The sequence below is a fragment of the Pseudomonas sp. TSRC2-2 genome, assembly GCF_049897785.1.
In the GTDB taxonomy this organism is placed as follows: Bacteria; Pseudomonadota; Gammaproteobacteria; order Pseudomonadales; family Pseudomonadaceae; genus Aquipseudomonas.
The window spans coordinates 342,316-399,383 of sequence record NZ_JAFCWZ010000006.1 but is presented as its reverse complement, the minus strand read 5'-3'; the positions used below and the strand labels follow the sequence as shown (position 1 = coordinate 399,383).

Genomic DNA, 57,068 nt, shown 5'->3' with positions numbered 1-57,068 from the left:
GCAGACCCGTTTGGCAATCCAGCTCCGAAGAAGGCAGAACCGAGTGCCCCTACGACAGTAGCGGCACCATTGGTCAGCCCTCCGCCGAACACTCCAAATGCGAAGCTAACACCGCAGGCATCACCGCGAACAAAAGGGGCTGTGCCCACGCTGGAGAGGGTGGTTCCAGGTCCGGCTTCAGGCCCTCAAATCAAGATAGTCGGGGCGCCGTCCCAAGCAGCGACAACAGAGCAAGGTATTGTCGTAAGCGGACAGCACCAGGCAGTTGTTGAGGGGATCAAAATTGGTGGTAGGGATGCACCCTCTCCTAAGGCGGCAGCTGCTGAAAAACAGAGTAAGGGAGGAAGCACTCTCGCAACTGGTACGAAAGACTGCCGGCAAGCCAAAGCTGGCGGGCCTGAATTTTCAGTACCACCGACTGCTGATGTTGCCCGACTAATCCCGGGGCCATCTTTAGATAGTTTTCCGTCGCCCAAAGATCAAGCGACCTTCTCGTCACCAGTTCCCGTGGCTGGGGGGATTGTAGTTGCTAACGGCGGCCAGTTTGATGATTTGACGCGACGTAATGCTGAGTACGCCTATAACTATGCGGACATCGACGATGATGTGCTCGAGCTCGCAGGAATGACGATCCCTGATCGATCTTTGCGGGCTGCAGATGCCGATCAGGTCAAAAGCCCCAAACCTGCTGTGCAACTTGGTAATGTCGAAAGTAACGAAAATAGGCCAACAGAACAGGATCGCCCACAAGTAAGTCCGCAACCGGCGGCGGACACACCCCCAAAAAAATCAGGTGGTCATGGGGGCGCGGTCAAGATGGTCATTCCCCCTGAGCTTGCGGGGATGGACGAGTTTGGATTCGATAATCTGCCAACCGAAATATCTCTTGAATTTCTTGGTGATCTGCCTACTGGTTCCCCGATTTCAGTAAACCTTCCAAAAGGTATGGAACGCGTACTCCATACTCCGAGTTTCGATATGGCGGAGCCGGCGCCAGAGACTGATGAGCTGGAATTGCATTCGATTGGATCGGATACACCATTGCGTCATCTCGAAGACCGGGGCGCGCTGGCCGACTTTGACCTCCCGGTAATGAGTGCGAGTGTGATGCTGCCGAATGTGGACCTAGAGCTCGATCTCGAACCGGACGCCGACTTTCTCCAGCCGATGCAGACAATGCCTGATTGGATCGAGGAGGCTTTTCAGGATTTCCACCCCGAGGCTCAGGTGAGCATTAATCCCCCTGCATCAGCTCCAACACCTGCAGCAGCCAGGCCGGGTTCATCGAAGACCAGGACTGAAAGAACGGTTCCTCAGGGGATAGCACCGGGCATCAGCGTTTCAAAAAGTGCTGGAGAGCCATACCCTGAAATTAAGGTAGGGCAACCAAGAAAGCCACGAGAGCCATTGCCAAGCACTCCAGTCGAATGCCTCCCTCTGCCGGAAGAATCTTCTGCGATTACAGAGAGTTTCAACGGGTATGTGTGTTCGCCGAAGCAGGCAGCCGAATATGAGGAGTTTCTTGCGCTGACTCCGGAACTATCGAAGTCTTTGAGGTGGTATGCATCCAATATCGACAAGACTGTCTCCATGGTGAGTTACAAGCCAAATTTCGAGTTCGCCGGCGAGGGGTTTGTTATCGACGACCTGCCGAAGCTTCAAAAGGCGATGTGGCTTTGGGATGATTTCACCGGAACCATGACACGCAAAGCGCCAAAGAGCGTCATGCTGAACTGTTACCTGGGAGCCATATTTGAATACCTCACAAACGGGAAGTACCGCCACTCGTTAGCAGCTGCTAAGGATCAAGTTGAAGCGGAAAACTTTCGGCGTATCGCTACCGCGGCACTGGCGCTCTGCAAGGAATCGGAGTTGAACGGAAAACGAGTTGTGAGCATTCAGCCTAGGAAACTGAGTGATATTTCCAACGCCCTTCAAGTGGACGAACCGACCCTGAAGAGGGCGCTAATTGCGACTCATCAATACCTCTTAGTCAGGAACAATCACGTCATAGAAATTGTGGACTAATAGCGATGAGTGAGTGGGCGTATGAGATGCCATGGAGGCCCAACTTTGAGGCCTTTGAGGCGAGTGGTTGGGTGCTTGGCATGGCGGCTACAAGTGCTGTGCACTTACTCACCGACTTGCCCCCGCAACCATTTTATTTGTCATTGATTGTGATGGGGGGCTTCGCGCTGCGTCGAATCCCCGCTGCCGTGCATCTATATCGGGTGAGGCAGGGCTTGAAGGCAAAGCCAGCAGTGCTGATGGGGCAGGATGAACTGATTGAGCAGATGCTCAAGAACAGGGGAAATTTGTTCCTGGGTACAGGATTCAAATGGACCCAGAGCGAAGGGCAGCAGGTATTCGAGCTGCTAAAGCGCGATATCACAAAGCTGATGCCGAAGATTCCTGATGGATTCATGGGGTCTCCGTGGATTCATGGCATCTCAATGCAGCCCGATCGACCAATCGAGATGAAGGAAGACCTAACATCGCTTCATACCCTGATTGTGGGAACCACAGGCTCAGGCAAGACTCGGGAGTTTGACATTTTGATCTCCCAGGCCGTCCTCCGCGGAGAGGCTGTAATCATTATCGATCCGAAGGGCGATAAAGAGCTTGCTGAAAATGCCAAGCGTGCGTGTGAGCTTTCTGGGCGCCCTGAACGGTTCAAATATTTCCATCCTGCCTTCCCTGAAAAAAGCGTCCGAATTTCGCCAACCAAAAATTTTGGTCGAGCAACCGAAGTGGCGTCGCGCATTGCGGCTCTGATGAAATCCGAGGGCGGCGATCCATTCCAGGCCTTTGCTCAGATGGCTTTGAACAACGTTACTCAGGCGTTGCTCTTGTGTGGCATGTTGCCGACCCTCGTTGAGTTGCGGCGTACCCTCGAGGGAGGCTTGGCGCCTTTGGTTATTCGTTCGATCAAAGCATATGGAGAAAAAGTTCATCCGCACTTTGAAGCGCTAGCGCGTGCGGCCTTGAGCAAAGCCCAAACAGATGAAATGAAAGCGAAGGCGCTTCTGGGACTCTACAGGACAGAAATCGTGCCGCTGGCGCCAAGCTCGGATTTGGAAGGTCTGCTATCGATGTTCGAGCATGACAAAGCTCACTTCGGCAAAATGATTGCGTCACTGCTACCTGTTCTGAACATGCTGACAGCTGGGCACATGGGACCAATCCTATCACCGAATATGGATGACCCAGATGATGAGCGTGAAATCACAGACTCCGGCAAAGTTATCCAGGGGGCCGAAGTTCTCTACATGGGGCTGGATTCACTCTCCGACAGCATGGTTGGATCGTCTATAGGCTCAATCTTCATGGCCGATCTGGCGGCTGTTGCGGGCCAGCGATATAACTTCGAGGATCCGGAGGAGCTTAAGCGCCGGCCGGTAAACATCTTTGTTGATGAAGCTGCCGAAACTGTAAATGACCAACTTGTTCAACTGCTAAACAAAGGTCGTGGTGCTGGTATGCGCTTGTATGTGGCTACACAAACTATTGCCGACTTCGAGGCGCGGATGGGGTCTCCTGCGAAAGCTCGACAAGTATTGGGTAACACTAACCATGTTATCGCTCTGCGTATCACTGATCAGGAAACGCAGAAGTATATTGCGGAGATGATTCCTCCGACTTACTACAAATACGTCATGCGCACCCAAGGGAACTCTACAAAAGATGATCCACATATGCATTCCCTTAACGTGGGTGAACGACTTATGGACGAAGAGGGAGAGCTCTTCCCTGCGCAATTGTTAGGGCAGTTGCCGAATCTGGAGTTTTTGGCGATTCTGGCTGGTGGTAGGGTTGAAAAAGGCAAAATTCCAGTTCTGACTCGTCCTAAAAATTACGATAAAGCAGTTGAGCGTGCAAAACTGCTTGTTAAAGAGGCTGCATAATCGTGCGATCCCGTTTTGAAGCTGTTACGCGTATGTTGCCAAAAGACGACAAGGCCAGAATGGTTCTGAACATTCTTGAAGCAGATTGGCCGACCGCAGTAGAGATTGTTCCTGCTGCTCTTGAGTTGGTTGGGCTAGAGTCCACCACTCCTCAGTGCGTAGAGTTATTGAAAAATTGCTTAACGTCATATCAGTCCTATTTGGGGAAGAGCGATCGCGCGAGACTGGTCTCCTTTCTTGAGCCATTTCTCACAGGGGTTACAGGACTATTGCTCCAAGATCCCACGCCAGAAGATTCGGTTCTAGAGATCCAGGGCTTAATAGATACCGTGATAAAAAAACACGGAAGTGCGGCGGCACGAAATAAAATCGAAGAAATCCTAATGCCAGAAGGTTCTTCTATCGGTCGCGTCTGGCGGGATATCAAGGAAGGCTGAGATGGCAGACGTCGAAGAAAAGATGCCCCAGGGGCTATGGGCGACTTTGGTGTTTATTTGTATTGAGATACTTCTGATCGTTTGCATTGTTCCTAATGAGTTTATCGACAAAGCAATTCTCAAGGAGCAAGATTGGGGTGAGGTGCTGATGGGAAAAAAACAGCATGATGGCCTCATCGATAATACGAATCGACTTTATAGCAAAATTAATCTTGAAACAGGACTCAATCAAACGGTGCAAAGTTTCTTTATCCCAACGCCGGAGGAGCGTGAAAAGTCCAAGGCATGGGAAGGCCTTGGCAGGGTGTGGTTTTCATTCATAGGAAATCGCGGTGAAGCTTTGACCAAGGTCATGTATCACGTTTACTACCGCTTTTTACTATTGATGATGTGGCTTCCGTATATGGCTGTAATACTAGTGCCGTCAGTACTGGGCGGCTATATGAGTTGGAACATCAAAAGATACACTTTTCGCCATTCCTCACCGTTTCTTAATACGTACAGCTCAAAAATAATTGCCTTCATCATTGCGAGCCTGTGCGTTAGCTTCATCGCGCCGGTTCCAATCCCGCCGATGATCATTCCGGTGGTGATCATCACTCTGCTACCCATCGCCTGCAGCTTGCTGATCGGAAACCTGCCAAAGCGCCTTTGAAGCGCCCCCGTGAGGAATGCTCCATTTTGGAGCTTCCTCTTTTGACCCATTCAGCGGGTCAGATTCACTCCAAAACCCTCGACCTAGACCTCACCATGTGCTCAATGGTTGAGGTGTCTCATGAAAAAAGAATTTGTTGTCCCTCTCGCGATTTCGTGTCTGTCCCTGCTGGTAAGCGTGGGCTCGTACTTTCTGATTGACCATAAGGTTAGTCAGGCAATGAACCTGACAAATCAGGTCAATGAGCAGTTTTCCAAGGTTAAGCCTTGGGCATTCAAGCGGGATGCCCTCGATTCATTGATTGACGAGAACAGGATCACGGCGGCGATTCGTGGAAAAGATTCTTCTGCGTCCAATAAGCCTCGTGTGCGCGAGCCACAACCGGCTCAGATCGATCGACGATACGGAGATCCAAAGGCTCAATTCACGCTAATTGAGTACTCAGATTTTGAGTGCACTTTCTGCAAGCAGTACTTTGCAGTGCCTAAAGCGCTTGCCGACGGATCCAGGGGGAATATCTCCGTTATTTTTAAACACGTTCCTATCCATGGCGATGCGTCACGGCGAGAAGCATATGCAGCTGAGTGCGCGGCGGCACAGGGAGGGAATGACGCATTCTACCGAATGGCTGGGGCTATTTTTAGCTCAACACCTGGTAATGGGACCGGTACTGAAAAGCCGCTCAGTGTTATCGCCCAAAGTATTGGGCTTGATGGTGTGGAGCTATCAAAGTGCATGGATAACGAAGACTTCTACGCCAAAATCAAATCGGACTTTCAGGAGGCGATTGATCTTGGTATTAACCAAACACCAACTACGATCGTTCGCCATAACGTGACAGGTCAGCAGGTCAGGCTGGACGGCGCCGTTACACCTGAAGCCATCATGAAAAGTTTATCTAAGATTGTTCAAAGTCCCGGAGCAACGAACTAATGCAGCCTGTTCGCATTCCTCAATATGTTGATGATCCACCCCATCTGCTCTTTTGGCAGGCTGACGAAGTTGCGCCAATTGGAATCGGTCTCGTGTTTGGTATGTTCACTGGCTACGCGGCCATCTGTACTATCGGCGGTTTTTTGCTAACTCGATGGTACAGAAAATACCGTGATGATCATCCTGATGGATTTATGGTGCATATGATTTATTGGTTTACCGGGTTGACTGGTGCAAAGTCCAGAACGATTCCGAATCCATTTATCCGTGAATTCCATTGAGGCAAATATGTTATTCAAAAACTTCAGCCAGTCGTACCGAGGAACGGTTTCCGAGAACAAATTTCTTCGAGGTATGGTGATCGCGCTGATCGCAATTGACTTGTTTGCGATTATCGGCTGGCTTAATAAAAGTACTGTAATCGATATGCAGCCTCCGACCCTGACCGAGCGTGCTTGGGTCGACGAATCATCTGCATCTGATGAGTTCGTCGATGGCTGGGCGCTCTATATCGCTGACCGACTTGGCAACGTGACGCCATCGTCGTCAAAAGTAATACGCAAGTCGATTGAGCCCTTGCTTGATACTGATATTTATCAGGATGTAGTGAATAAAATCGAGGCGCAGGTACTTCAAATCCGCCAAGACAGGGTGACCCTGAAATTCAACGCAAAAGATGTTCTTCGTGATCGGTCGAATCCAAGAAAGTTTTATGTTACCGGCCGATCCTATATGACGGGACCTAACGGGAAGCCTGAGCCAAAAAATGTTACCTATGAACTTGACTTGCGAATTAAAAACTACAAGCCAGTACTGACCTTTGTCGACACATATGAAGGCCCACCAAGAACTGAAGATGTTATTCGCCGCCAAGAGAAAACCACTCAAGCACGTAAGCGTATGGACCAAATAAACAATGAAAAGTAAACAAGTGAAACTAGCGTTGATTCTCACTGCGTTTGCGGCTGTTCAGGCGGTTTATGCGCGAGAGTTAAACATTCCGAAGATGGCCACCGCCTCGACCGAGGCCCAGGTAGTCGATGGGGTCCCGAAATCGGTTAACCCTTCCGATTACGGGCTTGAAGTGGGCGAGGCGGATGCGCACGCGGCACTGGACCAAGAGGCTGCAAAAAAGGCTTCCGAGCCAGCCGCGAAGCCAGCTTCGCCACCGGTCGTCAAGAGTGCGCCGACACCGGCAGTGAAGAACGACACCGACATGATGAAGGTGTCTGGTGGCGGCCGGCAGGGTGACCTTCAGGCTGTGCCCGCGTCTGTGGCCAAAACCACCGCTGGTGGTGAGGAATCGGTTGCGATGGTGTCGTCCTTGGAGGATGTCGTGGTCCAGCCAGGGGTGAACACCATCGTTCCTGTAGCAATTGGTCACCTTAACCGAATCGTTACGCCGTTCGAAAATCCGATTGTCCAGACCGTCTCTACGAGCTCTGTCGAAGTCAAGGGCAATGTCATTTATGTATCGACACAAGATCAAGCGCCGATCGCCATGTACATCACGCCGAAGGACGACGAGTCGGTAGCGATCAGTCTGACGCTGGCGCCGCGGAAGGTGCCGCCTATTCAGGCCAATTTGATCCTTGGTCAGGCCCCAGGGTCTGGCGGTCGCGCTACGCCTGGTGGTATGGGCACCTTCCGCTACTCGGGCCAGGCAAAAAAGTGGGAGGAAGGGCAGCCATACATGGAATCGATCAAAGGGATCATGCGATCACTGGCCCTGGGCGGCATTCCCAAAGGGTTTTCCATGGGTAAATTGAGTCGCACCGACACGTTGCCTGCCTGCTATCAGGAGGGCATCGCATTCGATTTTTCGCGATCCCAAATTGTTCTTGGTCATAACTTCAAAGCCCTCGTAGGAGTCGCCCGAAACACCTCGGCGGTCCCGGTTATGTTTGACGAAACCTCCTGTACACATCCGTCATTGGCCGCGGCTGCCGCGTGGCCCCGAAATATGCTTGAGCCGGGTCAGGCGACGGAAATTTACATCGTGACTCGCGTCGGTGAAGCGCCTGCAGAAGAGTCTTCTAGGCCGAGTCTGCTGAACTAAGGGGGGGTTATGATCAAATCATTGTGGTCGGGTCTGAGCCCGAGCAAAAAGAAAGTTGTGGCAATCATTGGTGCCGTCGGGGTTGTTCTTTTGGCGGTATTCGCCATGAGTTCGATTGGGGGGAATGACCAGCGCAAACAGGGCGGCAAGCAAACGATTGGCCGTGTGCTGTATGACGGTGATCCCCGTTCTGTGGGCATCGATTCCATCAACTCAAAACAGCGCGATCAAGAGAAAACCCTCACTGAAGTTCAGCGCAACCTCAAAACCCTTCTGGAACAGAGCAACAATCAAAAAGCAATTACGGACGGCCTTAAAACCGTCCAGCAAAGCGTTGATGATCTTAAGGGGCAGGTAACTCTCGCTAAGGAGCAGGCCGACAAGGTAGCAGCTGAAAATCTTAAGCTCGCAGAGGAAGTTCGCACCAATCAGGCAAAGGCACCGCCTCCCGAGAAAGAAGTCGAGCTCAAGGAAAAGGAGGAGCGTATCAAGCGTGAAAAGGCTTCCCAAGACCGTTTCAACGCCGTAGGCAATGATCCAAATAAAAACCAATCGGCCTTCTTCGCAAACGCACCGGCTCCGGCTCAGGACCCAGTCAAGCCGGGTCAGGCACCGAAGAAGGAAGAAAAGGTGGCGATCAGGTCTATTGGGAGTGAGCAGCCGAAAGAGACGGACGACAAGGATGAAAAAGAGCAGGAGGTTTTCTTGCCCGCCGGCTCCATTTTGTCCGGTGCTTTGATTACTGGCCTGGATGCGCCGACCGGCTCTAAAGCACGCCAGGATCCTTTCCCTGTTCTTCTGCGAATCAAGAGAGAAGCTGTATTGCCAAACCGATTCCGTGCAGATGTTCGTGAGTGTTTCTTGATCGCCAGTGCCTTCGGCGACATGTCCTCAGAGCGGGCGTATATGCGTGCGGAAACTATCTCCTGTGTTCGTGATGACGGTGGGGTTATTGAGACCGGTATGGATGCTTACGCGTCAGGTGAGGACGGTAAGGCAGGTGTGCGCGGACGGTTGATATCTAAACAGGGAGCAATCCTAGCCCGCTCTCTTGCAGCTGGTTTCATGCAGGGCGTTAGTGAAGCGTTCAGCGTTCGCCAAGTACCGAGCATTAACATTACGGGTTCTGGTAGCAGTAGCGGCAATAAGGGCGTTGTTGATCCAGTGTATGAGCAAGCCTTTAACTCGCAGGCCCTCCAGGGGGCTGCTATTGGCGGTACTGGCAAGGCACTGGAACGCATTGCCGACTTCTACTTGGAAATGGCTGAAAACCTTTATCCCGTTATCGAGGTAGATGCCGCGCGTGAAGTCGACTTCATCGTCAAGAAGGGTGTCCAGCTGAAGCTCATGTCGAAGGCACCACGTCGCTGACCAAAAACAGGGGCGGATTCGCTCCTGCACCCAACAACATATTTGGATACTTCAATCATGAATTCGATTTCAGCGGTGAGTGCTTTCCGATTTTTGGCTCTGGCAGCTGTTGCCGCGGCCATGACCGGTTGCTCGTTTTTGCAAGTTGGAGAGTCTGAGTACTCCTGTAAGGGCATGCCCGACGGCGTGACCTGTATGTCCGCTCGCGATGTGTATCAGCTGACGGAAAATGAGAACTTTCGTCAAGTTGTGGAGCAGAACCAGACTGCTAGGGATCAGGCGATGAAAGAGGGCAAATCGATTGAGGAGGTACTCCCGGCGGTCCAGCCCCACATCGCAGCTGGCGAGCGCTATGTCGTTCCGAAGCCAGCCCGCAACCCGATTCCTATTCGTTCGCAGGCCACCGTCATGCGCGTTTGGGTGGCTCCGTGGGAGTCCGATTCGGGCGACCTGAACGTACCTGGATTCATCTACACGGAAATTGAACCGCGCCGTTGGGAAATTGGTACACCGGCGCCAAAACCGACACCTTCCATTCGGCCACTGGAGTCGAGGAAGAACACTTCTACACCTGCAACTTAAACAATCCCCAACCAGCATGACCTAGGAGATACACCCATGCAAATGAGCATGACCCCAAGCCAAGTCCGGCGTACCAAGGACGTAATGAAGTTCGGTGTGGCACTGATGCTCACCGTCGCAGCAAGCAACGCACTCGCCGGCACCGGTGGTGACAGTTTCGACTCGATCTGGGTAACCCTGACGGACTGGATGCAGGGAACCTTGGGCCGGGTCGTCGCTGGCTCGATGGTGTTGGTCGGGATCGTCTCCGGCATCGTACGCCAGTCGATCATGTCCTTTGCGACAGGGGTTGGCGGCGGTGTTGGCTTGTACAACACACCGACCATCATCGAGTCGATCATGACTGCCACCCTCCCGGTTGCGCACTCCCTCAACTAAGCAAACCAGTACTAACAAAGCCGGCCGATGCCGGCTTTTGGGTTTTCAAACCAGGATCGGGAAGATAATTGTGAACTGGATTAAATCGACAGGCCTTCTTGCGGTGACGTTGATGTCGGCGGTCTCCTCGACTCAGCTTCTGGCAGCGAGCCAATGCGTTGAGAGTGGAGAGGCGCTGTCTTTAAATCCAGTTGTAGCGGTGGTGGGCGAGACACTCAGTGTGTCTTATACCTTAAACCGTGTCGGGTGTTCGTCTACAGGTTCTTACAGTCTTCCGATCAGTGTTGGCTCACCGAAAGGCGCGAACATTGGTAAGTGCGAAGGGGTAAGAACAAAGGAGTCGTTCAGCTGTACGGGTGTGGCCGCATTGCCACAAGGATTCACCGGTCCTCTGGTTATCAGTGTCGGGAAAGGCCTCGCGGAAACGATAGTTGAAGCGAAGAAATCACAACCGCATGCCAATGACATGGAGGTGCTCAACGACGAAGACGAAACGCTGGTCATCCCTCTCACTCTCACTGGTGCGGGAGTTCAGGCTGAGTCTTTCGAACTTCTGGATATGCCTTCGAAGGACGTTGGACAGTTCCTGTTGAACGGGGCCGCGGTCACGTTCAAGCCATTCCCGCAATGGTCGGGTGTTACGTCCTTTACCTATCGAGGAAAGGACACCACCGGTAACTTCTCCAATGCAGCGACGGTTCGCGTAGTTACCAGCCAGATGAATGATGCACCCACCTTAATTCCGCACCCGGCAATCGGCTTCGAAGACAAGCCCCTTGTTTACGTGCCTGTCGTTCAAGATCCAGACCCGGTCGATATCTACCGGGTGGTGGTTGAGGCCCAGGGATCACACGTTACTGCTGTGGTTGAGCCGGACCTTCATTCTGTGAGAATTATTCCAGAGAAGGACTGGAATGGTTCCGATACGATCAAGATTAGCGCGGTAGACAGTGCAAACGCTAAGAGTGAGGTGATGTCCATTAGCGTCATCATCCAGCCTGAAAATGACGCACCAGTTCTCACTCCGATATCCATCGTGGCCAACGAAGACAGCGAGGGCAGGGCAAAAATCGTTTTTACGGATCCTGACGGAAAGGCTCCATACCGATTTCTCATTGATAAGCAGCCGCCTCCGAGTGCTGGCGGTTGTGGTATTGACGTCGATGAAGTGGTCTTCACACCTGCCAAGAACTGGAACGGCACGACCGAATGTTCTGTCGTGGTCGTCGATGCTGACAGTGGCGCCTCGCTTCCAGGGACGGTGTCAGTCACTGTAGTGGCCGCACCCGACAAGCCAGTGGTGGAAACCAGAACTCTGACCTTAAATCAGGGCGACTCATCGACCTTCAACCTTGTGGTGACTGACCCCGACGCCGGCGACAGTTTCTTGCTCAGTAGCTCGTCAATCCAAGACGCTGTTTTTGGATCGTTTAGTTTTTCTGGGACTACCATGTCGGTTGTTCTTAACCCAGAGTTTGTTGGGACAAGATCCATTTCGTATACGGCAAAAGACTCCTTCGGCCTGGTGTCTGCACCTGGTGAACTGACTATCAAGGTTCTGCCAGTTGCAAAGAAGCCTGTCATCGCTCCCGCTCAGGCCTATACCGCCACAGGTACTCCTGTGGTGTTAGATCTCATGGCCACTGATCCAAACCATGACACGCCACTTGCCTTTGCCATTTCACAGACAGTCCCGGCCGCGGCTGGGACGTTGAGCATAAATGGTAATCGATTGGCATATACGCCGGCGCCGGGATTTATCGGTACTGCGACAGCTTACGTTGTTGCTACTGACCCTGGTGGCCTGGTGTCGGCGCCTCAAGCAATCTCTTTTATTGTCCAAGCTGACCAAGCCTTTGCGTTCGACCCTGATAGCCCTGACAGCCATACGATCATCATTGTTCAGCAGCCTGATCCGGCGGCTGGCGTCCTGACAGTCAATGGCTTGTCGCTAACGTTTACGCCTGTCCAGGGTTATCTTGGGACGGCTACGTTCACCTATAAGGTGCGGGATTTGGCAGGTCTTGAGTCGGGTATCAAGCAAGGCACAATTGACGTAGTTAAAACCAATTACGCCCCTACGTCTGCGAGCGTGCTCATCAGCGTTAACGAGGGTGAGACATCGAGCCCAGCACTGCCGACAGTAGTTGATGAGAACCTGTACGACACTGGGTTGCATACTTTTACCATCCCTATCCAGAGCATGGCCGGTGTCGCGGAGGTGGTGAACAATCGCATCATCTACCATGCTCCGTATGGCGCAAGCGGTGTCAAAACCTTCAAGTTCATCGCTCGAGATGTTGCGGGCGCTGAGGTCGTTGGGCTGGCGACTGTTAATGTGTCGCCCAAGAACTTCCCACCGAGCTCAGTCGATTTAACTCTTGATACGCAAGAGTCCACGCCGGTAAGTGGCGTTCCCGTAGTGGTCGATCCAAACCCAACTGACACGTTCACCTACACTGTAGATTCGAGTCCTATTGCTGGAACCGCTGCAGTAGTAAGTGGCAAGGTTGTTTATACGCCGACGCCGAATTGGGTAGGCTCTGATCGATTTGCTATATCGGCGTATGACGCCGCCGGCGCCAAGGTGAGTGGGTTGGCTTACGTTACGGTACGTCGGACTAACGTCGCGCCCGAAGCTCTAAGCGGCAGCATGACGGTTCGAGAGAACACCACGAGTTCACCCTACTACCCTGTCATCGTTGATAAAAACCTGTATGACATGGGTAAGCATCAGTTGGCAGTAAAGGTTCAGCCTGAAAATGGCACGGTTTCAATTGAAAATAACCGCCTGATGTACACGCCGAAAAAAGACTTCATCGGTGATGACAACGTTACGGTCGAGGCAACCGATCTGGGTGGGCTCTCCGTAGCAGGGGTGGTTGCTCTTAAAGTCACCAGGAACAATCTTCAGCCAGAGACCGCAGCCCTCAGTATCGAGACATACGAGAACACGCCATCAACTGAAGTCACTCCAACCGTAGTCGACCCGAATGCTTGGGATCAGTTTAGTTACGAAGTGATTACTCAGCCTGAGCACGGCTCTGTTGTGGTCGGTGCGAAGGGGTACGTGTACACGCCGCAAGCGAAATACACTGGCAATGATAAGTTTGCCTTCCGGGTCGTGGACGTGGGCGGAAAATATGTCGAGAGCGTGGCGAAAGTGACCGTTCTGCGGAAAAACACCCCGCCAACAGGTGTGACACCGGACACTGTGTATTACTTCGAGGGCATCGGGGGCAAGCAACGTCTGGCTGCGATCGACGATAACCTCTGGGGATCGCATACCATTGAAGTTCAGTCACAACCAGGGCACGGTTTCGCCTGGTTCAACAACGACATGTTGAATTTCAAGACCGATGGGCGATCGGAAACCACCATGACCATCAAAGTGACGGACCAAGACGGCCTGTCGGTGATCGTGCCGGTGCGGTTGGTTCCCAAGAGTATCGATAGCGTAATCGATCAATTACCGGTTCAAGAGCTCACCAGCAACAAAGTGGCCACGCCAGCCATCACCAAGGAGTTTCTGCGCGTGGATGGTCGACCAGGCTTCTTGCTGACCGATAAGGACGCTATAGCAGCGCTTGGCAGCGACATTGTCGCGGTCGTTGAGAAGTCCTCAACTGTTGGCTTGCGAATTGGTAGGAGGCCTTTGGCGCCTAGCCAAGGCACACGGTTGTCAGTGGAGTATTTCACTGCGGACGCGATTGGATCTGCATTAGCAGGTATCCAATCGAGTGCCAGTGGCCATGGCCGGGTACTGCTTGTAAGAGCAGACCTGACGGGTACTGCGTACGCCATACCCTTTGAGGTGTGGAAGCTTGAAGGCGCGGTGAAGACAACCGCCGATACAGCGCCTCTGGGCCTACAGGCGTTACGCGCGCAGTTCGAACCGTCTAACACCGTGTGCTTGAACACCGTTCGCCAGGCTTCTGCGGTGAACGGTAACCCGTATGACAATCCTGTCTGCCTTTTGGAGTTCACGCAGAAACTGCCTGAGTTCAAGGATTTATCCAGTGACTCGACCCTGGCAATGATTGGGACCGCTACCGATATTGGTACATACCCGATCGAGGTGACTTCCTACATCGTCGGCGCCGATGGCGAGAAAAGTCTGCTGGCGACCTATACCAAGTCTGCCGAATTTGTTTCTCCAGTTGGCGCTGTGAAGGTCGGCCCCAAGTACCCATTCTCGACTGCATATTACAAAGTTGAGGATTTGGATGTTGAGTATGTCCAGCAGGCCGGGCCTCCCTGCGACCTGACCATTATCGAGCGGCGGGCAATTTCAGCAGCTGCTTCGTTCTCGACAAGACCCCTGTGTCTGCTGGAGTGGACGGAAATCCCTGTGGGAATGGTGGTTCGTCCAAACTGGGAGCGGCCATACCTGCAGGGAACGGCAACTATGCTCGGCCTCAATACCTCGAGCTGGAGGCTGTCAGTGTTCACTCCATCCGGTAAAAAAATCGACCTTGGTCCTGACACTTTTACCTTTACCGCGATCGAACCGAGCCAGGCTACGGTTACCTATGAGTCCAGTACGAAAGTCAGTGATTCACTTCTGACTTCACCGCTAGAGGGCGCATACATCGGTGATGCCGTGATTCAGTCGGTCAGTGCAAGGCTGCTGCTTAAGCACAACCTCAACTTGGGCGTAGAACAAACCGAGGATGCAGCTCCGGCCTATGGCGCGACGAGCAAAATCTATCGTCGGATCTATACGGCGCCTTTTGATGCGTTGTGGCAAATGAGGAAACTTCACGTAGACGCCGCCTATAAGGTCCTGCCGGATATCGCGACTCACTCTGAAGCCGATGTCTTGGCCGTTCCTGACGAGAGTGTCGTACCAATCATCGACAACGAGAACGGAAAGATTCTTTCAACGGAAAACCTTGAAGTAGGGGTAACCATTGGGGATGCGTTTGATACTAAAAAAATCTACTCGGCGGACAGGATGGGTGAATGGGAAATTCGCCTGATCCTTAAGCCGTCGTGGAACACGGTGACTGAGCTGGCGCCATGGCAAAAGACTAATGGTGCTGGCCATGCTGCGTTTGCGATACCTGTTGAAGAATTGGCCGGTAAAAACCTGCGCATTTACGCCGAGGCAAGAGTTATTTCTCCTGTGCCAGAGTACAAGGTCACTCGCACATCGCCTCGACCACTAAGCCTCGCAATCCTGAATGGTGCTGCACTCGACGGTTCGATCAGGTCTCTTCGTATGACGGGCGAAGCCCCCCTGCGCGTGACGCTGTTTGCTGACGTGACCAATCGAGCGTGGACCAAGGACCTTGGTGCGGTTCGCTGGGAGCTGTCGACTGAGGGCGGCCCGTGGGTCGAATTGCCAAACAAGAGTCGGACGCCGCAAAGGATCGCCATGACCTTGCTGAAGGGCAATTACAAGGTCCGCGCAGAGCTCACGAATAAGAACTCTGGGGCTAAGTCCATGACCGATTCGATTGAAATCATTGTGTACAACGTCCCGAAAGGCGTGTTGAAGGGGCCAGGGAATACCTTCGTGGATGCATCTGCCCGGTTCAGAGTTCTGCAGTTGAATGCCCAACCAATTGACCTTTCAAATATCGAGGTTGAATGGAGCTTGGATCGAGGTAAGACGTGGGCGCCTGGTACGGATACGAACATCCAAACACGTAGTACAGAGCTGCGGGTAAGCGTCTATGCGCGCATGCGTTACAAGGACGCACCACCTGACGATGTTCACGTATGGAAGGTCCTACGCTCGGGTGTCGCTTTCCGGAAAATCAGGCCACCACGAGTGCAACTGATTGGTCCGCGCCGGCCTGAGGTAGGGAAGGAGGCTACCTGGATAGCAAATATGCTGATGCCATACCCAAACATGGACCTGACCATGGGCGGGGAATTCATCATGCCTGACGGTACAACGATCGTGCCTGGCCAGGAGGCCAAATATACGCCTGTGGATGCCGACATTACTGATGCCAAGACCTACCTCAGCTACAGGGCTTGGATTGACGGCTATCGCGATCGTGGGGGAGAGGGCATCACGCAGCAGCGCATTACTTTCTGGATCTATGATTGGCCTGAATGGGCTATCCAGCCAACCTTCAGCGCAGAATACGCCCCGGCGGAGCTCTCACTGCGCGTACGGAACATTGGCGAGTTCAAAGCGGTTGAGGGGGTGTACTACGACTGGGAATTGCCGGCGATGCCTGGGTACGAAGTTGTGAAAGACGACACGATGGTTCTCCGGATGCTCAATATCCTCCAGCCCGCCGTGTACCCCTTCAAGGTCCATGTCTACGATGCACGAGGCAACTACAGCTTGGTTGAGCGTCAGATGACGTTCAAGGAGCCGCCCCCTTGGACCATCAATCTGCTGTGGAATGGTGACAACAATGCTTCCCGGGCGCCTTTGGGCATCATGATTCGACCTCAGATTACTGGTGGCCACCCTAAGGATCGGATCACCAGCCTGAAATACAAGTTGAACGGCGAAGAAATTGATACGGGAGGTTCTCGCTATGCCAGGGCCACCTTGCCGGCTGAGGGGCAGTATCAGGTCGATCTCGAAATTGAGACCCAGATGAACAAGGGCTCTGATGGGAAGGTTGAGATCGATGTGAAGAAGAATCAGCCACCCACTTGTGAATTGCAGGTGAAGGAGGGCGGATCCGCGTGGTCAGCACTTGCCAAATGCACGGATCCAGATGGGCGAATCGCGAGACATAATTGGTACGTGAACGACAAGCTGCAGGGACTGGGAGGGTCGGCAATTACGATCTCGAAGCGGACCTACCCAGACGCACCGAAAATCGTCTTGTTCGCTACTGACGATTCAGGAGAAGACTCTGCACCAGTTACATGGTGATTCGAAAAGGAGGGGCGCCATGTGGCGCCCTTCATTTTTGACCCTGCTAAAGGGTCAGATTCGAACCTAACTAAGAGGCAAGTTCTCTAGCCTGATGACATCGAAATCGAGGTGTCGTCATGCTCAGAAGAATCTTTTTCCCCCTCCTGCTGGCCACGTCTGCGTGCGCCTCGGCTGCTGAACCGGCTGGAGGCCAGCACAATCAAACCGCACCGATGCCAATCAACGGAATGATCGCGGCGGTAAAGAACGGGAAGATGGCCTTCGTTAGCGATAACGGGCGGTTCGTGTTCCGCGGATCCATGTATGACACATGGGCGCAGAAGGAAATAACAACCCTCGAAGAGGCCGAGCAAGCCTCTAAGTACATTGACCTTCAGAAAATCAAATTCAATATCGAAGATCTGGTTCCCTTTACTGTCGGATCCGGCTCCAAAACTGTCGTTGTCTTTACAGACCCACTTTGCCCCTCTTGTGCAAACCTTATTTCCGATCTGAAAAAAGTAGATGGTTACAGTTTCAAGATTATTGAAGTTCCGGCACTGGGCGACGAAAGCGCAAAGATTGTTCGAAGCCTGCTCTGCGCAAAAGACAGGGACGCCGCATTCGATATTGCTACAGGCAAGGAAAAGCCAAAAGTAATCGATCAGCGAGGTAACGACTGTGACACCTCGCCAATCGGTAAGCGGATTATTTCGGCTCAGATGTTCGGTGTGAAAGGCGTTCCGTTCATGATCCGAAATGATGGACTGATCAAACATGGTTACGAGAAGGGAACCCTCTCAAACTGGCTGATGGGAGCGAATTAAGTGACCGCATATGCCAAGGCGAATTACCCATTAGCCGACCTTCTGAGTGTGATCGCCTATGACGACGACAAAAAATATTTCGTCATGGATGATAACTCGGTTGGGTTTTCGTTCTTGTGCCGGCCATTGCCTGGCAGTGACGGGAAAGAAGGTGATCAGCTCAAGTCTGTGATGAAGCAGGCCTGGCCTGCGGGCACGACAATCAACTTCAATTTGTTTCCGTCACAAAATATCAACTCCCAAGTAAATAGCATGCTCAGGATGCGTCTTGGGTGTGAGGACAACATCGCACACCAGGCGATCAAAAGCCGGGCAAGTTACTTGGTAAATGGCACGTTAAAACCTATCGATGATTACTCCGGGATCAAGGTCCGTGAAATTCACGTTCTGATCACCGTAGTCATGCCGATAGATGACGTGCTGCCGTCCGAAAAGGAAATCCAGACCCTCTCGGAGTTGCGCGCACAGTTTGACTCCACCTTCAAAAGCATCGGTTTTGCACCGCAAGCACTGACCAATCACCTCTACCTGGAGATCATGTCCTCGATCCTGAACCAAGGCCAACAAGCATCTTGGCGGGATCGCATGCATGCCGAAGCGGAAGATGACAAACCGTTAAAATGCCAGATCCTCGACTACGACCGAACCGTCGAGGTTTTCAGTGATCACCTGAAAATCGGTGACACGCTCGTAAAAACGCTGAGCGTCAAAAAGTTTCCTCGACAGACACTACAGGGGGCTGCTGCGTGGTACCTCGGCGATTTGCTGACTGGTACTAACGGCATCCGCGAAAACTGCTTGATCAGCTTTACGGTGTTTTTTCCTGAACAGCAAGCAGCGAAAGACAAGCTCAGTACAAAACGTCAATGGGCAAACAACCAGGCGTACGGACCGCTACTGAAGTTTGTGCCAAAGCTTGGGGCAAAGAAACAAGGCATGGATGACCTCTTCAAAGAGATTGAAGAGGGTGAGGCGGTGGTCAAATGCAACATGACGGTTGTCATTTTTTCCGGTGACCGGGACCGTCTAGTGCGCGCAACGTCAGAAGCTCGAAACTACCTGGGTATTCGACAATTCACACTGCTGGAGGACAAATACTTCGTTCTTCCGTTGTTCCTGAATGCGCTTCCCTTTGGGGCCGACCGCAAAGCCATCGATGAAAGTTATCGTTATAAGACAATGGCCATCACGCATGCCTTGCCGTTACTTCCAATCTACGGGGATTGGAAGGGAACAGGTTCACCGATCATGCAGTTTGTTTCGCGAAATGGGCAATTGATGTCCTATTGCCTCTTTGACTCTGAAACGAACTATAACGCCACGGTCGCAGCCCAATCCGGAAGCGGAAAGTCATTTCTCACTAACTATCTGATTACCGCTTATCAATCAGCCGGCGCCCAAGTTTGGGTTATTGACGTGGGTAGGTCCTATGAAAAGCTTTCCAAGGCTTTTGGCGGAGACTTTATCGAGTTTACGCCCGAATCGAATATCTGCCTGAACCCGTTCGAGTTGGTCCAGGTGTACCAGGATGAAGAGGACGTTCTGATTGGTCTCCTTTGTGCTATGGCGGCCCCGACACAACCGTTGATCGATTTGCAAATCGCCGGCCTTCGTCAGCATTGTGCAAAAGTCTGGGAGGCCAAAGGGCGAGAAATGATTGTCGACGACGTCGAGAAATCACTTCTAGCGGACACGGACACCCGGATTCAGGATATCGGCAAGCAGCTGTTCCCGTTTACCTCGAAGGGTATGTACGGGAAGTACTTTAACGGCCGAAACAACGTCGATTTCAAGAACCCGTTTACGGTTCTTGAATTGGAAGAATTGAAGGGGCGCAAGCATCTTCAGCAAGTGGTCCTCCTGCAGCTGATCTATCAGATCCAGCAGGCCATGTTCCTGGGCGATCGTGACAGAAAGAAGATCGTGGTTATCGACGAGGCATGGTCGTTGCTCACAGAGGGCGACGTGGCCAAGTTTATTGAGCACGGCTATCGACGTTTCCGTAAGTACAACGGCGCAGCCATCACCATCACGCAGTCCGTAAATGACTTGTATGCAAGCCCTACGGGCCGCGCCATTGCCGAAAACTCGGCGAATAGTTTCCTGCTTGGTCAAAAGCCTGACGCGATCAACATGATCAAGCGGGAAGGGCGTTTGGCGCTCAGTGAGGGTGGCTTCAGCATCCTCAAATCGGTTCATACCATTCGGGGCCAGTACTCAGAGATTTTTTTTCAAACCGAGCAGGGCACTGGTGTTGGGCGTCTAACCGTAGATAACTTTTCGAAGTTGCTGTACTCGACAACACCAAAAGATGTCAGCGACATCAATATTTACATCGGCCAAGGGCTGAACACAGCTGAGGCGATTAATGCCGTTATGCGAGATCGCGGGGTGGTAGCATGAAAGATATTCTTTTAAACGCATGTGTTTCGTTGGTTTTGGCTGTTGCAGTGGTTTTTGGTCATGACTTTATAAAAGTACAGGATTCCGGCACGCCAATTGCGGTGGTTAATTATGATCTAGTTGCAGGCCGCGCGACTATTGATTCGCCTGAGAAGGCGGAAGCTGGTTATGAACAACTTCGCGCTTCGGCAACTAAGCTGGCGGCAGCGGGATTTGTAGTGATTGATTCGCGCGCGTTGACTGCATATCCGCCGGATCTTGAGGTGCCTTCGCCGGTACAGGAAGAAGAAACAACCTCGAGGGCGAAGGATGAATAAGCATGCGCGCTTTATAATACGTGCATTGCCACTAACTGCATTAATGGTTGCGGCAAGCCTGTATGTCACTACGCGCTATGGAATAGGTATTGATCCGCAAAAAAATACTTGTCTAGATTGGCGTGTATTTATCATTGATAAGCACAATACTTCTGTCGAGCGCGACGGTATCTATGCGTTCAAATCAACACAGATGGAGCCATACTTTCGCAACGGTACTGTAATCATCAAGTACGTTCGTGGAGTTACGGGCGATCGCGTCACGGTAGATACAAACCAGATCTCTATTAATGGAACTGTTCGCGGGCAGGGGCTTTTGTTGGCCGATAAATTGGGCATGCCACCAACCCGATATGTTCGAGACGAAATTGTTCCGCTCGCCAAATTCTGGTTTATGGGAACTTCCTCAGACAGCTTTGATTCCAGATACTGGGGTTATGTCGGCCAGGGTGACGTTGTTGGAAAGGCGTACCCAATATGGTAGGTCGGACTGCTGTTTTGGTTTTGTTGTTGCTGGCCCCCGTGACCCCCAGCTTGGCTGATTTGAATTTTGCTGCTCAAGAAAAGGCTGCTATTGAACAGTTTTCAGAAGAACTTAATCAAATTAAGCACCAGACTGACGGTCAAGTTGATTTCACGTTAAAAAATGAAGACTTTGCGTTTGCCAAGGCGCCTGCCCCGCAAGCACCTGAGGCAAGCGCTCAGCCAGTTATTGATGATAGAAAAGTCATATATCAGATATTTGTTTCTTGGTCTCTAGGGGAGCAGGAAATCAAGGATCTCCTCGTTCTTTATAATGGCAACAAGACTGTAGAGCTCATTTTTCGTGGCATTCCAGAAGGCATGCCATTCCCACAGGCCTTGGCTAAACTTCAGGATTTGGCGCTGGAAACAAAGTCGGACACCCCAGTATTAATCAACCCCGTCGTATTTGCTGATGCGGCTGTGACGACTGTTCCGCAAATTCGAAAAGTTGTGGAAGGTGCACCTCAATACATTATTGCAGGTACCACTTCTATTGAAGCGGCTGATAAAGAATACGGCACAAGGAATATCCTTGCCCTGGGTTCTGTGGGTCCAACGCTCGATATAGACGAACGTGACTTGATTGAAGTGCTAAAGGAGCGCCTGGCGAAAGTAGATTTTGCCGAATTAAAGGAGAAGGCCACCAAACGGTTTTGGGACAAGCAAACCTTTGTCGACCTCCCCACAGCGACAAGCCATCGGGTGCGAAAGCTTGACCCTAGTGTCACGGTTCCTGAGGACATGACTGCTGCAGATGGTTCACTGATTCATAAGGCGGGTGACCGGATAAATCCACTGTCAATTCGTCCATTTACTCAACGACTTGTGATCATTGATCCAGTTGACCCAAAGCAGGTCGATCTTGCTAAAGCCGAAATCGCGAAACACAGCGACGACCAGAACGTCGTGGTCATTCTTTCAAGGATCGACCGTTCCTCTGGCTGGGATGGATTTACCAACGTCCAAGACCAAGTAGGCAGAGCTGTTTACCTTCTCAAAGATGATGTCAGGACACGCTTCTCAATTGACTTTGTTCCATCGGTAGTCACAGCAGATTCATCCAACTTTTATATCGAAGAATTCCCAGCAGGGGGGCTCAAATGAAAGCTATTGCGCTTCAGGCAATCCATCAGCCCAACGGGGGCATTTTGGGCCACGAGGTCCTTGTGCGCCAGTCCGTTGGTGGCTCCTGGGTGGGACCTGGGGTGTTTATGGCAGATTCCAACCCTCAGGCATGGGTAAGCATGGACCGCACTGTTGCACAGATGCTTATTGATCATGCGGCCGATCTAAAAGGCAGAGGTGTGTCCTTCGTGAATGTGAGCGCACACACGCTCTCCGATACTGCCGAGCTTTACGAAGTATGTCGGTCTCTTTCCAAACTGACTCAAATGGGGGTTGAGGTTTGTGTAGAAGTTTCCGAGGCTTTCGAGGCTAGTGACAGCTCTTTCAATCAGGCGATGAGCGTAATAAAAGACCAAGGCCTGTTATTGGCAATTGACGACTTCGGGATAGAGTGGTCGAACTTTAGTCGCTTGTGCTCCTACCCATGGGATTACTGTAAAGTCGATTTAACCGCAGTGTGGGATAGTGATAATCTCGATTGGCTTATTGAAGTGAGGGATTACTGCTCTGCAAATGGCATTGGCCTGATACTGGAAAAGCTCGAGTGTTTAAAAGTTTTAGGTGGATTACTCAAACCCTTGAACTCTGCGTCGGTTCAAGGCTTTGCATTGTCCAAACCGTTTATTCTTCAAATAAATTCTTTCGCTGACTGTTCGGCTACACAACAAAAGGCTCAGCAATCACTGTGATGAAAATCAAAGTAATTTTAGCCCTTCTCCTTTCGGCTTTTCTGTACTCTGGCTCGGCTGTCTCCGATCAGACAGTTACAGATTCACTTTCATGCCCCAATGCGCAGTTGTTCAGTGGGAAGCTCTTTACCGACGTCTGTTGGGCGTGTTTGTTCCCCATACGAATTGCGGGAGTAAGCATTACTCCAGGTGACGCCCCGTCTGGGGCGTCTGATAAAAGCCTATGTATGTGCGAGGACAAGCTGGGATTGTTCATGCCCGGCATCGTCAACTCCATGTGGGAGCCTGCTCGACTAATTGAGGTGGTTAGAAAGCCAGGTTGCTCTCTTGCACTTGGCGGTGTGACTTTGCCAATAGGTGATAAGCGACTGTGGGGGACTTTGTCCGACGCAACAGCCGGCAACAGCATCACAAAAGAACGTACGTCTTTTTACAACGTGCATTACTACGCGTTTCCTTTGCTCTCGATTCTTGAAATGTATATGCCCAAACGCTGTTCTCCGGATGGCTATGCGGACTTTGACATTATTCAGTTATCCGAAATTGACCCAACCTGGACCAATGACGAACTTGCCTTTTTTGTGAACCCGGAAGCGGCAGCAGTTGCGAACCCCTTAGCGCAAGCCGCCTGTACTGCCGATGCGGCATTGGGTGTCGTAGGGCAAGAACCATTGACATCGCTGTGGTGGTGCGCAGGTACCTGGGGTGAAATTTACCCTATGGCAGGTACGGCTCTACCTAACGACTTTGGCAGAACAACTTCACTCTTGGCTGCCCGGACGATTGCTACACAGCATCGGCGAGGACTTGCGCACTTAACAATTGGTGACGCAACGATCTGTAGGGGATCCATCTTTCCGACTATCCCAAAATCCCAATACAAAATGAGTATGTTTTATCCCAGAGCTGAATCAAAACGCGCGCACTACATCGGGTCACACCCACTTACTTGGCAAGGAGGGGAAGGCCGAGTAATTCCGCAGGTTGGTGAGGATGCGCTTTATATGCTCTTTCGTTGGAATGACTGCTGCAATACATTGTGAGGACAGATATGACGACTGCCAGTAGAGTCACAGCAGCAGCCACCCTGTTGTTTTATACCTATTCCTGTTTTTTACCAGCTTGGGCGGATAATATTGCTGCATCGGCATCTGCTGGTAATGCTGCTGCTCAAGAAGCCATGTCAGCGTGGAGCCCTCCTTCGGTTTCAGGAACCGCTATCAGTTACGGATCCGGTAGTGATAAGCAAAGTATTAATATTTCAGAATTGTTCCCGGGGGCTGGCAAGAATGACGGTGCCTCTGACCTGTCTAATTTATACGGGGATGACAAGGCTACTTTGAGTGCTGGTTCGAAGGCGAATACAACACTCAATAGCGAAAACTCCATGAGCGGTGATGCTTACCGTCTTCTTAAAAATACAGCTGGAACAACCCGGCCAGACCTGAGCAATGATCCACTTTGGACCAATAGCGATAAAGTTATCGATAATCAGGATGTATTTAATAAAGAGTTTTCTGACTGTAAGCAGATTACCGACACTAAAAAAACGACTACCACAAAGCATGTCTCAGACCTGAAAACATGTGAGCGTGTTACCGACAAGTCTGGTACGTTTGCGCTGAAACACGATTATTTTACCGGTGTTATTAAATACACATCTGGCCCTACCAATTTTCAGACCTGCGGAGAAGGGTGTGTTGATATCTGGTTGGGTCAGGTTGGAGATAACTATTGGAATGGTAGCTGTACTGTATATGAAAACAAAATGGAATTTGAAGTAGTTAATCCTGATGCAATCACCGATGCTAAATTGGTATATGCGAAATGGGACGACTACATGCAGGTTTGGGTCGGGAAGACAAAAGTCTGGTCCGGGCCAAATGAGAATTTCCCGCCTGAAACTCCAGGAGCTTGCGAGCTCAATACTTCTTGGCAAACAGCGCCCAATGTGGATATGACCTCTGTTTTAAAAACAAAGGGTGTGCTTCCATTTAAAATTCGAGCCTCCGTCACTGGTAAAGGTGAAGCATATGCGAAGTTACGAGTGCTCTATGATCCAAAAAAAGTGATCAGTGATGAAAAATGGTACCCGCAAGAAGCATTAGACGCGATTACATCCGTTAATGACGGTGCTTGTGAGGGTAACTACGTTTGCACCAAGATGCCTCCTATGACCGAGGACGGTTGTTCTGTAATCAACGGAATCAAAGTTTGCGAGAGCAACTTTGCTGCCTCCCCTGTGCAGGGTATTTCGCCCCTGTGTCAGGAGGTTTCTGTCGAGACTCAGTGTGATTTCTATAAGGGGCCAATGGACTGCTATACCGATGCGCAAGGGCAGCAACAGTGCCCCGTGAACTCTGATAAGACATGCTCTGTAACGCATAACCTTAAGGTAATTGAGATTCCTTTTGCGGCCAAAGTCGCCGTCGAAGACAAAGCTGGAGCGAATGAAACCAACCGCGTGAAGGTTGATTTTCTCGCTGGCACCTTTACCAATACATCGGGTTCATCGCGGTCCGATAGCTCTCTTGATAAGGTGAATTACGACTATATTTGCAAGGCGGGGGCTAATGGTAAGCCGATGCCGCAGAAAATAGCGGTGTCGTCCATTGGGGTTTGGACTGGTCATAAGTACGCTCCTAATACACTTACCGCTGATTCGGTAAATATTGTTCAGATGCCCAGTTGCCAAAACGGTTTGCAAATGATCGCTGATATAAAAGATACGGGCAGTGGGAACCCGGGCTGGTTCTATGCGCATGATTTCCGTCTCAAAGTGGTCCGTATCAACGCGGAGACCTACGGTCCTCAGTTTTGCATCGACGCTGCCAACAAAATTCAGAAAGGACAGTGTTCCGAGGGTGGCACCGTGTCTGTCAGTAAGGGCGTGACCTCAGGTTGTCTGCCACTAAACGGGACTCAGGTTTGTCCTGGAGATGAGATATATAACGCGATGCTGCCTGCGCCGGTTGCTGGCGTCGATAAGCTGGCGTTGGCGATGAAAGTTGAAGGTGGATGTGTAAACGGGGGCCTAAATCTCAACTCTTGTCAGAAGTTTGAGAAGGACAAGTCATGCGGGTTCATCTCTCAGAAGTGTGTAGCCGGTGCCACCGGTGCTTCTGGCCAGTGTTACGTGAAAGAGGAGGTATGGGATTGCGGTTATGAAGTCGAAGTGCCATCCACTGAGACGAGCAGCTCCTACCAATGTGACGGGCCTGTTCGATGCCTCGGGACTGAATGCTTTAACCCTGTTGATGAAAAGTCTACGGATTTTGCCTACGCCGCGGTGGCTCTACAGATCGCCCAGTTTGCCGAGCATGATCTTGATTGCGGGAAAGACCCGACGGATACGACATCGGATAAATCCTGCAAGGTTTGGAAAGGCGAGGCCATGGAATGCAAGAAGGCTGTAGGGGGGTGGGTCGATTGTTGCGAGGCTCCAGACGGTGTCTCGCTCATGGATTACGTCACGCTTGTCTACACGTCCATCCAGTTGAGTGAGAAGGTCGGTATTATCGATGCGGCACCTACCCTGGAAAGTGCGTGGGCTTTCAGCAAAACATTGATCTCCAGTGGCTGGGATGCGGCCTGGAGTGCCGCAGGCGCTACTAACGCAGCGGTTACGGAAGTAGCTCAGCTTGGTGTGATCAGTGCTTTTAAGCAGCAAATGATGAACTACGTTGCAAACTGGACTGCCCAAACATTCGGACCTGCCGCAGCGAATATGATTTTCGCGAGTGGATTCGCTGCCAATGGCGCGAGTGATGTGGCGTACGCTTCAACTGATGCTGCGACAGGAGCGGTCACGCCGGCAGCGAATGCGACTTGGGCATCGGGGCTAGCCTCCGTGGTATCGGTGGTGATGATCGCGTACATGGTCTACCAGATCGCCAACATTCTGGTGAATATCATCTGGGAGTGCGAGGAAAAGGAGTTCGAGCTCGGAGCTAAGAAGGAAACCAAGGTTTGCCATTTTGTTGGCAGTTATTGCGCGTCCAAGTCACCTCTTGGCTGTATTGAGAAGCGTGAAGCCTATTGCTGCTTCAACTCGCCCTTGGGGCGGATCATTCAAGAGCAAGCTCGGCCGCAACTCGGTATGAAATGGGGGGAGGCAGAGAATCCCACTTGCGAAGGTTTGGCTGTTGAGGATCTCAGCCGCCTGGACTGGAGCAAGATAGATATTTCCGAGTGGATAGGTTTGCTTCAAGTAACCAACAACTACCCCACAATCGATAAGTCGACGTTGGATAAGCTGACTGGCAAAGGTACCGCGCTCAGCATCGGCGGTGACCGGGAGAACACTCTGATACGCAATCAGTCCCGGTTGGAGGATAAGGACTTCTCGGGAACCCGCAAGGAAGCTGAGGATAAGGTGCGGAAAAATCTGAATTAATACGCAATAGAAAAGGGCGCCAGATGGCGCCCTTTGTACATGGCGTCGGCCTTAAGCGGCTTTTTCTTCTTCCTCGATGGCTTCTTTCGTTCGTTGGTCGACATCGGTTTCTTCAGCCGCTTCGCCCAAGGATTGCGCGATCGATTCTGCATAGGGCTCTTTCTTGGCTTTGTTCCGCGCTTCGCTGGCCATGTTCTGCAGCTTGCGGATCACCTTCATGACCTGGCGCATGCGCTCGTTGGCCACAAGGCTGTTCTTGTCCGACGGCAGCAGGCAAAGCAGCCATGCGGTCTGAGCCTGAATCAGCATTTGGTCGAAGGCTTGAATGATTTGCGCAAACCGCATGATCGCCGGCGTGGACACGGTGAAGGTATAGGACTGGGCGTTGTCATAGCGGGCGGTAATGCCCTCTTGGCCGGCCGCGTTGATCATGTGAGAGTAACGATCGCGTTCTTTGTTGATCTCGGTTTCCAGGTTGATCAACATCGTTTCCACGGCGGTGATCACTGCGTTGTAGTCGAACGCTTTGTTCGACTGAGCCATTGCGCGCGCCACCACGTCAACGGTAAAGAGGGCGCGTGCCGCACCTTCAAAGCAGCGTCGATGTACGCGCTGAGCTTGCTCGGTATGGAGAGTGTAAGTGGACTCAAGGGTTGCGCTGGAGTACCTGCCTTGCGGCTTGAAGTCGTGTCCGTTGGCCATTGCATGGCTCCTATGGGTTGGGGAGCCTCAACGATATTCTCATGATGCTTTTTAGTTGGTTGAATCTGACCCGATGTTAGGGTCAGAAGTTACCAGGGCCGCTTTACACCTTACAGAAGGGCAGTTATGCTCAAGCCTAATCTTCACCCAAGCATGTTGCTTGAGTGTAGTCCCACCAGGTCTTACCTGTTGGGGTTGTGTGAAGCTGGGCACCAAACCTAGCACTCAATCGATCACGATTCGCGGTCGTGATTTTACCCAGAGGGGCTTTCTGTCCCTTTGGGGTGGAGGCTCCTCATTTTTTGCTGGAGGCCTCCATGAAATCTGCAATCCTGTCTACTGTCCTTTCCGCTCTCGCGCGGTTATTGATGGTCCTGTCTGCTGACACCGCACATGCTTACAACTCCTATGCCGGCCATCTAATGGTTGATACGGAGGTGAGCAAATGAACAACCTTCCTATCGTGTTGCTCATTCTCGCTGTGGTTGTTGGGTACCTCTACTTCTCTCGTTCCAAGAAGGTTGTTCCTCGCCAGGATCCAAAGCTTGGTAACGAGAAGGTTGATGATCTGCATGTGTCGCCTAATCAGGCCGCTCATGCGAAAGCAGCAAAAGCTTCGCTCGGTCTTAGCGCCAATGATTGCCTCGCTCTGCGTGGCGCCACTCGCACTAACCGGCTTCCGAAATCGATCGATTATTCGACCTACGACGAGCCGACCTTCCAGCGTCGCAAAATCCAGCTCAGCTTCTGAGCTGATGGACTACTCACTCTTTGAGTGAGTAGTGCTGCAAGGGCCACCCTTCCAGGTGGTCCACCAAAGTTCTCGCTTTGAGTGCTTTGGTGGACCACCTGGCGAGGAGCCCTCCATGCAATACCCAGTTCAAGCGTTCTATCTTATGGAACTACAAGAGTTGCTCCTTGGCGGTGAATCGGTACGTGTACCGGACAACATCGCGAGTACGGTGACTCCTGAGGTTATGGACATTCGCTACGTCAAGCGATGGGCCGTGTATAACCACATTCTTCCCGAGACCGCGGAAATCGGGATCACGATGTAAATCCCTTCGATAGCGGGGGGGAGTTCGCTCCCCCTTGAAGCTTCTTTTCTGTGGCCTTGCATCAAGCCCATTGAAAAGATTCTTCTCCACCTTCTACCTGGATTCCTGTTGGTCATTGTTGACCTTCGGATGCAGAAGCTGGACTGCTTATCCCAGCATTAAAATCAATCCCCTAAGGGCCACTCATACCCGCAGGGGCGTGCGCCCCGATTCTATGTGGAGTAACAACATGGCGCGTGGCGTAAACAAAGTAATCCTCGTTGGCACCTGTGGCCAAGATCCTGAGGTCCGCTATTTGCCTAACGGAAATGCGGTCACCAATCTAAGCCTCGCTACCAGCGAGCAGTGGACAGATAAGCAGTCGGGCCAGAAGGTAGAACGTACCGAATGGCACCGTGTCTCGATGTTCGGCAAGATTGCTGAAATTGCCGGCGAGTACCTTCGTAAGGGTTCGCAGGTATACATCGAGGGAAAGTTACAGACACGCGAGTGGGAGAAGGACGGTATCAAGCGGTATTCGACTGAGATCGTCGTTGACACTCAGGGCACCATGCAGTTGCTCGGTGGTCGCCCTCAAAACCAAGATGGCTCGCAGGGTGTCGGTGGCGGTAATACTGCCTCACGCCATCAGGCAGCGAGGCCTTAGTCTTTAGCGCAACAAGGGTCGAAGCCTGGAGCATTATCGGACTTTGACGTTTTCGCTTGAGGTTTTGCCTCTAGTGAAACACTGCAGATTCAACTCAAGCAATTCATCCCGCGCGGGGCGCAAATCCCGTTCGGGGTTTGCCTCCGCCTCTCAACCTGGAGGTAACACATGGCTGGCAAACAAATTTCTCAACAGCGACCACCCGTGAAGCCTGAACAGATCAATGATCTGGTTAGAAGCACGGAGCAGGACTTCTCGAACATTGTGAGTGCGATGAATAGTCGTATGAACTTTGCCCAGGAAGCACTCTACGCCTACCAAGCAATGCTCGGTAATTCTTACTTGGCATCGGTCGCAATGAACAACAAGGCAAGCTTTGCGTTGGCGATGCAGCAAATTGCATCGTCGGGGCTTACGCTGAATCCGGCGATGGGGCTGGCATATTTGGTGCCCCGTGAGGGCAAGGTGATCGCCGACATCTCCTACCGGGGATTGATGAAGATCGCTACCGATAGCCGGGCAGTCGATCTTGTTGTGGCCTGCTCGGTCTATAGTCGTGACACCTTCAGCTTCAACGGTGCCAATGACGAGCCAATCCACATCTACGATCCATTTCTGGCGAAGCATGATCGGGGCGAGTTCCGTGGCGTTTACGTCAAAGCGTATTTGTCCATCGGTAAGCTTCTTGTTCACCCGGTCAGTGCTGAAGACGTTTATGCCGCCCGGCAGTTGTCTTCTGCTTGGACGAACTCGGACCCCACGAAGAAAAAGGGTCCTTGGGATACTCACTTCGACTCAATGGCTATCAAGACGGGAATCAAGATTGCCCGGAAGTATTGGCCAATGACCAGTCCCGCCCTCGATAACGTTATCTCTTACCTCAACGAGGAAGGTGGTGAGGGTTTCGTGGGTGGTGCAGTCACGCTCGAAACTGCGTCGAGGGAGATGCATGGTCCATCGTCTGCAACTCAGACCAATGTCGTTAACCTGCATGAGGGGTTTGTTTACGACACTGATCCTAATCCAAGTGGTCATCCTCAGGCAGAAGCCTCACCAGTTGGTGATTCGCGTCATTCCCAAATGGATCAGCCTCGAAATCAAGGGCCGATTCGTACTGAGGGTGAAGTTGGCGTCGGATCAGGGCCACGCGATGTTAACGAGACGCTTATCCGTCGTATCGATCAAGTGCATGACCGCTCGATGCGTACAGGTGCCTGGCAGAGCGCATTCGACTGGGCAGCCGCCCAACTGAAGGGCGATTTGCTGGTGCGAGCAAATGAGAAGTTCCGTAAGGGACAATCTGAGTACCTCGCAAAACAGAAGGTACCTGCGTGATGTCAGTACTCAACCCTAAAGGGGGCCTTGCCCCTTTTGGGGCTGGGTTCCTCCACTTATGGAGGCACGATGAACGTTATTAATTTGCGCCAAAGGAGCCCGCAGTGGCACACCTGGCGAAACGAAGGGATCTCTGCAACATCTACCGCTGTGATCTTGGGACATCATCCAGAGAAAACACGGTGGCGGTTGTGGGCTGAAATGACCGGGAGGGTTGCCTCCATCGACATTTCGATGATCCCCCAAGTTCGCTTGGCAATCATGCTGGAGCCTCATGCGATCGCTTGGTACCAGGATCGGTTTGACACGGTCTTGCTTCCGCTCTGCGGTCAGTCAATAACCCACCCTGTGCTCAGAGCGAGTTTTGACGGCGTGGATCCGGAGAATCGCCCAGTCGAAGTGAAGGTTCTTTCAGACACGAACTTCGATGAGGTGAAAAATCTGGGAGAGCTCTCCTCGCACTACAAACTCTACTGGTGGCAAGTTCAGCACCAGATGGCTGTGTCGGGGGCAGAGAAGGGCTTTCTTCTGTTCTACCACACGCGGCATGTCCCAATTGTCTTCGAGATTCCTCGAAGCGATCTGGCTGTGAAGTTGATAATCAAAGCGGCGCTTGAATTCTGGGCGCTGGTTGTCACCGATACAGAGCCGGAAAAGGATCCTCTTCGCGACTTTTTCATCCCTGAGGGTGAGAAGCTGGCGGAGTGGGTTAAGCATGCGGCCGAGGCCAGGAGCATTGACCGTCGTGTCAGTGAACTCGAGGCCGAGCTGAAGCTGTTGAAGTCGCAGAAGGAAGGGGTTCAGAAAGGATTGGTTTCCCTTATGGGGGACCATATGCTGGCTGAAGCCGAGGGTGTTCGGATATGCCGTTACCAACAGGCCGGCAATGTGCGGTGGAAGGAGTTGTTTGCCAGCCTGCACCCGGATTATCCAGAGGATAAATTGCAGTCGTATCGCGCGCCGGTGACGGAACGATCCCGATTGACGATTGATCCTGATACCCCGCTTTCAGACGCGGCGCTGGCGCATCTTTTCGAGGCCGAGACTGTTGACCTGGAAGGTGGTGTTCAGGCATTTTGCTATTAGGAATTGGGGGCCATTTGGCCCTCATTTTCTCCCTCAAGAAACCTGTGGTAAGCACGTCCTTACCAGAGTTTTCTGAATTTGTTCCTTCGCCATGTGGCCTGGGAGCGATAACGCAGCTGTTCGTTCTAACAGCAAATCACAAACCCCCTGGGGCATCCATTCCCCAGCAGGGGAGTGGTGCCTCTCTTTTCTGGAGTTGCACCATGAATTTTCAAAACATCATCCCAATGAGCTCGTTCGGCGTAGTCGGCAATGAAGCGCAAGTTATGGCTCCTGGCTTCCCAGCTGATCATGAACTGATGGAGCTCGTTCCATCGATCAACCCTCACTACTTCTTCCGCACCATCCTGCGGTTGCCAGTAATGAACTTTCTCTACTCCCATGGTGGCGATTTTCTGTCCCTTGTGGGTCCGACTGGCGCCGGTAAAACATCTATCCTCGAGCAAATTGCGGCGCGTCTTCGTTGGCCCTTCCGCAAAGTAAACGCTCACTCAAGGATGGAAATGCCTGAGCTGGTTGGTTCGACCTCACTCGAATGTGAACAAGCAACGGGTGATCAACGAACCTCTTTCCGCTACGGTCCGTTGGCCCTAGCAATGAAGGAGGGGGCAATTTTTGTTTTGGACGAGGCGGATGTACTCGATCCAGCGGTGTTTGCAGGTCTTAATGCGGTGCTGGAAGGTGGCCCGTTAGTTCTTGCAGAAAACGGTGGTGAGATCATTTACCCGCATCCAAACTTCCGTATGGTCATCACGAGCAACACTCGTGGTCAGGGCGATGACACTGGTCTCCACGGCGGCACCATGGCGCAGAACCTTGCGACCTGGGACCGTTGCCGGATGATCGAAGTACCATACATGAGCAAAGCGGAGGAGCTTCAGATCCTCTCTTCGACAATGCCAAAAGTGGATGTCGCCATTCTCGAGAAGATGATCGATATCGCCAACGATGTGCGTAAGCAATTCGTTGGCAACCCTGAAATGGAGTTGAAGCCAGGCCAGCCTGGGCTGACGATCACGTTTTCGACGCGCTCGCTGCTGCGTTGGGCTCGGATCGCTTCAACCTACAATGCTAACGCATCTGCAAAAGCAGTCTTCCCATCACCAATGGGCCAGGCTCTTCGCGAAGCGCTTACCAACCGTGCCGACAAAGCGATGCGTGTGGTTGTTCACACCTTTGCCAAGGACGGATTCGGTGCCGCTTGGGGTGCTGATCCTGTTCTGCAGGCGGCATAAATCATGGGCATTTTCTTCTCGTGTGCAGTCGATTCAGCACAACGGGAGCCTATCCGACTGGCACTACAGGATCTTGATCCTGTAGCTGCCAGCCTGGGGCTGTCATCGTCGCTGAAATCCCTCGGTGATTTGCTTGAAGGCTCTCTCGCTTCTGGCGAGCTGAAACCTGATGAAGACCTGGAAAAGATACTTCTGCTGTCGGCAGTCGCTGTCAATCTTGGGCCGATAAACAATGGTGGTCAGCTACTCAGCTTGGCCACCGCCGGCGGTGAATCCATTGCGTTGACGAGTGCTAAAGAATGCGATGCGTTTCTGATGCGGTTGTTGAACGTTGATCAGTACAATCATGGTGTTCTGATCTTGATTGCCCTGGGTGTACTGCCGAAACCCTTGGACCTTTCTTCCTTCGCTAATGCTTTTGAAGGCGAGTCTGTGTTCTGTCTATAGCCCTTGCGGGGCTCGTCCCGCAAGGGGCGAGCTCCGATCGTAATTCGGAGTTAGAACCATGAATTTGTCACCTGCGATCTGTAAGGCCGTCGAGTTGTGCACCGGCCACTTGCGCAAGGAGGATGTACAGCTTCTTGAAACAATCGCGGCTGAACATCGAGGGCGCTTCAGTGAGTCTGCTGAATTCGTCCCAGTCGTCTTCGATACCCGTCATGGGTTTTTGATTGCGATCGGTGAGCTCACGGTCAACGCTATTGTTGCTCGAGGTGCATCGTCCGAGTTCAAGTCTTTGCTTGAATGGTGCCTTGCACCTTCTCAGGGAATCCTCTATCTGGCTTTCGACGCTGATGCTGAGCAGATAGATGATTTACCAATGTTTGATTGGTAAGAAAGCGGGGGCCTCTGGCTCCCGCCTTCGAGCCTGCTTTGCTATAGTCCGGCTATAGCAAAACAGGTTCTCAGCGTTGCTCATGCGAGCAACCTGCGTTAGTGACAGCTACTCACTCAAATCCGCAGCATTCTTAATTAAACCCATTGGGGGCGACCTTCCCCATTTGGGGCAGACCGCCTCCACTTCCCGGAGGTGCGTCATGCAAAATTCTAATCTCGTTCAAGAAACTCAAATTCTCAGCAAGCTTTTGCTGGTGGATTTGAACGTCAGTATCTGGTCCGGCCGCAAGAAATTGCGCGCTGAGGACCTGGGTGTAGATCTCAATCTGCCCCCATCGGAACTGGCATCATTGGGTAGCAAGCGAATTACCGATCCTGATGAGATCAAGGAATTCGATCGGCTGAAGCGGCGCGCAATTCGCCTGCTTGAAACCAACGGTGTTCGCTTCATGGGGGGCTACGGTCTTCCAAATGATGTTGCGCCGGCGGTTGCAGCTGAGCTGCAGGATATCCAGCGGTTGTTCACCCAGCAGATTCAGATTTTCATTGGTAAGTACGATCAAATCTGTATTGACTGGATGAACAAATGGAACGGTAAACCTCAGTGGCGTAAAGCTATTGAGAATGCCATCACTCCTAAGGCTGTCGTACAACAACGACTGGGCTTTCGCTTCACTCTTTGCCGCGTGGTGCCCGATGCTTCGGATCCCACGCTCTCCAAGGGCTTGGAGCAAGAAGTTCAGGGGTTGTCGGGTCAGCTGTTTCGGGAAATTGCCGATGCAGCTGAGGATCTTCTGGATAACAGCTTTGTTGGAAAGGGCTCCGTCAGCCGTAAGGCTGTCAGTGCCATGCTCAAGATGCACAAGAAACTCAGCTCGCTGGCTTTCTTGAATCCGAAGGTACAGGACGTAGCCGATTACATGATGGCCGTTATCGGTAAGCTGCCAAAAAGTGGTCCCTACGAGGGTTCGCAATTTCAGGATCTGTTAGGCCTGATCATGAACCTTTCTGACGAGACCAAAATTCTCAAGATGGCTGAGGTTTTCTCGAAAACCTCCACCGATGTCCAGTCGACCCTTCAAGTGCAGGCTCCGCTCGTTATTGATACCTCTATTGCCGCCCCGGTCGTAGTCGGATCGACGGAACCACACCTAGTTGATGATGTGGAGACAGCGTTTGACTTGGCGGGTGAAAGCCTACTGGCAAGCGATGTTGCGGTTGATGGTGGCCACACCGCACCTAGCGTCACGATCGATGAGTTGATGACTGGTACCACCCTTGAGGGTGATATGAGCATTGGCGAGTTGTCGGCACTGGCTGAGCAAATCCAAGCCAGCGCTTTTCAATCGGTACCCGTTGTTGAAACAAGCGCTTTACCTGCGGCCCACATTGTGGCGCCTGTGGTCGAGTTGCAAAGTGGCGCTATCGAGTTCTGCATGTAAATCCAACCCCTCGGGGGCACACCTGCCCCCTATGGGGGCGGTGTGTCTCCACTACCTGGAGGCAACACCATGAATAATTCTCTTCAAACAGCACTCCCGATTATCGCTCGCTACTACTGCGATGATCTGGGAGTGACCGTTGTCTGGGGCGGAAGCCAAGCTTGTACCAGGAACAACGTCATCTACCTCCCAATGATTGAGGCGTCGCCTACCATGCTGAATGTGGCCCTGGGCTACACGGCGCATGAGTCTGCACACATCAAATACACGGATTCGACGGTGTACGACAAAGCAGGACTCGAACCACCGTTTATTGGGAAATTTTTAAACCTTCTCGAGGATATTCGAATCGAGAAACGCATGATGACTGACCATTACTCCACTATTCACCCCTTAGCTGTGACGGCTCAAGAGGTGCTTGGGGGCGAAAGTGATCTGTCAGGCATGACTGAGGCGGTACTGCTTCACGACGGTTGCTTGCTCGTTGGGCGCGCAAAATTGCTCAACCAACCGCTCCAGCGTGAAGCGGATAACCTTATCTTCAAGATGAGGGAGGTTTTCGGTCCTGGCCGTAGTACCAAGATTTTTGGATTGCTCAACCAGGTCACTGACCTTCCGGACACTGAAGCTGTTTATCAACTGACCCACCGCATCTTGGATGTTCTTGATGAGGACGAGCCGGAAGACGACCAGAGTCAGCAGCAGAACCAACCGTCGCCGAATTCTGGTCAGGGGTCGAACCCACCGGATCAAAGCGGACAACCCCAGAGCCAACCTGGTGATGGGACGGACGATGGATCTGCCACTGATGAATTAGGCGGTACCGATGATCCAAACGCAAAAGCTGATGGTTCATCCGGAAGTGCTGGCGATCCTGGCAGCGATCCTTCTGGACCTGATGATGCACAAACAGCCGGCGCTTCTGCCGGTCAAGGTGCAGCTGGGAAACTGAAGCAGAAGATTCTTTCTGCAACGGATGCAGACCTCGATGATGCTAAGTCCGATATCGGCGGGGAGGCTGCAAAAATGATAGGCCAAGCTGTTGACCATTCAAGTCCTACACCTGCCTCGGTAGTGAAGGATGCAGTGGGCTCTAGCATCCAAGGGGGAATCGTCGTTCAAAATGGCCAGCTTGCCTCCATGGGGCTGCGCCAGGTTCTCAATGGACTGATTCAGGGGTGTCGCGACGCACGCGTAAGTCTGCGTCGCACGGGCAGCAAAATCGATTCCTCGCGCTTAGCGCGGGTTCGGGTTGGGGAAAACCGGATATTCCGGCAACAAGAACCCGTGCAGCGCACGAATGCGGCAATCGAAATTCTGCTCGATGGATCTGCGTCGATGGATTCCCGCGACAAGGGCAAAACAAAAGCTCCGCTTCAAATTGCCGAGGAAGCCACCGTTGCAATCCTAACCGCTTTGGAGGGGATTGCTGGCGTGACGACCGGTGCGATGGTTTTTCCACGCAACGGTGGGCATGGCACAGCGGTTGGCATATTGAAACGGCACGATCAGCGTCTTGTTGGCGCTATTCAAGAAGGACGATTTGGCCTGAAAGCAACCGGCAGTACGCCTTTGGCAAATGCCATATGGCCGGCTGCTGGAGATCTACTGAGGGCCAAAGGCGAGCGGAAAGTAATGTTCGTTATAACTGATGGCGACCCCGACAACGCTGACCAAGCTAAAGCCATGGTGGATCGTTGCAGGGATTCTGGAATCGATGTGTTCGCAGTCGCTTTTGGGACGGCCAACACAGTGAAGCTTCAGGACGTCTTTGGTAAAGACAAGTGGCAATTTCTGAGTGATCTCGGCGAATTGCGCGCTGCTTTAAATGGCCTGGTTCAACAGGTTCTGACACAAGCACAAGCCGCGTAAGCGGATTCAACCCAAAGGGGGTATTTCACCCCTTTGGGGTGGCGTACCTCCTCCTATCCGGAGGTATACCAATGCAATTAGCCATGTTGTTCGGAGAGCAGTCTCAGTCCGAACTCCCCGACAGCCTCGTTAAGAAAGTTCGTCGCGCACGTCGCCAGCAAGGGGCCAGTGCGGTAGACGTTCAGCAGTTCTCAATCTTTGACCTTCTGGCGCTGCCAGAGGAAGAGTTGGGACCGGTTGAATGGACGGATGACGATATCGATGTGCTCAGGGAAAAACTGCTGTTTGAGGCGTGCAGTATCTTTCTGGACAAGCGCGCAGCACTCGGCACTCGGAAAGATCGTTGGGCATGGATCATGAGCGATGTGATTTCACCATTCTCGTTTAAGGTCTGCATCAGCGCTGCTGGTGTCGACTGCGACAAGTTTCGTGAAAGTTTGGTTGATCTTTGCCGCCGGGAAGGGGTGATTGATCAACTACAAATCGCAGCATAAACAACACCTCCCTCAGGAATGGGGGAGGGCATTTGAAAGCAAATATTCAGGCCATTTGGCCTGTGGTACCTGTTGATCAACGACTACTAAACCGCTGGGGCGGTACCTCCCCAACGGGTGGTGCTTCCCCTGAAAAATTGGAGGCACCATGCGCTATAACACACAACCTAAAGTTGAGTTTCCAGGGGTAGAACTATTCCCTTACCGGGCGTCGGAGCATCTCCGTTCACGAGATGAGTACCAACAATTGGCGGCAACCTTGCGGCAATTTGAGCAGGGGCGCCGGGGAGAGTTTCTCGAACGGCTGAAACTGTTCAAGGCGGTAGGAGAGGAGTCCATACGATCTTTTCCTGCAACGCCGGTTGAGCAACTGTGCAACTACGAGATGCCGCCGGCGCCACGCGTTCTGGTGCACTCGCCTGGAGCGTATATGACGCATGCAAGCCATCACGTGGTTGATGATGCGCCGTTGGCATCCATTGATGATTACGCGGACTACAGCGAACTCTCTGAGGGCATTCCTGAGCATTTGTTAGATCCTGGTCATTTGGAGCCCTCTCTAGAGGAGGTTCCGCCTGGTGACTACAGTGATACGCCCATGGGCGCTATCGCTCGTCACGTTTTGCCGGCCGATGTTTTGGCTGACGACAACCAGGTTGATTGGTCGGGCGCCAAGGAGGGAGTCGTTTCCCAATTCGGTCACTACCACTACAAGTTCAACAAGAACGAGTCGATGTCGTACTTGGTTCGTCTTGGCCGAAATGAGTACGTCTGGGGCATTGACCTGGAGCGTGTGGTGAACCTGCGGAGCATTCAGAAGGGGGATCATGTCCAGCTGAAATGCATTGGAAAGCAACCTGTCGAGGTCGAGGTGCGTGTCAAACAACCCGATGAAACGTACAAGGTCGAAAAGCGGACCGTGAAACGTAACACCTGGGTAGCACGCATTATTGCTCGTGGGTCTGCACAAGCGAAGTAGTAACAAAGCTCAATCAGGGTCGACGTAATGGCGGCCCTGGCTGAGTCTTCAAACCAAAGGGATTGTGCCCTCTCGTTTGAAGATTCTTTGTGCCGGGATGATCTGGCGCACTGAAGCTGAATGTTCAGCACTCAACACCCTGTGGGGTTTCATACCCCACTTCGGGGTATGGCTTCACATCGAAACGGAGATGTCCATGCCCAACTTAGAAATGCTGCAGTCGGTTTTTACGCAGGCTGCTGCCTTGGGAGTTCTGATTCCCAATGATCTTAAAAATTTGCCCGACGTCCTCAAAGAATTCGTCTCTGTTGCCGTCGATCTCGTCACATCAGCTGAAAACACGGGTTGCTGTGATGAGCTGACGGTTGTTGACGCTGTGAAGGTGGCAGCGCTTTCAAAGGTGGTGAATTCATTTCGTGATCAAATCTGCGAGCTCAATCAGCCGTCGATTGAAGTCTCACTTTCGATCTTCGATCGCCATGGTGAGCCCTATGCTAGTCGTGCGGTGAATCTGGCTGCTGCAGGCGTTTCAGATGTCGTTGACCATGCCGCGCAGGCAGTGCTTTTGCACCGTGCAGGCAAGAACATGGGCTCTGTAATGGACGAGCTTGAATCGGCCTTGGTCGTCTACGACGTGATTCCGGATGAGGGTGATTGGCCCCTATCCGGCAGCACTGCCAACGTGAGGATCGAGCTTGAGTCGATTGATATCGTGACAGGGCCTGTCTATGGCGGGGCTACTGCCGCAAGCGGTAAGCGTGCATTGGTGGATCGGAGCATGCTTTCCGGTGCAGCTGTACACCACATGTGTGTTTCCTACCCGGGTGGTGGCAACTTCGGTATTCCGCCGGAAGCTACCCGAGATGGCGCGGAGAGTTTGATTCGTGAGCTGGGCATGGTTCCAATGAACCTGGTCGTGGAAACACTGGCGCTGGGTCCCGACAAACTCCCAGAGTTCAGTCTGACGGTCAGTTTGCCGGGGAATGCGGTTCTGATCGGGGAAATCAGCGATGTAGTGAAATACGTCGCCGAGCACTGGGATCTGCGATTCCGATCCCTACACCCAGCGGAGCAGAGTGAGCTCGTGGATCGCATGGTCCGTACGGTGTGTGCTGACCGCTAAGGTCATGTTCGCATCGTTACACACAGTTCCACCGACGTTTTAACAAACCCTCGCGGGGTTCAGTCCCGCTTGGGGCTGGCCCTGTTAATTTCAGGAGTCAGAAAATGAAATTGAAAATCACCGATATCTCTCAGATTAAGTTTGCCCAACGTCTTCGATTCAACGGCGTATGGGTGCACGACGTCTGGGTTGACGGTCAGTATTTCCAGATTGAAATTGGCGACGATTCATTCAAGGGCCGGCGAGAGTTCTTCAGCGGGATGTCCGATGTTGAGTTTGAGCGGGATGTTGTTGGTCGTCTCAACACCGTGACCATGATGGATCGCTCAGCTCCTCCTGAACCATTGGTGACTGCGTTCAATCAATGGCGAAAGGAAGTGCACGCCGAACGCGTAGAGCGCCTACGCAGCCAACCAGAGCGCTACGGCACGATAAGCGAGGGTGATCCTTGCATACAACCGTATCCGGACGTGGTTGCGGCTCGTTACGAGCTTGGTCAGGGTTGGGTGAAAACGATCCTCGTGGTGCAGTCTGCGGCCTGATTTCAGGTCCAAATCAATCTCACAACCTTGAGGAGCATCACGCATGTGGTGCACCTCGTGGCATAGGAGGACCTATGAAATCTGGAACCAACTCGCCTCACACGATCAAGTTCGCGGGGCAGCTATCGGTCTTTGAGAGCCCTCATTCGGGCAATGTACTGCTCGTCGACCGCGCTGAGTACAACCGCTATAACCGTCTGGTTTGGGTGGCTCTACTTCCTGAAGATCCAGTTGCGCTGGAGGCAATAGCCCTTTACCGGGCCAAATAGCTCTAGCTTCAACATTTCGGTACCAACCATCCTTGGTCAAGCCAGGGATGGGCTTTATCAGATCACATCCAAGAGGGATGCCTGTCGAATGTGATTTCCCTATCCAGCATGTGCTGGAGAGGAAAACAGCTGCACTTGCAGCACTGGCCTCGGCCTTTCTAACCCCTGCGGGCACCACCCCCGTTTGGGGATGGGTCCGTACTCACGAAGATGACCCATGACTTTAATTGACCACCACGGTACGCAACCTTCCCGGGCACGTGTTTCGTGGCGCCTGTCTTATCAAGGTAAGCACGAATATGACTGCTCATTCTTGGGCTGTGAGTTTCGCGTCTCAGTCCGCGTTGCCAGAGAGCGCTATCCGGATTTCTGCAACATGAGTGAGGTCGAGTTTGAGCGGTGGGAAAACGGTCAATCCGGCTATGTGACCCACAGTGATCCATCAAAACTCACGGCTGAGTTCGTGGCCACGTTCAATCGATTGCGCTTCGAGGAGTGGCAGCAGCAGGTGCTAATCATGCTGAGGCAACCCGAGAAGTACGCTGACTACACGCCCAGGCATTTCCCTGTGTACGTCGGCGCGTCCTACGACAAGTCAGAAGGCTGGGTTCGGATGCATGCTTTCGAGGAAATTCGGTCTCTGGCCGAGATTCCAGAGCACATTGCAATCGACCCAACTGTTTTTCACTAAAACCCACCGCCGGGCCAATGTCCCCGCGGTGGGGCATGGTCCGGCTCCAACCTGGAGATACGCCATGAATGCAAACCAAGCACTGATCGTTGTTCAACGCCTGCTCATCAATGCAGGGTCTCGGTTGAAGCTGCGATTGGTTTCTCACGCAGGAGCGGATTACTGGAGTTTTTCTGTTGTTGGCCGAGGCCGAATGGGCAAGAAAGTCATAGTGCCCTTCATCCAGGTCACCGACGGCTTCAGAATTCTGGGGATCCTGGACCAGACGGGCCGAAACGCTCATTGGCTTTTCAATGGCCAGGCTGGAGAAGGTTGCCGGCAGATTGCCCACTATGGTGATCAAGGCCGTACCGTTGTATACCACTCGAGGCAATATTTGACCGAGTGGTATGGAAAGAGCGTAGGGGGCGCAGGTCTTTCCATCGCGTGCCAGGAGATCATTGCCTGCGCGCCCGATCGGGAAACGCTGGTCCTTCGGGATCTTGAGTATGAACGTGACGACCAGCGAATTGAGTTGCCGTCCACGAGCCAGGCCGATGTCGTGCATCAATGCTTGGATGGGAAAATTGTTTCAGTCCAGGTCGAGCACTACGAAAGGCTGATTAAAGAGTTCGGCGTCGCAGTCCGTTTTGGCAGTGGGGAATACCGCGGCCAACTGATGTCGATCGATACGTTTAAGGTTCTGCTTGCCGGCCAATTCATGGCCGCGTGAGGTTCGATCTTTCCCGTGAAGGAGCGAGTTGGAACAATAAGAGAAATCATGGAGCCGGGGCGCTAAAACGCCCCGGTTGCATGCTGTGCTTTGCCCAGGCAAAATCCAGTTCAGTTACCCAGTTGCTTGTGCAACTAGGTAAAAATGAAGCTGGTATCCCAGCATTTCTCTCAACTCCGGCGGTACTCGTTCGCTAGGAGTCAAAAGCTCGTTACCCATGGTGCGAACTCGATGATTTTCAGCCAGCTGACTTTTGCGTTCGTGGTCGAGAACACCTCGTCGCGGTTGAACATCAGCAGCTGACCATTCAAAAACTCAACCTGCGGGGGTGTGTTCCCTGCGGGAGCATGGTCCCGCTCAATCTGGAGATGACCATGAATTGCAAAACCACCCAGAAATACATTTTCATCTTTGTCAGCAGCTACCGTGGGACGCATTCCTATGAAGCCAAGTTGATCGAGAACGGAATTGTTGGCCAGACAATACGGCTCTCATGCCGAGTAGCAACTAATTCGTACGAACAGCCTTGCACGCTTTCTCGTGAGGAGAGGGTAAAACAGGTCAACGGAAAAGTTGGGATGTTAGCACCTACCCATCAGAAATGCTGACCGATGAGCTCGTGGCCACCTTTAACCGATGGTTGTTTGATGAGTGGGAGCGAGACTTAGCCAAGATCATCGGCAGCCCTGAGGTTTACGGCACTGATGTTCCGAGCCTCTGTCCTGTCTTTGTGGGCGGGAGGTACGACGCTGCAACCGGCTGGTGCGCCCTGCAGGCGTTCGATGATCTGGTGAAGCTTGCCGGCCTGCCGGCAGAGCGCTGCTGGAATCCTCGACTTCAAGGCGTAACCCGGGAAATGGTGACTGTCGCCTAATAACTGGTTTTTTTTACGAAGGCCCAGGCCTTTAGAAAAGAATCTTTCCATTCTTCGAAGGCCTTGAGGTCTTCGAGAAAACAAGCTGGTCACGCCAGCACAACTCAACCCATAGCGGGGCTTCATGACCCCGCATTGGGGTCATGGCTTCGCATTTAACCGGAGCTCCATGATGAAAGTTTTTGCATTTTTTCAAAGCGTTGATAATGAGTTCTACACCGTTTTCGTAACGAATAAAGCTCACTCCGATCAGCGTTGGCTGACTGCCGTTTCACCAAACACCAACAACTTGTTTGAAGGTTTCAGGCTTGCACTGGAGAAGTTTGAGGCGGGTCAGCGCGAGCTTGTCAGCTTGGATAGTGTTCACGTTTCGTTGTTAGGTGAGGTTGTCGATGGCGATGTTGCCATTGGTCAGCATCGTATGTTCCTTGTGTCAGCCGATGAGCAGTATTGGCTGGCCAACAAAAAAGGGCAGTTGGCGAAACTGAGTGACCTTGAGTCCACACTGCAGTCCTACCTTGGGACCGCTACTTGTGTTCTCAGCCCGGTCAGCGATGAACACATCGGGGCCGTAGTCACGAATTACTCGCCAATTGAAAATCTGCGACCTCAGGTATTGGTGGTCATGGAGGATGGAAACCCGGTAGGTGTTCAGCTTTTCGGGCTCCCAGCTTCAACAGCGGTCTCTGTTCTGAATGTGATCCACCCAGATGATGTTCATAGCTTGAGAGACGAATACCTTGGTGATCTTGTCTTTGAACACGGCGAGGTCAAAAAGAATGTTCGGAATGTCACCCCCGCGGTGCAGAACCTGAACACTTTTTCGCAGCTTGCTAAATTGATTTAACCCACTCGGGGCCATGTCCCGATGGGGCGTGCCCCGTACCCCATCCTGGAGTACGACATGACTACAACATCCAAGCTTCAAATCAATCTTGATTGCATGTTCATTGGAAGTCACACGGAGGTGGTTTTGGTCCCGGCCGATCTCACCCTTGCAGAAACGCATGACATCATGGACCTGCGGTTTGGAACGGTTAAAGTCGGCGAATATGTCATCGATACCGAGAACGGATCTAAATACAACTCGTACACCGAATGGGTTGGTGACGATGAAAAGCACACGCTTGAAATCGTGAGAGATCCAAACGGGCGAATGAAAATACTCAAGCAAGAGACCGTTGTTTCTGAACCGGCCATGGCGCCGGTGGCCAGCGACGGGCTTGTGTTCATCCAACAGGATGAAGACTTGCACACCATCATTGCAGCCCTGCGGTACTGGCAGCAGATGGGCATGTGTGACCCCTTCAAGCGGTCGGATGAAATGCACTCCTTGTGTACAAACAACGATGAGCTTCAGTCTTACTGTGACGACGACGTCGACGACCTGGTCATGAGGCTGAACGTCGAGATGGACCCCAAGAGCTTCTTGGAGGAAATCAAGGCTATCGTTTGATTGTGAGGTGCCGGCCCATATGGGTCGGCCATCCTCAGAATGCTTTTGAGTGACACTGTTCAAGACTCAGTCACAAGCATTCTTTGGCCTCTCATGTGAGTAGCCAAGATACCCAGCTGGTGGTCACCAGCACTCAAACTTAAAACCCACCTGGGGGCATTCATCCCCAGTGGGGGTGGTGCTTCCAATCACTTGGAGTTCCACCATGACTACAGTAATCAACACAACGATTGGCGAGGCAAAGGGCGGTGTAGCGCGACTCTGGCTTGAAGGCCAGAAACTCGTTCATGCCGGCGTAAAGGTTGGTGCTAAGTACCTGCTTCGAAGCAATGAAGCATCCAAGCGCCTCGAGTTGGTACCGGTCTCCGGCGAGACGATGGAAGCGGGTTCCTTCACTGTTTCTAAACGTGAACGCAACGGTGTCGTCACGCCTCTGTTGGAGGTGCGCACCGATTTGCTAAAGAAGTTCTTTGAAGGCTGCGAGAAGGTTCGTGTTGCCATTCGAAGTGGTCGCATTGTCGTAACTGCTCTGCAGATCGACCTCAAGATCAAGGAGCGTGTAGAGCGTATTAAACGCAAGCTCACTGAGAAGGTGGCGCTGGCGAAGGGCTCGCTTTATCACGGGAGCGGCATCATTGATAAAGCGCTGCACTCAGGCCTGTTGGTCGCGGGTGTTGCGTCTTTCATACAAGTCGGCGTTGAGGTCGATTCCAATTATCTGGATGCATCCCTAAGGAACAATCCGGAGCTTTGGACTGAAGAATCAATCGCGATCAACACCGACATTCGTGACCTCACCTTGTCGGGCGACGTACCGCAATTAGATTGCGTAGTTGCCGGGATCCCCTGCACCGGGGCCAGCCGCTCGGGCCGTTCGAAGAACAAGATACAGAATGCGGAGGAGCATTCCTCGGCAGGTACCTTGTTCATCGACTTTCTGGACTTCGTAAAGGCCTCTAACCCTGCGATCTGCATCATCGAAAACGTGCCTGAATATTTGGACTCGGTTTCGATGACCGTCATTCGCAGTGTTCTGACATCGTTGGGATATGTGCTACATGAGACGGTGTTCAGGGGGGCTGATTTCGGAGTGCTAGAAGACCGGAAGCGGATGGTGGTTGTAGCGATCACAAAAGGCTTGGGAGAGGGCTTTACTTTTCCGACGGCCACTGACGTTAAGCCAGTGAAAGTCGGCGATATCCTCGAGCAAATACCTGAAGACTCACCTCGGTGGAAAAGCTACGAGTATCTCGCGGCAAAGGAGGAGCGAGATATTGCGGCTGGCAAGGGTTTCAAGCGTCAGTTGGTCACAGCAGACAGCACCTCGGTTGGGACTGTCGGGCGGGGCTATTTTAAAGGACGGAGCACAGAGCCATTTCTGCTACATCCTGACCCGTCCAAGTCAGAGCTCAGCAGGTTGTTTACCGCTACCGAGCACGCACGTTTGAAGGGGATTCCGCCATCTATGGTGGATGGGTTGTCAGAAACGATTGCCCATGAGGTCCTCGGCCAATCGGTCGTGTATCCCGTGTTTCAGGCGGTTGGTGAGGCACTGGGTATGGCATTGACTAACCAGGTCATCAATCCTGTTTACACAGCTCTCCAGGAGGACGGGATCGACAGCTACTGCATGCAGATCTGTGGGGGCGGAATGTGTGGAATCGGTCCGGTATGTCATATGTGAATCGATGCCACCACCCACCTTCCACCGAAGTACATCATTGGGCAGCAGACCGAGCTTGCGATGTCGGTGTAGGCAAGGCGTCAAAAACTTTCCCCAATGGCGGCATGCCTCTTGGGGAGGGGTTTGGTGTTTCAGTCTGGATGGTTATCGGCACTGGGAGACCGTAGGTCTCGTTTGAACGGATAACGCTGTAATTATTGAGCAACCCTGGCGGGCAGGTTCCCCGTCAGGGGCACGTGTTCGCCTCGACCTGAGGTGCCATGTGATGAATGTAATTTGCCAGGCCGCGCGGATGATGGGGAATCGTAAAATCGTGCGAAAGGGGACTGCAAAGACCTCCGAATGCACGATTTTTCTGTGGGAGCTCGATGACGGAAATTCACTTGAGCTTCTGCGCAATGAGGCACCCACGGCGACTGCGCACTTTGTCAGTGTCAGGGAGAGGACGGAAAGGTTTAACGACCTGCTCCAGTACTACGAACGGCACGCCAAAGTCTTCAGTCCCGACCGCTATCTTGCGGCGTAACACAGCGACTCTTCGATCGTCCCCAACCCGGGGCGGTCGAAGTTCTCGCGCTACCAGGTAGGATAAATTTGTCGTATATTCAACGTGCATCTCCACCGGATGCTTCGTAATACAGCTGACCCTTCAGCACCTCTTTTTGACTCCCCCCCGTTTCTCGACTGCTTTCCCAAGCTATGTTTGCGAAAGCAATTGATTCTTCACCCCCCTGATGTCAGGTGGTGAGATGCCCAGTTGGTGGTTTACCAGCAATCACAATCCCTAAAGGGGCTTCTTGCCCCTGCCGGGGAGAGAGCCTCCTTCATCTCTGGAGGCACCACTATGTTTATCGAAACAGCCGAGAACCCAAACGTTTTTCAATTGCTCGGAGAGACCGTCACGGCCGATGAAATCATTGAAGCCGCGAACGAAATCATCAACAAGCGATTTGCAAAGGGTGCGCGCTTTGACAGTCCGGATCGAGCACGGCACTTCTTCAAGCTCAAGCTTGGCGAGAAAGACCGGGAGGTGTTTGGCGTAGCCTACTTGGATGCCCAAAACCGGCTTATCGCGTTTGAAGAGCTGTTTGCCGGCGGCAATCAGCATGTAACGGTCCATCCTGGTGTGGTCGCCAAGCGCGCACTCCAGCACAGTGCGCCAAGGGTGATTTTGGCGCATAACCACCCCAGCGGTGATTGCAATCCATCACCTGAGGACCTCTCCATGACGACGTCTCTTAAGCAGGCTTTGATGCTTGTCGAGGTGACGCTCGTAGACCACATTATCGTTGGCAAGCAGTGCTACAGCCTGTGCGACAACGGTCAGATCTGAATCCTACCCATCGGGCGTATCACATCCCGGTAGGGTTGTGGTGCGCCACCTCAACGGAGTCGTACCATGAAATTTAATTCTTCAGTTGTTAGCTATCCGGACCGTGGTCATTGGGGCGATAGCCGCTACCGCGGTAACTGCACAGGCGCGATCGTACGGGATTTCTTTGGGACGTATCACACCCGAAAGGATGGTCTTGCGTTTGACCCCAGTATCGGTGGCGGAACCTCTGTCGACGTCGCAAACGAGCTTGGTATCCGGTTCAAGGGCACTGACTTGCACCAAGGCACCAACCTATTGCTGGACGACATGCGGACCTTCCTTGGTGAAGAGGCTCACACCTGTTGGTGGCATGCACCCTATGCTTCGATGCTGGTCTACAGCGGGGAGGTCTGGGGGGAGCCAAACAAATGGGACATGAGTCGAATGGCCCTGGCCGAGTTCACGGAGGCTCTCGAACTTTCCATCATGAACATTCATGACGCCGTCGAAAAAAACGGGCACTACGGAATCCTCATGGGCAATCTCCGTCGGCAAGGTCAGTACTTTAATTTGTCATCGCTTGTTGAACGAGTGGCACCGGGTCGGCTTGTAGATGAAATTATCAAGATCCAGCACAACTGCGTCTCTGATCGTCGGGAGTATCGAGGCAATATCGTCAAAATTGCCCACGAGAAGCTGTTGGTTTTCAAGAAGAACAAGGACTCTCTGTTCTTTCTTGCGCAGGTCGACAAGCGTGCTGCGTCATGGGTTGGGACTACTTGGCGAGCCGCGATACGTCGCATCCTTCAAGGTGGCAAGGTCCTACATCTCAAAGAGATCAACCAGCTGATAGCGCCGTACGCAGGTACACGTTCAAATCAGCACTGGGAGGCAAAAGTTCGCCAGGTCGTCCAGGACGCGCGCTTTTTTGAGCGTGTTTCGGCTGGTACCTACCGGCTAGCTGCCTGATTACTCTCGCACCGCCTTGGGAAGTCCTGGGGCGGTGTAGAGACCGCTTTGGCAAGAGCATTGCTCAAGCGGTTTCACTCGAACCAATGTTGGTTCGATTTGAAAGCAGCTGCACTACTGCAGCATTAAAACCAAACCGGCGGGGTTTAGCTCCCTGTCGGGGGTTAGCTCCGCCTCAACCCGGAGTTAAACCTATGAAAAAAAATCTTGGCATCATTGGTGAGTTCCTTGGCCACTTGGTCATGGGAGTCATTTTCTTTTCCCTGCTCGTGTTCGCGAGCCTTTTGATCTCGACCCTTACCAGTTGGGTGGCGGGTTTCGAGGCCGGTAAGGATCTGGTCCCAGTTCTGAAACTCTTGGAACATGTGATCTTGTACAGCGACTGCGTGTTCTTGGGCTGGTGGACGATCTATTCGACCTACCACGCGAGCAAGGCACTTCTCGCCTGAACCGTCCCTAACGGGGCGGCCTGGGGCATCCCCTTTTGCAAACAGGAAAAACTATTGGAGATGGCTATGAATGCCTTCATTCGTGGCTTCAAACGCGGTGTACAAGAAACCCTTCAAGGCTTTTGGGCACCCGCTGTAGCGTTATGGGATTTGCTAAGTACTACTACGGATAAAATAACCGGCGATGTAACGAAGCAAGATCGGTAGCCTTCCTGTTCCATTCAGCGCCAATCCAGCGTCAGTTGGTGGTCGCGGCCTACCGCTTTGCGATGGAGGTCAGATCACCACTCAGGGTTAGCCTTGGGTGGTTGACTCCATGTCTGAGTTGAATGGCTTTGGCCTTCACCTCTCAATTACATACTCAAACCCGGCCGGGTACATGACCCCGCGCTGGGGGCATGCTTGGCTCTAATCTGGACCATGACATGAATACTCAAAGCACCCCGATCGGAAACGAAGGATTGGACCTGCTGAACTCGGCGGCACCATCCCCGTTGGACCTGCTTAAGATCGCTGTTGACGCAGGTTTGTCTTTCGCTGATTGCGAGAATTATTTCGGGGTTGATTCAAGCACTAACCTTTTTGCAAATGCCGCACGAGCGATCTATGCGGAGCGGAGCGATAGCGAAATCGAAATATGCGACAGGACTGTCATTTCCCGCTGTGAGTACGGGGCTTTTGTAGGCGCTCGTGTTTTTGTGCGGGACGGGGAGGCTGGGTTGCCCGGCATCGTCGAGTTGCTCGATGGTCTGGTGCAACACTATTTCGACAAATTTGAACCAGGATTCTCGCAGAATTGCCCTGTCCTTCACGCGAAGGTAGCGATGCTCGAGGACTTGTGCACCGCGCATGGTGATGAGCTTGAATCGCTTTCCGGCAACGCACCTGAGTCCATACCAAAATCAAGGTTCGTGTTCGCCGGACTTGTAGAGGAGAACCACCTCTCTGAAATCATTAGCAATCTTGTTCGGCAAGGGGAATACACTGGCTTCGACCTGGACCATTGCGAAGCAATTGATAACTGGGTCGAACACAATGGCCGCCTTCTCGACGCACAACTGATAACAGTACTGGTGGACACCGAAAAAACCTTTCGTAGGTTTTTGCCTCGTAGTGTCAACGCACGATGCCCGTAATGGAATTCGTGTTTTAGCTGAGTCCATCTCGGACTTAGCAGTGAAGGTGCAGCTGATCCCTTAATTTCAGCAATTCACCAACCGCGGGAAGTTTCTATCCCTGCGGGGTAGGGCCTCCCGCACACAAAAGGAGTGTCCCTCATGGAGAACCAAAAAAGCTCTCCGCATCAAAAACCCTGGTATGCACCGTTGGTGCATTTCCTGGCTCACACGGTTGTGGGTTCCGGCATTTTCATAATTATTGCCACGCCTTCCGTTTTTCTAGGATGGCTAGTCCACAAGCTTCGTGAGTACCACGTCGCCGAGTTCACACTCAGCGTTCTTACGTTCCTCGAGCACGCGATCCTTGTGGTCGATGCGCTTACCTTTCTGTCGTTCCTGGGCTTTACGTCTTGGGCTGCAGTCAAGGAGATGAGACAAAATGGCCATTAATAGCGGTAATAAAAGCACCTTGGTTGAGCACTGCTTATCTGAATTCTTGAAGGCAGCTCAGCAGGCCCCCGCCATCTATTTTGCTCCTGTTCGTGGGGCGATTTCTGGGGTCATAGGTCAGTGGCGAAAGCTGCAGTCTCGTGACTCTGATGGTGGGACCCCAAAAGCGGCCTAATTCGCTTTGAAAGGTGACCGATCAAGGTATATGCTGAATTCATGTAACGCGAGGAGCTGACCATGATTCGCACACACCTTGTAGGTTTCATCAAAGGTTTCAAAACTGAGTTCGTTGTCGCCGCAAAAGCTGCGCCGGCGATCTTTTTCGCTCCTCTCATTGGGGCGATCAAGGAAGTCAGGAACCAAGCGAATAAAGGTCAATAACGGCTGTACTTGCCCCTCGTTAAGAGGGGCACTTCCGAATCTCCTCCTCATTGGGAGAATGTTCGTTTTGGAGAACCTCCTCTAACGAGGCGAGTCTCTCAACCGAATCCACCTGTGAACAATGCGTTTCCAGGACGATAAGTCAGCTGCAACTCTATGCAGCATCTACTTGGCACTCGCCATTCAACCCATTGGGACAATCGCTCCCGATCGGGAATGTTGTCTCTAATCACCGGAGGCAACATGAACATTTCCCAACAGCTCGTAGCAGCTGGGTTTGATAACGTCGCGCAGTCCCTTCCTTTGCGTATGGAGCGCATGCGCTCAAACGGAATTGAATGTGATGAAGTGGCGTTATTGACGACGATTGAGCGCGACGAGTTCCGTTCAGTTAAATGCAGGATGCGCCTGGCAAAGGTCGCCACGTACGCTGAGCTCGAGGAGCACGGTCGACTGGTGAATTTACTGGCGAATTACACTACTGAATCCAGGACGTGGCTGATGAAGCTGCCGCTGGTGCGACTGCAAATCATGATGGACGCAGTCGAAGCATCCTGGTGATCCTACATGCCACCTCTGTGGCGTAACGCTGCGAAAGCAGCAAATCCCGTCGGGTCCTTTTCCCGATAGGGGAGAGGCCTCGACTTTCGTGTTGGAGGCTTCATGAACAATTTTCCGGTTTCTCAGATTTCCAATAACCCTGCGCTGGTGCTCTCGCATTTCACCGAGATCATCGAACGCAGAAAAGCGGCTCTCTTTCCTAAAGGTGGCCATGAAGGGGTTACAGAAGTTCTGCTACTGGACAGGAGGGACCGTCCTCTCTACCTGGCGTCTCAAGTTGACGTTACTCAGCAAGAGATAGAAGCCAGCTACTGTGAGCGCGGGATCACCACCACGGCGCATCTTCGTGAATTCATTGAACTGGTTCACGAAATCTCGGCGGCATGCTCAACGATTGCTGCTTCAGAGCTTCGCTCCTACCACCTGGACTTGCTCCGGGCGATGAGGGACGAGATTGTTCAGAAACGTGCGTAGGTGATTGGAGCAGGGGGGGGACACCTCCCTGCTTCCATCTAAAAATCCCGGGTGCTATATTTCAACCAGCTGTTGCCAGCATCCTCTCGGCCGCCAGGCCACCGATCGATCTCAGGGTTGTTTCGGAAAGCTCCAGTTTTCCAAAGCAAAAATTCTTCCAATCGCTCTGTTGCGATCGGAGATGGCGTTAGCTGCGCGTCCCTAAAGCAGCATCAACTTGGCCGTTTAGGCTATCACTCCCTGCAGGGATTTCTCCCTGTAGGGGAGACCTTGCACTAAAACTAAAATTGAGGTGCAACATGTCTGACTTACTGAATCTCGTGATCATCATCGTCGACTTCGTATTTGACGTAATTTGATTCACGCGGCCCTGTGCTTGGCGCTCGCCGGCCATTGGGTCTAAGCCTGTCGTAACACCGTTGTTCCAACCATTCTGGTGGGGTCCTTCCCCACTCGGGGTTGGCATCTCACCTCCATTCTGGAGGTACATCTATGATTTCTTCGCCTGCAAAGCTGATTGGAGCGTCATCATCCTTCGGCTGTAGCTGGTCGTATGTGGCGCGGGGTGACCTGGTTGTGAAGATGGAGCAACGTGTATGAGTAATGCACAGAAGCCCCCTCCAACACCTGCAAAGCCCCACGCCCAAAATCGGGTTGCTCATTACCAAGAGGCTCTTAGTGATGAAAGCTTTGTCAGCATGATGAGCAGCATTTGCGGCTTGCAGATCAAACAGAAGGATGGGACCAAGAAATGAAGTCCTACCCCCGTCTGGTCGCGCTACTCCGTGAAACGATGAGCCTCACTACCGGTGAGGCTGATGCATTGACACGTGGCGTCGAAGCTGAAGCTGTATCCCGCTGTGGAGGTATCGCGAACGTTGTTCGCCGTGCCTTTGCACTTCGACACTATGCAGCGCTGCGTGTACTGCTCGCTCGTTACCCGAATGCTCTAGACAAGACTGCTTTCGCCATCGACACCGGCTTCACCGGCAAGCGCCGTGTGCTGGTGGATGATGCGAAAGTAGTTTCCCACGGCCATCTGGCCTGGGATGTCTTTCTCACTCGAATTCGAACGATGCAACCCCTCTGAATCACTCAACCCTAACGGGGCCTACACGCCCCATTAGGGGCGGTGGGCTCCATTTTCTGGAGTCCGTATATGTCTACTAACCGTGCAATCACAACCCTGATGCAGCGCCACCTGGTGTTAAACGGCTACCCAGCTGAAGATGTCCATTTTTCGCTGAGCTGGTGTCAGGGTGATGGTGCCAGCTTCACTGGTGAGTTGGATGTGAAGCGTCTTGCTTCGCGTCTTGTGCCGGATGTTTCTTCGACTGTTTGGGATGGCCTGGTGCTACCCGAAAAGCTGGAGATTACCCGGGACTCTGGAATGCGCTACGTACATGAGCGATCGACCTCCCTGAGCATCGATCCAGTTTACGTCGAGCTCACTCCTGCTGATGAACTAGGTGGACCCGCTCAAAAAGTTGCTCTTCATCGCCTGGTTACTGCGCTTGCCGATGATGTTGTCACCACCGGCGCGGAGCTAGCGCACCGAGGGTACAAGCTCCTCGATGCGTACGTCTCAGAGAAGACAAAGCTGCGGACCTTTCAAACTGCCAACTTCCGGGTTGATGTTTTTAAGTGCCCGGATGACTTCGATGTCTTTGAAGCGGAGGAGGAGCTCGTATACCTCGACCAAACCATCCAGCAAATCATGGATGGGGAGATCGAATGCTTCAGCCTCAAAGTCACGGTCACCATGCTTGATGATGATGGCGACGATATTTCTGAACTGGCTGAGCTTGATATTTACGGGTTCAGTCGTAATCCCTCGATCAAGGGGCTCTGTACAGACACACGTGATGTTGTGCGCGAGGCGATTGCTGAAGCGCGCGATACCTATTTGAAGCTGATGAAACCGCGGTTGCGGTTAGCAGCTTAACCATCCCCTGGGGGGCTTTGCCCCCTTCAAGGGGTGGAGTTCCTTCAGGTGTCCTATTCCCCCGGCTCGGGGCTTCCCCAAGCTCCCGTTTCGGCGGCTTGGGGAAGTCCCGAGTTGGGCTTACCTGGAGGTGCACTATGAGAAATTTGAAAGCCGAAGTTGTACGAAATGCGGCGAAGCTAAAAGGCTGGGATGTGATTTTGAGGGAGTTGTGCCCTGAGATCGATTCCAGAGCGTTTGATAAGCCTGGTCGACACACAAAGTGCCCTGTCCATGGGGTGGCTGGTCGTGGGGGCGATGGGTTCAAGTTCTTTCGTAAGGACTTTCAAGACTCCGGCGGCGGCATGTGCAACACCTGTGGAACGTATCCCGATGGTTTCAGCTTGCTGATGTGGGTGAAGAACTACGGCTTTGCCGATGCGGTAGCCGACGTTGGTAGCTTCCTGGGGATCCGATCGACTGAGGATGAAAATCAGCAGGAGAAGGTAAACCAAGCCAACGAAAAGGCGCTCGCCGCTCGCCGCAAAGAGCTCGAGGAAAAAGAGGCTGCTTCAAACCTCTATCACAGCAAGAAACTCAATGAGCTATGGAAGGGCAGCCTTCCACTTACGCACCCAGATGCTGAGCCGGCCCGTCTGTACTTGGCCAGCCGCAAGATTGTCTGTTGGGATCGTGAGGGCGTCGAAAGGGTGGTTCGGTTTCATCCGAGCCTCTCGAGCTACAACGAGGATGGTAAGTTCGAAGGTGATTTTCCCGGCATCGTCGCGAAAGTAACAAAGGCGGGGCTTCCCATCACGCTACACCGGTACTTTCTAACCCAGAAGGGTCTGAAAGCTCCCGTCCAAAGTGCCAAGAAAATGTGCATGTATCCAACCGACAAGCTAGTAACTGGCGGTGGCATCTTCGTTGGGGCCTGGGACAAGGAAGAGATCGATGTTTGTGAGGGGCTGGAAACAGCCTGGGCTATAGAAACCGGTACCAACTTCGCAGTGCAGGTTCACTCGCTGGTGAACGCTACGCTGTTGGAGGGATTCGAGCCTGGCCCTAGCACCAAACTCGTCAGGATCTGGATCGACAAGGACCGTTCCGGCCGCGGTGAAGAAGCAGGAATGAACCTGAAAAAGCGTCTCTGGGAGAAGGGTATTCAAGCTCAGATACTGACTCCCTCTTTGCCGCTGCTGGACGGAGAAAAGTCGGTCGACTGGAATGATGTGCTGGTGCAGCTTGGATGCATGGGGTTTCCACAGATGAGGAGGGCGGCTTGATGAGCTTCACCTCTTATCTGTATGACCCAGTCCGTGTTGTCACCTCGCCAGGGGCCAATGCCCTCGACCCATTCTCACCGCCTAGCGGTTTTAGTGGGACCGCAGGGGATTACCGATTGCTGTTGGTAAGCCGGTACCGGGTGCCGGCGTCACGGCGGTACATCATGGCCCATGCAAAGGCTCTTCAAGATGGACTCAACGTCATCTTTGAAGGGCCATACACAATGGAGGCCGCTGACATTCTCGAAAAGATTGTCGCGAGCGACCGCTTGCAAGAAACCAAAAGGGCCGGCTAATTGCTGGCCCTTTTTTTATGGCCAGAGATTGACCGAGAGTCAGGTAGAATCATCCGCTTGCATTCCTGTAAGACGTGCGAGTCTTCAAGCATCGCAATCGAGATCCGAACAATGACATTCAAAGTTGTCAAGCTCAGCACCTCAACTACCGATACACCGGGCCTGTACCAGGTCAAGTTCAATGGCGACGATCGTTTCTTCCGTACCGTCGACGTCAATGTGTCAAAAGTCCTCGGCCCAAATGCCCTGGACTTTGTTGAGCTGTACGGCGCCTGGTGCTGCCTGATCTGGCTGGAGCTCGCTGGGTCAAATCGAACCGCACGGAATTTGAAGCTCGTGGTTTCCCGTGGCGCTGTAAAGCGACTCCTGCTTGTGACCAGCTCAAAAGAAGAGCTCTATCAATACGCGTACGCGCTCCGGACACAACTCCTCGGCTTGGACAACATCTCCGTCGAGAAAGGGGAGGCGTGGGTGTTTGAGGAGCATCCAGGCATCTGTGTGAGATGGGACGGGGAGCCGCCGCCACAACCTTTCGTCGATAATCCCACCTTTGGCCGCATCTACCTCACGTACCATGCAGTTATCGAGTACCTGGATGAAACCAAGGGCGAGTGTAAGCTCGACAACGTTTTTTCGAGGTTGGCCCGCATCGTTCGGGAGGCGGACAGGGTAAAGACGCTGACTGCGAAGCAGGAGAAAGATAAGGCTCGCCGCTATGGTGAGCAGCAAAACGGTGTGAGAAATCTGGGTACCGCGTCGGGTTGGCAAATCACCACTCGACCGACCACTGACGGGAAGGCCCTTATTGCCATGACGGTTTTTCAGCGAGCCGAGTAATAGGTTCGCGATGGAGAGGGTGATGGCTTACGTTGCGCGGGTGAGATCTGAGCTTTTGGCGCTGTTAAGATCAGTAGATCCAGATGGCTGGGAGCAAGCAAAGAATCTTTCCAGGGAAGACGTCGTGAGCTTTTTGGTTTCAAGGCCCCATATCATGCAAGGTATCTCATACCAGATCTTGGGGGAGGCCGGGTTCGGGGAAGGGGCTTACCTCCAATGCACGCGTGACGGTGAGGTTTACCGGCTGATTCGATGCCAGGTGTCTTTCGACGAGCGTGGACTGCCGCTGACGGTTGGATTAATTGGTGTTAAGAATGGGCTCGAAAACAACCATGCCAAATACATTGGGCGGATTGATGAGTTCACAAGTATGGAAACTGGAATTCAAATTTTGGGATCGGAAATTCTAGAACTTTTGGAGTTGTAAAATATAACTCAACTAAATCGCTATTTATGTGAGTTATATATTTGCGTTGCCTTAAAACTGGCTTGAAAGAAGGATGGGTGCACAGAGCTTGTTATGTTTATTGTTCT

At 52.5% G+C, this 57,068-nt stretch carries 57 protein-coding genes and 1 pseudogene (1 of these 58 running past the window's edge); 56 read left to right on the top strand and 2 right to left on the bottom strand.

Annotated features, from left to right (window positions below; translation table 11 throughout):
• From mobH to traN, 20 genes are all read left to right on the top strand, one after another.
• A protein-coding gene (gene mobH, locus ACP7D9_RS15120) for a MobH family relaxase (RefSeq protein WP_426158287.1) crosses the window boundary here: on the top strand, positions 1-2,028 show its 3' portion. 1,539 nt of this gene lie to the left of the window's left edge; the window shows 2,028 of its 3,567 coding nt (coding positions 1,540-3,567); the start codon falls outside the window, past its left edge; its stop codon occupies positions 2,026-2,028.
• A gap of 5 nt (positions 2,029-2,033) precedes the next feature.
• On the top strand, positions 2,034-3,905 hold the full coding sequence (traD, locus tag ACP7D9_RS15115) for a conjugative transfer system coupling protein TraD (RefSeq protein ID WP_426158285.1): 1,872 nt from the start codon (positions 2,034-2,036) through the stop codon (positions 3,903-3,905).
• A gap of 32 nt (positions 3,906-3,937) precedes the next feature.
• The gene (locus ACP7D9_RS15110; protein ID WP_426158283.1) at positions 3,938-4,342 is read left to right on the top strand and encodes a hypothetical protein; all 405 of its coding nucleotides are present in this window, start codon (positions 3,938-3,940) and stop codon (positions 4,340-4,342) included.
• A 1-nt stretch (position 4,343) separates the two neighbouring features.
• Positions 4,344-4,997, top strand: a complete 654-nt coding sequence (locus tag ACP7D9_RS15105) for a DUF4400 domain-containing protein (protein WP_426158281.1) — start codon at positions 4,344-4,346, stop codon at positions 4,995-4,997.
• Positions 4,998-5,117: 120 nt separating this feature from the next.
• Positions 5,118-5,930: a DsbA family protein gene (locus ACP7D9_RS15100; RefSeq protein ID WP_426158279.1), complete on the top strand. Its 813-nt coding sequence runs from the start codon at positions 5,118-5,120 to the stop codon at positions 5,928-5,930.
• On the top strand, positions 5,930-6,211 hold the full coding sequence (gene traL / locus ACP7D9_RS15095) for a type IV conjugative transfer system protein TraL (RefSeq protein ID WP_050682337.1): 282 nt from the start codon (positions 5,930-5,932) through the stop codon (positions 6,209-6,211). The genes ACP7D9_RS15100 and traL overlap by 1 nt, the downstream gene beginning before the upstream one ends.
• A 7-nt stretch (positions 6,212-6,218) precedes the next feature.
• Positions 6,219-6,857: a TraE/TraK family type IV conjugative transfer system protein gene (locus ACP7D9_RS15090; protein WP_426158277.1), complete on the top strand. Its 639-nt coding sequence runs from the start codon at positions 6,219-6,221 to the stop codon at positions 6,855-6,857.
• A complete protein-coding gene (locus ACP7D9_RS15085; protein ID WP_426158275.1) occupies positions 6,847-7,989 on the top strand; it encodes a TraK domain-containing protein in 1,143 nt (380 codons plus the stop codon). The genes ACP7D9_RS15090 and ACP7D9_RS15085 overlap by 11 nt, the downstream gene beginning before the upstream one ends.
• 9 nt (positions 7,990-7,998) lie before the next feature.
• A complete protein-coding gene (locus tag ACP7D9_RS15080; RefSeq protein WP_426158273.1) occupies positions 7,999-9,360 on the top strand; it encodes a TraB/VirB10 family protein in 1,362 nt (453 codons plus the stop codon).
• A gap of 57 nt (positions 9,361-9,417) precedes the next feature.
• A complete protein-coding gene (traV, locus tag ACP7D9_RS15075) occupies positions 9,418-9,942 on the top strand; it encodes a type IV conjugative transfer system lipoprotein TraV (RefSeq protein ID WP_426158271.1) in 525 nt (174 codons plus the stop codon).
• Between the two features lie 36 nt (positions 9,943-9,978).
• Complete coding sequence (gene traA, locus ACP7D9_RS15070) at positions 9,979-10,320, top strand: TraA family conjugative transfer protein (protein WP_426158269.1); 342 nt, start codon at positions 9,979-9,981, stop codon at positions 10,318-10,320.
• Positions 10,321-10,390: 70 nt separating this feature from the next.
• The gene (locus tag ACP7D9_RS15065; protein ID WP_426158267.1) at positions 10,391-17,173 is read left to right on the top strand and encodes an Ig-like domain-containing protein; all 6,783 of its coding nucleotides are present in this window, start codon (positions 10,391-10,393) and stop codon (positions 17,171-17,173) included.
• A gap of 119 nt (positions 17,174-17,292) precedes the next feature.
• Positions 17,293-17,982, top strand: a complete 690-nt coding sequence (locus ACP7D9_RS15060) for a DsbC family protein (protein ID WP_426158265.1) — start codon at positions 17,293-17,295, stop codon at positions 17,980-17,982.
• A complete protein-coding gene (gene traC, locus ACP7D9_RS15055; protein WP_426158263.1) occupies positions 17,983-20,385 on the top strand; it encodes a type IV secretion system protein TraC in 2,403 nt (800 codons plus the stop codon).
• The gene (locus ACP7D9_RS15050) at positions 20,382-20,702 is read left to right on the top strand and encodes a hypothetical protein (RefSeq protein ID WP_426158261.1); all 321 of its coding nucleotides are present in this window, start codon (positions 20,382-20,384) and stop codon (positions 20,700-20,702) included. The genes traC and ACP7D9_RS15050 overlap by 4 nt, the downstream gene beginning before the upstream one ends.
• Positions 20,695-21,186: a S26 family signal peptidase gene (locus ACP7D9_RS15045; RefSeq protein WP_426158259.1), complete on the top strand. Its 492-nt coding sequence runs from the start codon at positions 20,695-20,697 to the stop codon at positions 21,184-21,186. Before ACP7D9_RS15050 ends, ACP7D9_RS15045 begins: the two co-directional genes overlap by 8 nt.
• A complete protein-coding gene (locus ACP7D9_RS15040; RefSeq protein WP_426158257.1) occupies positions 21,180-22,331 on the top strand; it encodes a TrbC family F-type conjugative pilus assembly protein in 1,152 nt (383 codons plus the stop codon). The genes ACP7D9_RS15045 and ACP7D9_RS15040 overlap by 7 nt, the downstream gene beginning before the upstream one ends.
• On the top strand, positions 22,328-23,041 hold the full coding sequence (locus ACP7D9_RS15035; protein WP_426158255.1) for an EAL domain-containing protein: 714 nt from the start codon (positions 22,328-22,330) through the stop codon (positions 23,039-23,041). Before ACP7D9_RS15040 ends, ACP7D9_RS15035 begins: the two co-directional genes overlap by 4 nt.
• Entirely contained in the window at positions 23,041-24,084 is a 1,044-nt protein-coding gene (locus tag ACP7D9_RS15030) for a TraU family protein (RefSeq protein WP_426158253.1), read from the top strand. Before ACP7D9_RS15035 ends, ACP7D9_RS15030 begins: the two co-directional genes overlap by 1 nt.
• A gap of 8 nt (positions 24,085-24,092) precedes the next feature.
• Positions 24,093-27,437, top strand: coding sequence for a conjugal transfer protein TraN (gene traN, locus ACP7D9_RS15025; RefSeq protein WP_426158251.1), 3,345 nt, complete (start codon positions 24,093-24,095; stop codon positions 27,435-27,437).
• Positions 27,438-27,488: 51 nt separating this feature from the next.
• Here the strand turns inward: traN and ACP7D9_RS15020 are convergent, their stop codons facing one another.
• A complete protein-coding gene (locus ACP7D9_RS15020; RefSeq protein ID WP_426158249.1) occupies positions 27,489-28,139 on the bottom strand; it encodes a hypothetical protein in 651 nt (216 codons plus the stop codon).
• A gap of 445 nt (positions 28,140-28,584) precedes the next feature.
• Here ACP7D9_RS15020 and ACP7D9_RS15015 point away from each other — a divergent pair, with 445 nt between their 5' ends.
• From ACP7D9_RS15015 to ACP7D9_RS14935, 17 genes and pseudogenes are all read left to right on the top strand, one after another.
• Positions 28,585-28,890: a hypothetical protein gene (locus ACP7D9_RS15015; RefSeq protein ID WP_426158247.1), complete on the top strand. Its 306-nt coding sequence runs from the start codon at positions 28,585-28,587 to the stop codon at positions 28,888-28,890.
• A gap of 115 nt (positions 28,891-29,005) precedes the next feature.
• Positions 29,006-29,197: a hypothetical protein gene (locus ACP7D9_RS15010; RefSeq protein WP_426158245.1), complete on the top strand. Its 192-nt coding sequence runs from the start codon at positions 29,006-29,008 to the stop codon at positions 29,195-29,197.
• A 229-nt stretch (positions 29,198-29,426) separates the two neighbouring features.
• A pseudogene (locus ACP7D9_RS15005) lies at positions 29,427-29,840 on the top strand (single-stranded DNA-binding protein); the annotation flags it as partial.
• A gap of 171 nt (positions 29,841-30,011) precedes the next feature.
• The gene (locus ACP7D9_RS15000) at positions 30,012-31,178 is read left to right on the top strand and encodes a recombinase RecT (RefSeq protein WP_426158243.1); all 1,167 of its coding nucleotides are present in this window, start codon (positions 30,012-30,014) and stop codon (positions 31,176-31,178) included.
• 69 nt (positions 31,179-31,247) lie between these two features.
• Positions 31,248-32,264: a lambda-exonuclease family protein gene (locus tag ACP7D9_RS14995; RefSeq protein ID WP_426158241.1), complete on the top strand. Its 1,017-nt coding sequence runs from the start codon at positions 31,248-31,250 to the stop codon at positions 32,262-32,264.
• Positions 32,265-32,467: 203 nt separating this feature from the next.
• The gene (locus ACP7D9_RS14990; RefSeq protein WP_426158239.1) at positions 32,468-33,499 is read left to right on the top strand and encodes an AAA family ATPase; all 1,032 of its coding nucleotides are present in this window, start codon (positions 32,468-32,470) and stop codon (positions 33,497-33,499) included.
• A gap of 3 nt (positions 33,500-33,502) precedes the next feature.
• Positions 33,503-33,946 carry a hypothetical protein gene (locus ACP7D9_RS14985; RefSeq protein WP_426158237.1) on the top strand — a complete coding sequence of 148 codons (444 nt, stop codon included), beginning with the start codon at positions 33,503-33,505 and terminating at the stop codon, positions 33,944-33,946.
• 58 nt (positions 33,947-34,004) lie between these two features.
• Positions 34,005-34,334 (top strand): hypothetical protein, encoded by a 330-nt coding sequence (locus tag ACP7D9_RS14980; RefSeq protein ID WP_050682318.1) that lies wholly within the window; start codon positions 34,005-34,007, stop codon positions 34,332-34,334.
• Positions 34,335-34,536: 202 nt separating this feature from the next.
• On the top strand, positions 34,537-35,778 hold the full coding sequence (locus ACP7D9_RS14975; RefSeq protein WP_426158235.1) for a DUF3150 domain-containing protein: 1,242 nt from the start codon (positions 34,537-34,539) through the stop codon (positions 35,776-35,778).
• Between the two features lie 69 nt (positions 35,779-35,847).
• Positions 35,848-37,650: a VWA domain-containing protein gene (locus ACP7D9_RS14970; RefSeq protein ID WP_426158233.1), complete on the top strand. Its 1,803-nt coding sequence runs from the start codon at positions 35,848-35,850 to the stop codon at positions 37,648-37,650.
• 71 nt (positions 37,651-37,721) lie between these two features.
• Positions 37,722-38,144, top strand: a complete 423-nt coding sequence (locus tag ACP7D9_RS14965; protein WP_426158231.1) for a hypothetical protein — start codon at positions 37,722-37,724, stop codon at positions 38,142-38,144.
• Positions 38,145-38,292: 148 nt separating this feature from the next.
• On the top strand, positions 38,293-39,123 hold the full coding sequence (locus ACP7D9_RS14960) for a hypothetical protein (RefSeq protein ID WP_426158229.1): 831 nt from the start codon (positions 38,293-38,295) through the stop codon (positions 39,121-39,123).
• 196 nt (positions 39,124-39,319) lie between these two features.
• Positions 39,320-40,246 carry a hypothetical protein gene (locus tag ACP7D9_RS14955; RefSeq protein ID WP_426158227.1) on the top strand — a complete coding sequence of 309 codons (927 nt, stop codon included), beginning with the start codon at positions 39,320-39,322 and terminating at the stop codon, positions 40,244-40,246.
• Positions 40,247-40,350: 104 nt separating this feature from the next.
• Positions 40,351-40,788 carry a hypothetical protein gene (locus ACP7D9_RS14950; RefSeq protein WP_397480322.1) on the top strand — a complete coding sequence of 146 codons (438 nt, stop codon included), beginning with the start codon at positions 40,351-40,353 and terminating at the stop codon, positions 40,786-40,788.
• Positions 40,789-40,862: 74 nt separating this feature from the next.
• On the top strand, positions 40,863-41,057 hold the full coding sequence (locus ACP7D9_RS14945) for a hypothetical protein (RefSeq protein WP_200617279.1): 195 nt from the start codon (positions 40,863-40,865) through the stop codon (positions 41,055-41,057).
• A gap of 217 nt (positions 41,058-41,274) precedes the next feature.
• Positions 41,275-41,748, top strand: coding sequence for a hypothetical protein (locus ACP7D9_RS14940; RefSeq protein ID WP_426158224.1), 474 nt, complete (start codon positions 41,275-41,277; stop codon positions 41,746-41,748).
• 64 nt (positions 41,749-41,812) lie between these two features.
• Positions 41,813-42,460 carry a hypothetical protein gene (locus ACP7D9_RS14935; protein ID WP_426158222.1) on the top strand — a complete coding sequence of 216 codons (648 nt, stop codon included), beginning with the start codon at positions 41,813-41,815 and terminating at the stop codon, positions 42,458-42,460.
• Between the two features lie 200 nt (positions 42,461-42,660).
• Here the strand turns inward: ACP7D9_RS14935 and ACP7D9_RS14930 are convergent, their stop codons facing one another.
• Positions 42,661-42,897, bottom strand: coding sequence for a hypothetical protein (locus tag ACP7D9_RS14930; protein WP_426158220.1), 237 nt, complete (start codon positions 42,895-42,897; stop codon positions 42,661-42,663).
• 164 nt (positions 42,898-43,061) lie between these two features.
• On the opposite strand from ACP7D9_RS14930, the gene ACP7D9_RS14925 reads away from it, so the two are divergent.
• From ACP7D9_RS14925 to ACP7D9_RS14835, 19 genes are all read left to right on the top strand, one after another.
• On the top strand, positions 43,062-43,334 hold the full coding sequence (locus ACP7D9_RS14925; protein WP_426158218.1) for a hypothetical protein: 273 nt from the start codon (positions 43,062-43,064) through the stop codon (positions 43,332-43,334).
• 172 nt (positions 43,335-43,506) lie between these two features.
• Positions 43,507-44,181, top strand: coding sequence for a hypothetical protein (locus tag ACP7D9_RS14920; protein ID WP_200617286.1), 675 nt, complete (start codon positions 43,507-43,509; stop codon positions 44,179-44,181).
• A gap of 57 nt (positions 44,182-44,238) precedes the next feature.
• Positions 44,239-44,790: a hypothetical protein gene (locus ACP7D9_RS14915; RefSeq protein WP_426158216.1), complete on the top strand. Its 552-nt coding sequence runs from the start codon at positions 44,239-44,241 to the stop codon at positions 44,788-44,790.
• Positions 44,791-44,995: 205 nt separating this feature from the next.
• Positions 44,996-46,474, top strand: coding sequence for a DNA cytosine methyltransferase (locus ACP7D9_RS14910; protein ID WP_426158214.1), 1,479 nt, complete (start codon positions 44,996-44,998; stop codon positions 46,472-46,474).
• Positions 46,475-46,739: 265 nt separating this feature from the next.
• Positions 46,740-47,000 carry a hypothetical protein gene (locus ACP7D9_RS14905; RefSeq protein WP_042955674.1) on the top strand — a complete coding sequence of 87 codons (261 nt, stop codon included), beginning with the start codon at positions 46,740-46,742 and terminating at the stop codon, positions 46,998-47,000.
• 318 nt (positions 47,001-47,318) lie between these two features.
• On the top strand, positions 47,319-47,807 hold the full coding sequence (locus ACP7D9_RS14900) for a JAB domain-containing protein (RefSeq protein WP_426158212.1): 489 nt from the start codon (positions 47,319-47,321) through the stop codon (positions 47,805-47,807).
• A gap of 66 nt (positions 47,808-47,873) precedes the next feature.
• The gene (locus tag ACP7D9_RS14895; protein ID WP_426158210.1) at positions 47,874-48,758 is read left to right on the top strand and encodes a DNA adenine modification methylase; all 885 of its coding nucleotides are present in this window, start codon (positions 47,874-47,876) and stop codon (positions 48,756-48,758) included.
• Positions 48,759-48,952: 194 nt separating this feature from the next.
• Positions 48,953-49,207 carry a hypothetical protein gene (locus tag ACP7D9_RS14890; RefSeq protein ID WP_282317830.1) on the top strand — a complete coding sequence of 85 codons (255 nt, stop codon included), beginning with the start codon at positions 48,953-48,955 and terminating at the stop codon, positions 49,205-49,207.
• 425 nt (positions 49,208-49,632) lie between these two features.
• Positions 49,633-50,343 (top strand): hypothetical protein, encoded by a 711-nt coding sequence (locus ACP7D9_RS14885; RefSeq protein WP_426158208.1) that lies wholly within the window; start codon positions 49,633-49,635, stop codon positions 50,341-50,343.
• 141 nt (positions 50,344-50,484) lie between these two features.
• A complete protein-coding gene (locus ACP7D9_RS14880) occupies positions 50,485-50,775 on the top strand; it encodes a hypothetical protein (RefSeq protein ID WP_050682300.1) in 291 nt (96 codons plus the stop codon).
• A gap of 237 nt (positions 50,776-51,012) precedes the next feature.
• Entirely contained in the window at positions 51,013-51,156 is a 144-nt protein-coding gene (locus ACP7D9_RS14875; protein ID WP_426158206.1) for a hypothetical protein, read from the top strand.
• Between the two features lie 243 nt (positions 51,157-51,399).
• Entirely contained in the window at positions 51,400-51,717 is a 318-nt protein-coding gene (locus ACP7D9_RS14870) for a hypothetical protein (RefSeq protein ID WP_426158204.1), read from the top strand.
• Between the two features lie 102 nt (positions 51,718-51,819).
• On the top strand, positions 51,820-52,191 hold the full coding sequence (locus tag ACP7D9_RS14865; protein WP_426158202.1) for a hypothetical protein: 372 nt from the start codon (positions 51,820-51,822) through the stop codon (positions 52,189-52,191).
• Between the two features lie 596 nt (positions 52,192-52,787).
• Positions 52,788-52,946: a hypothetical protein gene (locus tag ACP7D9_RS14860; RefSeq protein ID WP_426158200.1), complete on the top strand. Its 159-nt coding sequence runs from the start codon at positions 52,788-52,790 to the stop codon at positions 52,944-52,946.
• Positions 52,943-53,281, top strand: a complete 339-nt coding sequence (locus ACP7D9_RS14855) for a hypothetical protein (protein ID WP_426158198.1) — start codon at positions 52,943-52,945, stop codon at positions 53,279-53,281. The genes ACP7D9_RS14860 and ACP7D9_RS14855 overlap by 4 nt, the downstream gene beginning before the upstream one ends.
• Positions 53,282-53,350: 69 nt before the next feature.
• Positions 53,351-54,136 (top strand): hypothetical protein, encoded by a 786-nt coding sequence (locus ACP7D9_RS14850; protein ID WP_426158196.1) that lies wholly within the window; start codon positions 53,351-53,353, stop codon positions 54,134-54,136.
• Between the two features lie 137 nt (positions 54,137-54,273).
• Positions 54,274-55,401: a DUF7146 domain-containing protein gene (locus tag ACP7D9_RS14845; protein WP_426158194.1), complete on the top strand. Its 1,128-nt coding sequence runs from the start codon at positions 54,274-54,276 to the stop codon at positions 55,399-55,401.
• A 407-nt stretch (positions 55,402-55,808) separates the two neighbouring features.
• Positions 55,809-56,534 (top strand): hypothetical protein, encoded by a 726-nt coding sequence (locus ACP7D9_RS14840; protein ID WP_426158192.1) that lies wholly within the window; start codon positions 55,809-55,811, stop codon positions 56,532-56,534.
• A gap of 22 nt (positions 56,535-56,556) precedes the next feature.
• Positions 56,557-56,961, top strand: a complete 405-nt coding sequence (locus ACP7D9_RS14835; RefSeq protein ID WP_426158190.1) for a hypothetical protein — start codon at positions 56,557-56,559, stop codon at positions 56,959-56,961.
• The last annotated feature ends 107 nt before the right edge of the window (positions 56,962-57,068 follow it).

What these genes read in the sequence shown, in the direction of transcription:
- traD (WP_426158285.1), top strand. Translation starts at nt 2,034, where the DNA reads ATGAGTGAGTGGGCGTATGAGATGCCATGGAGGCCCAACTTTGAGGCC.
- ACP7D9_RS15110 (WP_426158283.1), top strand. Translation starts at nt 3,938, where the DNA reads ATGTTGCCAAAAGACGACAAGGCCAGAATGGTTCTGAACATTCTTGAA.
- ACP7D9_RS15105 (WP_426158281.1), top strand. Translation starts at nt 4,344, where the DNA reads ATGGCAGACGTCGAAGAAAAGATGCCCCAGGGGCTATGGGCGACTTTG.
- ACP7D9_RS15100 (WP_426158279.1), top strand. Translation starts at nt 5,118, where the DNA reads ATGAAAAAAGAATTTGTTGTCCCTCTCGCGATTTCGTGTCTGTCCCTG.
- traL (WP_050682337.1), top strand. Translation starts at nt 5,930, where the DNA reads ATGCAGCCTGTTCGCATTCCTCAATATGTTGATGATCCACCCCATCTG.
- ACP7D9_RS15090 (WP_426158277.1), top strand. Translation starts at nt 6,219, where the DNA reads ATGTTATTCAAAAACTTCAGCCAGTCGTACCGAGGAACGGTTTCCGAG.
- ACP7D9_RS15085 (WP_426158275.1), top strand. Translation starts at nt 6,847, where the DNA reads ATGAAAAGTAAACAAGTGAAACTAGCGTTGATTCTCACTGCGTTTGCG.
- ACP7D9_RS15080 (WP_426158273.1), top strand. Translation starts at nt 7,999, where the DNA reads ATGATCAAATCATTGTGGTCGGGTCTGAGCCCGAGCAAAAAGAAAGTT.
- traV (WP_426158271.1), top strand. Translation starts at nt 9,418, where the DNA reads ATGAATTCGATTTCAGCGGTGAGTGCTTTCCGATTTTTGGCTCTGGCA.
- traA (WP_426158269.1), top strand. Translation starts at nt 9,979, where the DNA reads ATGCAAATGAGCATGACCCCAAGCCAAGTCCGGCGTACCAAGGACGTA.
- ACP7D9_RS15060 (WP_426158265.1), top strand. Translation starts at nt 17,293, where the DNA reads ATGCTCAGAAGAATCTTTTTCCCCCTCCTGCTGGCCACGTCTGCGTGC.
- ACP7D9_RS15050 (WP_426158261.1), top strand. Translation starts at nt 20,382, where the DNA reads ATGAAAGATATTCTTTTAAACGCATGTGTTTCGTTGGTTTTGGCTGTT.
- ACP7D9_RS15045 (WP_426158259.1), top strand. Translation starts at nt 20,695, where the DNA reads ATGAATAAGCATGCGCGCTTTATAATACGTGCATTGCCACTAACTGCA.
- ACP7D9_RS15040 (WP_426158257.1), top strand. Translation starts at nt 21,180, where the DNA reads ATGGTAGGTCGGACTGCTGTTTTGGTTTTGTTGTTGCTGGCCCCCGTG.
- ACP7D9_RS15035 (WP_426158255.1), top strand. Translation starts at nt 22,328, where the DNA reads ATGAAAGCTATTGCGCTTCAGGCAATCCATCAGCCCAACGGGGGCATT.
- ACP7D9_RS15030 (WP_426158253.1), top strand. Translation starts at nt 23,041, where the DNA reads ATGAAAATCAAAGTAATTTTAGCCCTTCTCCTTTCGGCTTTTCTGTAC.
- traN (WP_426158251.1), top strand. Translation starts at nt 24,093, where the DNA reads ATGACGACTGCCAGTAGAGTCACAGCAGCAGCCACCCTGTTGTTTTAT.
- ACP7D9_RS15020 (WP_426158249.1), bottom strand. Translation starts at nt 28,139, where the DNA reads ATGGCCAACGGACACGACTTCAAGCCGCAAGGCAGGTACTCCAGCGCA.
- ACP7D9_RS15015 (WP_426158247.1), top strand. Translation starts at nt 28,585, where the DNA reads ATGAACAACCTTCCTATCGTGTTGCTCATTCTCGCTGTGGTTGTTGGG.
- ACP7D9_RS15010 (WP_426158245.1), top strand. Translation starts at nt 29,006, where the DNA reads ATGCAATACCCAGTTCAAGCGTTCTATCTTATGGAACTACAAGAGTTG.
- ACP7D9_RS15000 (WP_426158243.1), top strand. Translation starts at nt 30,012, where the DNA reads ATGGCTGGCAAACAAATTTCTCAACAGCGACCACCCGTGAAGCCTGAA.
- ACP7D9_RS14995 (WP_426158241.1), top strand. Translation starts at nt 31,248, where the DNA reads ATGAACGTTATTAATTTGCGCCAAAGGAGCCCGCAGTGGCACACCTGG.
- ACP7D9_RS14990 (WP_426158239.1), top strand. Translation starts at nt 32,468, where the DNA reads ATGAATTTTCAAAACATCATCCCAATGAGCTCGTTCGGCGTAGTCGGC.
- ACP7D9_RS14985 (WP_426158237.1), top strand. Translation starts at nt 33,503, where the DNA reads ATGGGCATTTTCTTCTCGTGTGCAGTCGATTCAGCACAACGGGAGCCT.
- ACP7D9_RS14980 (WP_050682318.1), top strand. Translation starts at nt 34,005, where the DNA reads ATGAATTTGTCACCTGCGATCTGTAAGGCCGTCGAGTTGTGCACCGGC.
- ACP7D9_RS14975 (WP_426158235.1), top strand. Translation starts at nt 34,537, where the DNA reads ATGCAAAATTCTAATCTCGTTCAAGAAACTCAAATTCTCAGCAAGCTT.
- ACP7D9_RS14970 (WP_426158233.1), top strand. Translation starts at nt 35,848, where the DNA reads ATGAATAATTCTCTTCAAACAGCACTCCCGATTATCGCTCGCTACTAC.
- ACP7D9_RS14965 (WP_426158231.1), top strand. Translation starts at nt 37,722, where the DNA reads ATGCAATTAGCCATGTTGTTCGGAGAGCAGTCTCAGTCCGAACTCCCC.
- ACP7D9_RS14960 (WP_426158229.1), top strand. Translation starts at nt 38,293, where the DNA reads ATGCGCTATAACACACAACCTAAAGTTGAGTTTCCAGGGGTAGAACTA.
- ACP7D9_RS14955 (WP_426158227.1), top strand. Translation starts at nt 39,320, where the DNA reads ATGCCCAACTTAGAAATGCTGCAGTCGGTTTTTACGCAGGCTGCTGCC.
- ACP7D9_RS14950 (WP_397480322.1), top strand. Translation starts at nt 40,351, where the DNA reads ATGAAATTGAAAATCACCGATATCTCTCAGATTAAGTTTGCCCAACGT.
- ACP7D9_RS14945 (WP_200617279.1), top strand. Translation starts at nt 40,863, where the DNA reads ATGAAATCTGGAACCAACTCGCCTCACACGATCAAGTTCGCGGGGCAG.
- ACP7D9_RS14940 (WP_426158224.1), top strand. Translation starts at nt 41,275, where the DNA reads ATGACTTTAATTGACCACCACGGTACGCAACCTTCCCGGGCACGTGTT.
- ACP7D9_RS14935 (WP_426158222.1), top strand. Translation starts at nt 41,813, where the DNA reads ATGAATGCAAACCAAGCACTGATCGTTGTTCAACGCCTGCTCATCAAT.
- ACP7D9_RS14930 (WP_426158220.1), bottom strand. Translation starts at nt 42,897, where the DNA reads ATGCGTCCCACGGTAGCTGCTGACAAAGATGAAAATGTATTTCTGGGT.
- ACP7D9_RS14925 (WP_426158218.1), top strand. Translation starts at nt 43,062, where the DNA reads ATGCTGACCGATGAGCTCGTGGCCACCTTTAACCGATGGTTGTTTGAT.
- ACP7D9_RS14920 (WP_200617286.1), top strand. Translation starts at nt 43,507, where the DNA reads ATGAAAGTTTTTGCATTTTTTCAAAGCGTTGATAATGAGTTCTACACC.
- ACP7D9_RS14915 (WP_426158216.1), top strand. Translation starts at nt 44,239, where the DNA reads ATGACTACAACATCCAAGCTTCAAATCAATCTTGATTGCATGTTCATT.
- ACP7D9_RS14910 (WP_426158214.1), top strand. Translation starts at nt 44,996, where the DNA reads ATGACTACAGTAATCAACACAACGATTGGCGAGGCAAAGGGCGGTGTA.
- ACP7D9_RS14905 (WP_042955674.1), top strand. Translation starts at nt 46,740, where the DNA reads ATGAATGTAATTTGCCAGGCCGCGCGGATGATGGGGAATCGTAAAATC.
- ACP7D9_RS14900 (WP_426158212.1), top strand. Translation starts at nt 47,319, where the DNA reads ATGTTTATCGAAACAGCCGAGAACCCAAACGTTTTTCAATTGCTCGGA.
- ACP7D9_RS14895 (WP_426158210.1), top strand. Translation starts at nt 47,874, where the DNA reads ATGAAATTTAATTCTTCAGTTGTTAGCTATCCGGACCGTGGTCATTGG.
- ACP7D9_RS14890 (WP_282317830.1), top strand. Translation starts at nt 48,953, where the DNA reads ATGAAAAAAAATCTTGGCATCATTGGTGAGTTCCTTGGCCACTTGGTC.
- ACP7D9_RS14885 (WP_426158208.1), top strand. Translation starts at nt 49,633, where the DNA reads ATGAATACTCAAAGCACCCCGATCGGAAACGAAGGATTGGACCTGCTG.
- ACP7D9_RS14880 (WP_050682300.1), top strand. Translation starts at nt 50,485, where the DNA reads ATGGAGAACCAAAAAAGCTCTCCGCATCAAAAACCCTGGTATGCACCG.
- ACP7D9_RS14875 (WP_426158206.1), top strand. Translation starts at nt 51,013, where the DNA reads ATGATTCGCACACACCTTGTAGGTTTCATCAAAGGTTTCAAAACTGAG.
- ACP7D9_RS14870 (WP_426158204.1), top strand. Translation starts at nt 51,400, where the DNA reads ATGAACATTTCCCAACAGCTCGTAGCAGCTGGGTTTGATAACGTCGCG.
- ACP7D9_RS14865 (WP_426158202.1), top strand. Translation starts at nt 51,820, where the DNA reads ATGAACAATTTTCCGGTTTCTCAGATTTCCAATAACCCTGCGCTGGTG.
- ACP7D9_RS14860 (WP_426158200.1), top strand. Translation starts at nt 52,788, where the DNA reads ATGAGTAATGCACAGAAGCCCCCTCCAACACCTGCAAAGCCCCACGCC.
- ACP7D9_RS14855 (WP_426158198.1), top strand. Translation starts at nt 52,943, where the DNA reads ATGAAGTCCTACCCCCGTCTGGTCGCGCTACTCCGTGAAACGATGAGC.
- ACP7D9_RS14850 (WP_426158196.1), top strand. Translation starts at nt 53,351, where the DNA reads ATGTCTACTAACCGTGCAATCACAACCCTGATGCAGCGCCACCTGGTG.
- ACP7D9_RS14845 (WP_426158194.1), top strand. Translation starts at nt 54,274, where the DNA reads ATGAGAAATTTGAAAGCCGAAGTTGTACGAAATGCGGCGAAGCTAAAA.
- ACP7D9_RS14840 (WP_426158192.1), top strand. Translation starts at nt 55,809, where the DNA reads ATGACATTCAAAGTTGTCAAGCTCAGCACCTCAACTACCGATACACCG.
- ACP7D9_RS14835 (WP_426158190.1), top strand. Translation starts at nt 56,557, where the DNA reads ATGGCTTACGTTGCGCGGGTGAGATCTGAGCTTTTGGCGCTGTTAAGA.